Source organism: Terrabacter ginsenosidimutans, assembly GCF_039539425.1.
GTDB classification, from domain to species: Bacteria; Actinomycetota; Actinomycetes; order Actinomycetales; family Dermatophilaceae; genus Terrabacter; species Terrabacter ginsenosidimutans.
Window position 1 is genome coordinate 1,093,038 of sequence record NZ_BAABDC010000001.1, and the last position, 57,671, is coordinate 1,150,708.

General features: G+C 71.9%; 41 protein-coding genes (2 of these 41 cut by a window edge). 14 read left to right on the plus strand and 27 right to left on the minus strand.

Annotation, left to right across the window (positions count from 1 at the left end):
- The 5 genes from ABD831_RS05125 to ABD831_RS05145 form a co-directional block, all read left to right on the plus strand.
- On the plus strand, positions 1 to 15 hold the final stretch of the coding sequence (locus tag ABD831_RS05125; protein WP_142175496.1) for an ABC transporter permease subunit. The gene continues 981 nt to the left of window position 1, outside the view; 15 of the gene's 996 nt are visible here — the last part of the coding sequence; its start codon lies beyond the left edge, outside the window; the stop codon is at positions 13 to 15.
- On the plus strand, positions 12 to 893 hold the full coding sequence (locus ABD831_RS05130; protein ID WP_344942489.1) for a carbohydrate ABC transporter permease: 882 nt from the start codon (positions 12 to 14) through the stop codon (positions 891 to 893). The genes ABD831_RS05125 and ABD831_RS05130 overlap by 4 nt, the downstream gene beginning before the upstream one ends.
- On the plus strand, positions 890 to 2,413 hold the full coding sequence (locus ABD831_RS05135; protein WP_344942492.1) for a GH1 family beta-glucosidase: 1,524 nt from the start codon (positions 890 to 892) through the stop codon (positions 2,411 to 2,413). Before ABD831_RS05130 ends, ABD831_RS05135 begins: the two co-directional genes overlap by 4 nt.
- A complete protein-coding gene (locus ABD831_RS05140; protein WP_344942494.1) occupies positions 2,410 to 3,441 on the plus strand; it encodes a LacI family DNA-binding transcriptional regulator in 1,032 nt (343 codons plus the stop codon). The genes ABD831_RS05135 and ABD831_RS05140 overlap by 4 nt, the downstream gene beginning before the upstream one ends.
- Before the next feature lie 210 nt (positions 3,442 to 3,651).
- The gene (locus ABD831_RS05145; RefSeq protein ID WP_344942497.1) at positions 3,652 to 5,271 is read left to right on the plus strand and encodes a S53 family peptidase; all 1,620 of its coding nucleotides are present in this window, start codon (positions 3,652 to 3,654) and stop codon (positions 5,269 to 5,271) included.
- A gap of 147 nt (positions 5,272 to 5,418) precedes the next feature.
- On the opposite strand, the gene rplI is transcribed toward ABD831_RS05145, so the two are convergent.
- From rplI to ABD831_RS05175, 6 genes are all read right to left on the minus strand, one after another.
- Positions 5,419 to 5,865 carry a 50S ribosomal protein L9 gene (rplI, locus tag ABD831_RS05150; protein ID WP_142175486.1) on the minus strand — a complete coding sequence of 149 codons (447 nt, stop codon included), beginning with the start codon at positions 5,863 to 5,865 and terminating at the stop codon, positions 5,419 to 5,421.
- A gap of 30 nt (positions 5,866 to 5,895) precedes the next feature.
- Complete coding sequence (gene rpsR / locus ABD831_RS05155) at positions 5,896 to 6,132, minus strand: 30S ribosomal protein S18 (RefSeq protein WP_013494395.1); 237 nt, start codon at positions 6,130 to 6,132, stop codon at positions 5,896 to 5,898.
- Between the two features lie 132 nt (positions 6,133 to 6,264).
- Positions 6,265 to 6,906, minus strand: coding sequence for a single-stranded DNA-binding protein (locus ABD831_RS05160; protein ID WP_344942501.1), 642 nt, complete (start codon positions 6,904 to 6,906; stop codon positions 6,265 to 6,267).
- 60 nt (positions 6,907 to 6,966) lie between these two features.
- A complete protein-coding gene (rpsF, locus tag ABD831_RS05165) occupies positions 6,967 to 7,254 on the minus strand; it encodes a 30S ribosomal protein S6 (protein ID WP_344942504.1) in 288 nt (95 codons plus the stop codon).
- A gap of 240 nt (positions 7,255 to 7,494) precedes the next feature.
- Positions 7,495 to 8,838 carry a hypothetical protein gene (locus tag ABD831_RS05170; protein ID WP_344942507.1) on the minus strand — a complete coding sequence of 448 codons (1,344 nt, stop codon included), beginning with the start codon at positions 8,836 to 8,838 and terminating at the stop codon, positions 7,495 to 7,497.
- A gap of 38 nt (positions 8,839 to 8,876) precedes the next feature.
- A complete protein-coding gene (locus ABD831_RS05175) occupies positions 8,877 to 11,117 on the minus strand; it encodes a transglycosylase domain-containing protein (protein ID WP_344942510.1) in 2,241 nt (746 codons plus the stop codon).
- Positions 11,118 to 11,308: 191 nt separating this feature from the next.
- Between ABD831_RS05175 and ABD831_RS05180 the strand changes: the two genes are divergently transcribed.
- The 4 genes from ABD831_RS05180 (at position 11,309) to ABD831_RS05195 (ending at position 14,790) form a co-directional block, all read left to right on the plus strand.
- Positions 11,309 to 11,893: a SigE family RNA polymerase sigma factor gene (locus ABD831_RS05180; RefSeq protein WP_344942513.1), complete on the plus strand. Its 585-nt coding sequence runs from the start codon at positions 11,309 to 11,311 to the stop codon at positions 11,891 to 11,893.
- Entirely contained in the window at positions 11,890 to 12,966 is a 1,077-nt protein-coding gene (locus ABD831_RS05185; RefSeq protein ID WP_344942516.1) for a hypothetical protein, read from the plus strand. The genes ABD831_RS05180 and ABD831_RS05185 overlap by 4 nt, the downstream gene beginning before the upstream one ends.
- Positions 12,967 to 13,050: 84 nt before the next feature.
- Entirely contained in the window at positions 13,051 to 13,695 is a 645-nt protein-coding gene (locus ABD831_RS05190) for a PadR family transcriptional regulator (RefSeq protein ID WP_344942519.1), read from the plus strand.
- A gap of 3 nt (positions 13,696 to 13,698) precedes the next feature.
- Positions 13,699 to 14,790: an inositol-3-phosphate synthase gene (locus tag ABD831_RS05195; RefSeq protein WP_344942522.1), complete on the plus strand. Its 1,092-nt coding sequence runs from the start codon at positions 13,699 to 13,701 to the stop codon at positions 14,788 to 14,790.
- A 147-nt stretch (positions 14,791 to 14,937) separates the two neighbouring features.
- Here ABD831_RS05195 and ABD831_RS05200 read toward each other — a convergent pair whose 3' ends face one another.
- From ABD831_RS05200 to ABD831_RS05210, 3 genes are all read right to left on the minus strand, one after another.
- On the minus strand, positions 14,938 to 15,696 hold the full coding sequence (locus ABD831_RS05200; RefSeq protein ID WP_344942525.1) for a DUF4190 domain-containing protein: 759 nt from the start codon (positions 15,694 to 15,696) through the stop codon (positions 14,938 to 14,940).
- Positions 15,697 to 15,820: 124 nt separating this feature from the next.
- Positions 15,821 to 16,609 carry a hypothetical protein gene (locus tag ABD831_RS05205; RefSeq protein ID WP_344942528.1) on the minus strand — a complete coding sequence of 263 codons (789 nt, stop codon included), beginning with the start codon at positions 16,607 to 16,609 and terminating at the stop codon, positions 15,821 to 15,823.
- 166 nt (positions 16,610 to 16,775) lie between these two features.
- Positions 16,776 to 17,474, minus strand: coding sequence for a DedA family protein (locus tag ABD831_RS05210; RefSeq protein ID WP_344942531.1), 699 nt, complete (start codon positions 17,472 to 17,474; stop codon positions 16,776 to 16,778).
- Positions 17,475 to 17,644: 170 nt separating this feature from the next.
- Between ABD831_RS05210 and ABD831_RS05215 the strand changes: the two genes are divergently transcribed.
- A complete protein-coding gene (locus ABD831_RS05215; RefSeq protein ID WP_344942534.1) occupies positions 17,645 to 18,283 on the plus strand; it encodes a peroxiredoxin in 639 nt (212 codons plus the stop codon).
- An 86-nt stretch (positions 18,284 to 18,369) separates the two neighbouring features.
- On the opposite strand, the gene ABD831_RS05220 is transcribed toward ABD831_RS05215, so the two are convergent.
- Positions 18,370 to 19,677: a S8 family peptidase gene (locus tag ABD831_RS05220; RefSeq protein ID WP_344942537.1), complete on the minus strand. Its 1,308-nt coding sequence runs from the start codon at positions 19,675 to 19,677 to the stop codon at positions 18,370 to 18,372.
- 32 nt (positions 19,678 to 19,709) lie between these two features.
- Between ABD831_RS05220 and ABD831_RS05225 the strand changes: the two genes are divergently transcribed.
- Positions 19,710 to 22,436 carry a CHAT domain-containing protein gene (locus ABD831_RS05225; RefSeq protein WP_344942540.1) on the plus strand — a complete coding sequence of 909 codons (2,727 nt, stop codon included), beginning with the start codon at positions 19,710 to 19,712 and terminating at the stop codon, positions 22,434 to 22,436.
- Positions 22,437 to 22,478: 42 nt separating this feature from the next.
- Here ABD831_RS05225 and ABD831_RS05230 read toward each other — a convergent pair whose 3' ends face one another.
- From ABD831_RS05230 to ABD831_RS05310, 17 genes are all read right to left on the minus strand, one after another.
- Positions 22,479 to 23,594 carry an RNA polymerase sigma factor gene (locus ABD831_RS05230; protein WP_344942543.1) on the minus strand — a complete coding sequence of 372 codons (1,116 nt, stop codon included), beginning with the start codon at positions 23,592 to 23,594 and terminating at the stop codon, positions 22,479 to 22,481.
- A gap of 183 nt (positions 23,595 to 23,777) precedes the next feature.
- On the minus strand, positions 23,778 to 24,839 hold the full coding sequence (locus ABD831_RS05235; RefSeq protein ID WP_344942546.1) for a threonine aldolase family protein: 1,062 nt from the start codon (positions 24,837 to 24,839) through the stop codon (positions 23,778 to 23,780).
- A gap of 110 nt (positions 24,840 to 24,949) precedes the next feature.
- Positions 24,950 to 25,618, minus strand: a complete 669-nt coding sequence (locus ABD831_RS05240) for an SDR family NAD(P)-dependent oxidoreductase (RefSeq protein WP_344942549.1) — start codon at positions 25,616 to 25,618, stop codon at positions 24,950 to 24,952.
- 62 nt (positions 25,619 to 25,680) lie between these two features.
- A complete protein-coding gene (locus ABD831_RS05245) occupies positions 25,681 to 27,036 on the minus strand; it encodes a DUF6421 family protein (RefSeq protein WP_344943027.1) in 1,356 nt (451 codons plus the stop codon).
- Between the two features lie 750 nt (positions 27,037 to 27,786).
- Positions 27,787 to 28,062 carry a WXG100 family type VII secretion target gene (locus ABD831_RS05250; protein ID WP_344942552.1) on the minus strand — a complete coding sequence of 92 codons (276 nt, stop codon included), beginning with the start codon at positions 28,060 to 28,062 and terminating at the stop codon, positions 27,787 to 27,789.
- Between the two features lie 52 nt (positions 28,063 to 28,114).
- On the minus strand, positions 28,115 to 28,390 hold the full coding sequence (locus ABD831_RS05255; protein WP_081633740.1) for a WXG100 family type VII secretion target: 276 nt from the start codon (positions 28,388 to 28,390) through the stop codon (positions 28,115 to 28,117).
- Positions 28,391 to 28,674: 284 nt separating this feature from the next.
- Entirely contained in the window at positions 28,675 to 33,075 is a 4,401-nt protein-coding gene (locus ABD831_RS05260) for a type VII secretion EssC family protein (RefSeq protein ID WP_344942556.1), read from the minus strand.
- Positions 33,072 to 35,705 carry a transglutaminase TgpA family protein gene (locus ABD831_RS05265; RefSeq protein ID WP_344942559.1) on the minus strand — a complete coding sequence of 878 codons (2,634 nt, stop codon included), beginning with the start codon at positions 35,703 to 35,705 and terminating at the stop codon, positions 33,072 to 33,074. The genes ABD831_RS05260 and ABD831_RS05265 overlap by 4 nt, the downstream gene beginning before the upstream one ends.
- Positions 35,702 to 37,171, minus strand: a complete 1,470-nt coding sequence (locus tag ABD831_RS05270; RefSeq protein ID WP_344942562.1) for a DUF58 domain-containing protein — start codon at positions 37,169 to 37,171, stop codon at positions 35,702 to 35,704. Before ABD831_RS05270 ends, ABD831_RS05265 begins: the two co-directional genes overlap by 4 nt.
- A 78-nt stretch (positions 37,172 to 37,249) precedes the next feature.
- A complete protein-coding gene (locus ABD831_RS05275) occupies positions 37,250 to 38,242 on the minus strand; it encodes an AAA family ATPase (protein WP_142175443.1) in 993 nt (330 codons plus the stop codon).
- A gap of 85 nt (positions 38,243 to 38,327) precedes the next feature.
- Positions 38,328 to 44,642, minus strand: coding sequence for an Ig-like domain-containing protein (locus ABD831_RS05280; RefSeq protein WP_344942567.1), 6,315 nt, complete (start codon positions 44,640 to 44,642; stop codon positions 38,328 to 38,330).
- On the minus strand, positions 44,639 to 45,448 hold the full coding sequence (locus ABD831_RS05285) for a hypothetical protein (protein WP_344942570.1): 810 nt from the start codon (positions 45,446 to 45,448) through the stop codon (positions 44,639 to 44,641). The genes ABD831_RS05280 and ABD831_RS05285 overlap by 4 nt, the downstream gene beginning before the upstream one ends.
- A 222-nt stretch (positions 45,449 to 45,670) precedes the next feature.
- Positions 45,671 to 47,398, minus strand: a complete 1,728-nt coding sequence (locus ABD831_RS05290) for a serine/threonine-protein kinase (RefSeq protein ID WP_344942573.1) — start codon at positions 47,396 to 47,398, stop codon at positions 45,671 to 45,673.
- Positions 47,399 to 47,441: 43 nt separating this feature from the next.
- Positions 47,442 to 49,988 (minus strand): FHA domain-containing protein, encoded by a 2,547-nt coding sequence (locus ABD831_RS05295; RefSeq protein ID WP_344942575.1) that lies wholly within the window; start codon positions 49,986 to 49,988, stop codon positions 47,442 to 47,444.
- A 2-nt stretch (positions 49,989 to 49,990) separates the two neighbouring features.
- A complete protein-coding gene (locus ABD831_RS05300; RefSeq protein WP_344942578.1) occupies positions 49,991 to 50,803 on the minus strand; it encodes a PP2C family protein-serine/threonine phosphatase in 813 nt (270 codons plus the stop codon).
- Positions 50,800 to 51,288: a hypothetical protein gene (locus ABD831_RS05305; protein WP_344942581.1), complete on the minus strand. Its 489-nt coding sequence runs from the start codon at positions 51,286 to 51,288 to the stop codon at positions 50,800 to 50,802. The genes ABD831_RS05300 and ABD831_RS05305 overlap by 4 nt, the downstream gene beginning before the upstream one ends.
- A gap of 232 nt (positions 51,289 to 51,520) precedes the next feature.
- Positions 51,521 to 53,020: a CCA tRNA nucleotidyltransferase gene (locus tag ABD831_RS05310; protein ID WP_344942584.1), complete on the minus strand. Its 1,500-nt coding sequence runs from the start codon at positions 53,018 to 53,020 to the stop codon at positions 51,521 to 51,523.
- 119 nt (positions 53,021 to 53,139) lie between these two features.
- Between ABD831_RS05310 and ABD831_RS05315 the strand changes: the two genes are divergently transcribed.
- The 3 genes in view from ABD831_RS05315 to ABD831_RS05325 are tightly spaced (at most 54 nt apart) and all read left to right on the plus strand, a layout consistent with a single transcriptional unit that may run on beyond the window.
- Entirely contained in the window at positions 53,140 to 53,625 is a 486-nt protein-coding gene (locus ABD831_RS05315; RefSeq protein WP_142175429.1) for an NUDIX domain-containing protein, read from the plus strand.
- 41 nt (positions 53,626 to 53,666) lie between these two features.
- A complete protein-coding gene (locus ABD831_RS05320) occupies positions 53,667 to 55,985 on the plus strand; it encodes a DUF6049 family protein (RefSeq protein ID WP_344942588.1) in 2,319 nt (772 codons plus the stop codon).
- Positions 55,986 to 56,039: 54 nt separating this feature from the next.
- Positions 56,040 to 57,671, plus strand: the 5' portion of a protein-coding gene (locus ABD831_RS05325) for a protein kinase family protein (RefSeq protein ID WP_344942591.1). 333 nt of this gene lie beyond the right edge of the window; 1,632 of the gene's 1,965 nt are visible here — the first part of the coding sequence; its start codon is at positions 56,040 to 56,042; its stop codon lies beyond the right edge, outside the window.

The following is a 57,671-nucleotide window of genomic DNA, read 5'->3' on the forward strand; positions in this document are numbered from 1 at the left end:
AAGGGACCGCGATGACCGCCCCGACCCTGACCCCCGCACCCGCGGTCAAGCCCCGCCGCGGCACGCGCCTCGTGCGCCGCACCCAGGCCAGCCCGACGGCATACGTCTTCCTGGCGATCGTCCTCGTCGGCTCGGCGTTCCCGCTCTGGTGGTCCTACGTCATCGGCAGCAAGGACTCCGCCGCGATCGTGCAGGACCCGTACTCGTTCATCCCGGGCGGCCACTTCCTCCAGAACGCGAGCACCGTCATCACGACGATCCCGTTCTGGAAGGCCCTCGGCAACAGCATCCTCGTCAGCTCCACGGTGGCGGTGCTCGTCGTCCTCTTCTCGGCGATGGCCGGCTTCGCCTTCGCCAAGCTGCGCTTCCGCGGTCGCAGCGGGCTGCTCGTCTTCGTCATCGCGACGATGGCCGTGCCGACGCAGCTCGGGATCGTGCCGCTCTTCATCGTCATGAGCAAGCTCGGCTGGATCGGTAGCCTCTGGGCCGTCATCCTGCCCAGTGCGGTCAGCGCCTTCGGCGTCTTCTGGATGACGCAGTACCTCCAGGAGGCCCTGCCCGACGAGCTCATCGAGGCCTCGCGCGTCGACGGCGCCTCGACGCTGCGCACGTTCTGGTCGGTCGCCCTCCCCGCGGCACGTCCCGGCGCGGCGATGCTCGGCCTCTTCACCTTCATCGCGACGTGGACCAACTTCTTCTGGCCGTTCATCATCCTCGACCCGGGCAACCCGACGCTCCCCGTCGCCCTGCAGCAGCTGCAGGCGGCCTACTTCGTCGACTACTCGCTCGTGCTCAACGGGGTCGTGCTCATGGCACTGCCCCTCATCGTCCTGTTCGTCTTCGCCGGGAAGCAGCTCGTCTCCGGCATCATGCAAGGAGCAGTCAAGGGATGACCGCGCAGACGCGTAGCCCCCAGCCCCTCACCGTCCCCGATCTCGTGGTGGCGCAGAGCCGCCCGGTGCCGCAGGACTTCGTCCTCGGTGTCGCCACGGCGGCGTTCCAGATCGAGGGCGCCCGTCACGAGGACGGCCGCACCGACTCGATCTGGGACACGTTCTCGCACACGCCGGGCGCCGTCGTCGACGGCGACACCGGCGACGTCGCCTGCGAGCACTACCACCGGTATGCCGCCGACGTGGCCCTCATGAAGTCGCTCGGGATGCAGTCCTACCGCTTCTCGACGTCGTGGGCGCGGGTGTGTCCCGGCGGCGGACCCGTCAACGCCAAGGGCCTCGACTTCTACGAGCGGCTCGTCGACTCGCTCCTCGAGTCCGGCATCGCGCCGTGGCTGACGCTCTACCACTGGGACCTGCCGCAGGCCCTCGAGGACCGGGGCGGGTGGACCTCGCGCGAGACGGTCGACCGGTTCGTCGACTACTCCCTGGCCGTGCACGACCGGCTCGGCGACCGGGTGCGCACGTGGACGACGCTCAACGAACCGTTCTGCGCGGCCTTCCTCGGCTACACCGCCGGCATGCACGCGCCGGGCCGCACGTCACCCGCCGACGGGCTGGTGGCCGCACACCACCTGATGCTCGCGCACGGTCGGGTCGTGCAGGAGCTGCGCGCCCGCGACGCCGGGCTCGAGCTCGGCCTGACGCTCAACTTCACCGTGGCCGACCCGCTCGACCCGTCCGACCCACGCGACGTCGACGCCGCCCGGCGCATCGACGCGCAGATGAACCGGATCTTCCTCGACCCCATCTTCCGGGGCGCCTACCCCGCCGACCTGCTCGAGGACGTCCGCCACCTGGGACTGACGGACCACATCATGGACGGCGACCTCGAGGTCATCTCCGCGCCCATCGACGTCCTCGGGGTCAACTACTACAACGGCGAGGCCATCGGGCACGAGCCCCCGACGGCGTCCCTGGCCGACAGCGTCAACGGCGGCCGGGTCACCCGCTCCCCCTTCCCCGCCGCCGACGACGCCCACCGCCACCCCCGGGGGCTGCCGGTCACGGCGATGGACTGGGAGATCCAGCCCGACGGCCTGACCCGCCTGCTCGTCCGGCTCCAGCGCGAGTATGCCGGGCCGGCCGGTGTCGCCCTGCACGTCACGGAGAACGGCGCCGCCTTCGACGACGCGCCCGACGAGGACGGCTTCGTCGACGACCGCGGCCGGACGGCATACGTCCGCGCACACCTCGGAGCGGTCCTCGACGCCGTCGACGCAGGGGTGCCGGTGCGCGGCTACTTCTACTGGTCGCTGCTCGACAACTTCGAATGGGCGTGGGGCTACGCCAAGCGCTTCGGTATCGTCCGAGTCGACTACGACACCCAGGTGCGCACCCCCAAGGCCAGCGCGCTCGACTACGCCCGGATCATCGCGACGCGCCGGCTGCCCGCCCCGTGGGCCGGTCTGGACGCGAGCGGCGACGGCGACGACCCTGCAGGAGAATCCACGACATGAGCGACGGGACGCTGGCCACCCCCGTCGGGCGACCGACCCTCGAGGAGGTCGCCCGGGTGGCCGGCGTGTCCCGGGCCACGGTCTCGCGCGTCATCAACGGCTCGCCCCGGGTCAGCGCGGACGTGCTCGCGATCGTCGAGAAGGCGATCGCAGAGCTCAACTACGTGCCCAACCGGGCCGCCCGGTCGCTCGTGGCCCGCGCCACGATGTCGATCGCGCTCGTCGTCCCCGAGGACGCGCACCGCTTCTTCGGCGACCCCTACTTCGCGGACGTCGTCCAGGGCATCAGCGACCGGCTCGACGACAGCGACTACGTGCTCAACCTCCAGCTGACCCACCCGAGCTCGCCGTCGGAGAAGACCCGGCGCTACCTGCTCGGCGGCAACGTCGACGGGGCCATCGTCGTGTCGCACCACTCCGGTGACCACTTCCTCACCTCGCTCAGCCGGTCACTGCCGGTCGTCTTCGGCGGCCGGCCGATCGGCGAGGAGGCCAAGGACAGCGACTACTACATCGACGTCGACAACCGGCTCGGCGCCGTCACCGGCACCCAGCACCTCATCGACCGGGGCCGCACCGCCATCGCGACGATCACCGGGCCGGAGGACATGCCGGCCTCCGTCGACCGCGAGCAGGGGTGGCGCGACGCGCTGCGGGCAGCCGGGCTCTCCGACGAGCGCGTCGCCCGCGGCGACTTCACCGAGGCGGGTGGCATCCGGGCCGCCTTGACGCTCGTCGACACCTACCCGGACGTCGACGCCATCTTCGTCGCGAGCGACCTCATGGCGAGCGGCGCACTGCTCGCCCTCGAGGAGCGCGGCCTGCGCGTCCCCGAGGACGTCGCGATCGTCGGATTCGACAACAGCAAGTACGCCACGCGCGGCAAGGTCGGCCTGACCACCGTCGCCCAGCCGGCCCAGGAGATGGGTGTCGTCATGGCCGACACCCTGCTGCGCCTGCTGGCCGGCGAGTCCCCGCCACGTGTGACGACCCTCGACACCCACCTCATCATCCGCGACTCCACCTGACACCAGCCGATCGCCGTCGACCACTGGCACGCGGGTCGATTCGCATGGTGTCGATTTGCGCGGTTCCGCGGGTCGGCGCCTCCGATCGGTGCCACAGTTGATGACGTCGCCGGATCGAAGCAGGTCCATCCAACAGGTTCCATGACCGGGCCCTGGCGCCGCGTGACGACCGTTCGGGCCCGCCATGGCCACGTCCAAGGCGGTGAGGGCATGGCTGCCCGCAAGATCTTCTCCGACAGTGTCGTTCCCCTGCCCGAGTCCGACGGGCCGGCGCCCAACGGGGCGATCGTCCAGACCGCCACCCAGCGCGAGCTCGACGACACGCTGGACGTGCTGTTCACGCTGTCACTCGACCCCGAGTCGACCGCGGCTCTCGAGGCCAAGGTGGCCGCGGGGGAGGTCGCGACCCCCGAGGAGATCGCGGCGGCGACCGCACCGGACGCCGTTCGCTCCAAGCTCACGAGCTGGCTGGAGTCCCACGGCTTCTCGGTGGCCAAGGCGTCCGCGGACGGCACCTCCGTCTATGCCACCTCCACCGTCTCCAACATCTCGAAGCAGCTCGAGGTCGACATGGCCAAGGTCACCAAGGACGGGGTGACCTACTCCGCGGCCCGCACCGCACCGAGCCTGCCCGCCGACATCGGTGAGGGTGTGCGGGCCATTCTCGGCCTGCAGCCCTTCCGGCAGCTGAACAAGCACTTCCGCAAGTACGTCGGGCCCACGGGCATCTCCGGGGCGCGCGCCCTGACGGCGGCAGCCGCGGCCGCTGCGACGGGGACGCCGCCCTACCTCGTCGAGGACCTGCGCGCGGCATACGGGGCCCGCGGCCTCTCGGTGACGGGCGACGGCCAGGTGATCGCGATCCTCATCGACACGGTGCCTGCGACCAAGGACCTCAAGGCGTTCTGGGCTCGGAACGGGCTGACCGGTCCGTCCGCCAGCCCGAAACGAGTGAAGAAGATCAACGTCGGCGGCACCACGCTCCCGCCCGCCGAGGGCGAGGAGACCCTCGACGTCCAATGGTCGAGCGGCATCGCGCCGGGCGCGCAGATCAGGGTGTATGCCGCAGGGTCGCTGCGCTTCGTCGACCTCGACCAGGCGCTCGACCGGATCGTCTCCGACCTGCCGCGGTTTCCCGGCCTGCGCCAGCTCTCCATCAGCCTGGGGCTCGGCGAGACCTTCCTCGGCGGCCCCGGCGGGGAGGTCGCGGCCCAGCACCAGAAGTTCCTCAAGCTGGCGGCGTCCGGAGTCAACGTCTTCGTCTCGAGCGGCGACGCCGGGTCGAACCCCGACGGGTCGGGCCACGGTTCGAGCGGTCCGTTGCAGGTCGAGTACGAAGCCTCCGACCCGGTCGTCATCGGAGTCGGCGGCACGTCGCTCGACCTGAGCTCCACGGGCGCCGTCACGAGCGAGACCGCCTGGACCGGCAGCGGAGGCGGTGTGAGTGCGCTCTTCGCACGCCCGTCCTGGCAGACCGGACCCGGCGTCCCGGCCGGCGACAAGCGTCTCGTTCCCGATGTCAGCGCGGCGGCCGACCCCAACACCGGCGCCCTCGTGATCCTGCACGGCCACGACAACCAGATCGGAGGGACCAGCTGGAGCGCCCCGGTCTGGGCCGGCATCTGCGCGCTGCTCAACGAGGCCCGGGTCACGGCCGGCAAGCCGGCCCACGGCTACCTCGCGCCGCTGCTCTACCCGCTGGCCGGGACCAACTGCTTCCGGGACATCACCTCGGGCAGCAACGGTGCCTACCAGTCCTCTGCCGGCTACGACCGCGTCACCGGCCTCGGCACTCCGCACGTGGGCAACCTGATCAACCGACTGACCTGACGGGACGGCTCGGCCTGCTCGGCCTGCTCGGCCTGCTCGGACCTGGTCGACCCGGTGGACGAGGGGGTGGGGGGCACGACGAGGGGCCGGGTCCGCGTGATGCGGACCCGGCCCCTCGACCGTGCTGCTGGAGCTGGTGAGCTGCGCTCAGGCGGGGACGACCTCGAACGTGAGGGTCGCCGCGACCTCGGGGTGCAGACGGACGGTCGCCTCGTAGGAGCCGAGCGTCTTGATGGCCTGCTTCACCTCGATCTTGCGCTTGTCGAGCTCCGGGCCACCGGCAGCCTTGACGGCCGCGGCGATGTCGCCGTTGCTGACGGCACCGAAGAGGCGACCGGACTGGCCGGACTTGGCCGGGACCTTGACCGAGGTGGCCTCGAGCTGGCCCTTGATGCCCTTGGCCTGGTCGAGGTCCTTGATCTCGCGGACCTCGCGACCCTTGGTCAGGGCGTCGACCTGCTTCTGGCCACCCTTGGTCCACGGGGTCGCGAGACCACGCGGCATCAGGAAGTTGCGACCGTAGCCGTCCTTGACCTCGACGACGTCACCGGCCGTGCCGAGGCCGGTGACCTCGTGCGTGAGAATGAGCTTCATGGTGTTCTCCTGGTTCTCGAGCGGCCGGGCTCAGCGAGCCGAGCTCGAGTAGGGAAGCAGGGCCATCTCACGGGCGTTCTTGACGGCCGTGGCGATGAGGCGCTGCTCCTGGACGGACACACCGGTCACGCGACGCGCGCGGATCTTGCCGCGGTCGGAGATGAACTTGCGCAGGAGCGCAGTGTCCTTGTAGTCGATGTTCTCGACCTTCGCCGCCTTCAGCGGGTTGGCCTTCTTCTTGGGCTTGCGCACAACGGGCTTTGCCATCGTGGTGCTCTCCTTCTTGATGAGAGCCCGGGGGTTCGTGCCCCGGGATGGAAATGAACTTCTTGGGTATGCCGTCCGGCTCAGTTCACCGGACGACGGTGCTGACCTGCTCGAGCGAGCTCGAGGGCTCGATCAGAAGGGGGGCTCGTCGTAGCTGGGGGCTGCGCCCCAACCACCGCCCTGCTGGCCGCCCGACTGTCCGCCGGAAGGCTGACCGCCGCCGGAGGGCTGGTTGTTCCAGCCACCGCCGGCACCGCCGGCACCGGCCGGAGCCGCCTGGCCGCCGGCGGAACCACCGGTCGCCCACGGGTCCTCGGCCTGGCCGCCACCGGAGCCACCGCTCCAGCCGCCGCCCTGGCCACCCTGGCCGCCGCCGAAGCCGCCACCGCCAGCACCGCCAGCACCGCCGCGCTGGGTCTTGTTGACCTTTGCGGTGGCACTGCGCAGGGACGGGCCGATCTCGTCGACGTCCATCTCCACGACGGTGCGCTTCTCGCCTTCCTTCGTCTCGTAGGACCGAGACTTCAGACGGCCGGACACGATCACGCGCATGCCCCGCTGGCACGACTCGGCGACGTTCTCCGCCGCGTCGCGCCACACCGAGCAGCGCATGAACAGCGTCTCGCCGTCCTTCCACTCATTGCTCTGGCGGTCGAACTGCCGCGGCGTCGAGGCCACGGTGAAGTTCGCGACCGCAGCACCGGACGGCGTGAAACGCAGCTCGGGGTCGGCGGTCAGGTTGCCGATGATCGTGATGACGGTGTCGCCTGCCATGCGTGGGCTCCGTTCAGTCCTTCGTCGGGTGATCGAGCGGGTTCAGTGACTGTCGCTGAATCAGGCGCCGGGGCGCAGCAGCTTGGTGCGCATGATCGACTCGCTGAGGTTCAGCTGACGATCGAGCTCCTGGGCCGTGGCCGGCTCCGCCGTCATGGTGACGACGACGTAGATGCCCTCGGACTTCTTCTTGATGTCGTAGGCGAGGCGGCGACGGCCCCAGATGTCGACGTTGTCGACGGTGCCGCCATCGCTCTTCACGACGGTGAGGAACTTGTCCATCGTCTTGTCGACGGTGCGCTCTTCGGTCTCCGGGTCGAGGATGACCATGAGTTCGTACTGACGCATGCTTCTAACCCACCTCCTCTGGTCTCGGCGGTCACGAGTCTCTCTCGTGACAGGAGGGTTGCATTCGTCCCACCGCGGGCACGGGGCCCGGCCTGATCTTCCAGCCGGGTTCAGCCTCTCAGACCGCACCGACATCGAGTCGGGTCGATCCACAGGCCACCGGGCACACGGCGAACTGGGCAAGACTACCGGGCCGGACGGCATACGCCGAATCAGCAGGACCCCGCCGCGCCGCCGCTCTCAGGAGAAGCGGACGATCAGCCGGTCCTCGGCCCCGCTCATCGGGCCGGCCAGGTCGTCGGCCTCGACCGTCCCCCGGCCCCACCGCTCGCGGGCGCGCAGCCACACGACGGCCACGAGCCACAGCACGGCCACGACGCGCAGCATCGAGAAGAAGGCGTACCAGGGCGCCGGCAGGCCCCGGTCGGGCACGGTCGTCGCGGCGATCGTCAGCCACACGGCGACGAAGTTGAGCGCCTCCGCCCCGGCCCAGATGAGGTGGTCGCGCCACTGGAGCGCGCACCATGCGACGAGCGGCAGCAGCCACACGGAGCTCTGGACCGTGAAGGACTTTCCGGTGACGAGGACGAGACCCACCATGACGAGCGACACCTCGGCGATCGTCGGACGCCGCGCCGACGTCAGCGCGAGCACCGCCCCGGCGAGCAGCGCGACGAGCCAGCCGACGACCGCGAGGGCCGTCACGGCGCCCTCGGGCAGCGGATGGCCGGCGAGCTGCGGCAGCAGCCACGGGGAGCCGTAGCCCGCGGCGGCGGACGCCCAGCCCTGGTAGGGCGACAGAGCGGCCTCCCGGTTGAGCAGCCAGAGACCCGAGAGCAGCGCCCCGAACGTCAGCAGCGCGTAGCCGACGACCCGACCCATCTCGCGCAGCCGTCCCGAGCGCACGCACAGCAGCGCGATGGCCACGAGGATCAGCACGGGATACGACCGGGCCCCGATCGCCAGCCCGAGCAGCACGCCGGCGAGCGTCGGGTTGCGCCGCGACCACGCCCACATGCCCGCGCTGGCGAGCGCCACCCCGAGCAGGTCGGCGGAGATGAAGCCTGCGAGCACCACGACGGGCGACAGCGCGACGTGCGCGGCCGAGAAGGGTCGGGCCGCCGACGACGCCACGAGCCACACGATGGCGAGCAGCAGCAGGGTCAGCAGCACCGACCACAGCGCGAAGTACCAGGCGGCTCGCGTCTTGAGCGACCCGACGTCGGGCCCGAGGCTCGCGACCGCGGTGAGCACCAGTCCGGTCAGGGGCGGCTGGCCCGTGACGGGCGCGCCCGCGCTGCCCTGGAGGTAGGCCGCGACGCCGGCCTTGAGGTTCGCGTCGCGGTACGCCGTGGGCAGGTCGGCGTAGCAGGCGCTCCAGAACTGGGTGTCGCCCGAGAAGCCGGTGCGCAGGCAGGGTGCGCGCAGCAGGATCGCGAGACCCGCGGTGACGGCCGTCAGCGCGGACAGCAGCGCGGCCGTGAGCACCCACGGGAGCTCACGGGCCGCGGCATACCGCCCGCGGGGGCCTCCGATGACCTCGGAGGCCGCCCGCACGACGGGGTCGTCGACCTTCTCGGTCACCGAGCGCTCACCCCGTCACCCCAGCTCCCGGGCCCGCGTCATGGGCCGTTGCCGGGTTTGGTCGACGTCGGCGACGGCCCGGGCAGGGGGATCGTGATCGTCGGCTGCGCCGTCGTCGTCGAGGGCTGGGGCTTGCCCGTGCCGTTCGTCTTCGTCGGCTGGCGCGTCGTGGTCGGCGCCTGCGTCGTCGTCGTGGGCGCCTGCGTCGTCGACGGGGCCTGGGTCGTGGTCGGCGGCGGCGTGAACGTCGTCGTCGGTGTCGGGATCTTGTCGTCGCCCACGCCTGCACGGGCGGGGAACTCCTGGACCTCCATGTTGTCCGTGACGACCTTCATGAAGTCGAGCCAGATGTTCGCCGGGATCGTCGAACCGTCGTAGAGCTCCGACTCGGCCGGGCTCAGCTGCTGGCTGCTCTTGCCGTCGGCCGTCGGCTTGTACATCCCGACGGAGACCGCGAGCTGCGGGATGAAGCCGGAGAACCACTTCGACCGGTTCTCCTCCGACGTGCCGGTCTTGCCGGCGACGGGGCGGTTCAGCGTGCGACCGATCTTCGTCGCGGTGCCACCCGGCTTGATCGTGTAGGTCATGGCGTCGGTGGTGTCGGCCGTGACGTCCTTGTCGAACGCGCGCCTCGTCTGCGGCTTGGCGTCGTAGGTGAAGTCGCCCGTCGACGAGGTGATCTTCTTGACGAGGTACGGCTTGGACCGGATGCCCTGCGACGCGATGGTCGAGTAGGCCGACGCCATGTCGATGACGTGGGGCGAGGCCGTGCCGAGGATGTTGGTCAGGTCCGTCCCGAGCCCGGCGGTCTTCTCCGGGATGCCGGCGTCGATCGCGGCCTGCCGCGTCAGCGCGGGCGTGATCTGGTCGTTGAGGTTGACGAACGCGGTGTTGATGGAGCGCCCGATCATCCGGCGCATGTCGACCTTGCCGTAGGACGTGTCGTTGAAGTTGTTGATCTTCGTCCCGGCGATGGTCTGCGGGCTGTCACCGTCGAACTTCGTCTTCGTCGAGACACCGTCGCGAACCGCTGCGAGGACACCGAACGGCTTGAAGTTGGACCCGCCCTGCATGATCGCCTGCGTCGAGGTGTTGTACTGGTCCTTCGAGTAGTCGGGACCGCCGTACATCGCCACCACGGCGCCGTCCCCGGGCTTGATGGCGACGAGCCCGCCGGTGACCTTCTTGGGCAGGTTGTCCTTCATCGCCGCGACCGCAGCGGTCTGGGCCTTCTTGTCGATCGTCGTGACGATCCGCAGGCCGCCGGTGTCGATGTCCTGCTCCGTCAGACCCGTGCCGAGCAGCTCGCGCTTGACCTGGGCGGTGATGTAGCCGTTGGGACCCGACGAGAACTTGTTGCCCTTGTAGGGCTGGATCTTGGGCAGCTCGGAGAACTTGGCCCGGTCGGCCGCGCTCAGCCAGCCCTCCGACACCATGCCGTCGAGGACGTACGCGTAGCGCTTGGTCAGGTTGGCCTTGGCGTTCTCGCCGTTGGCGGGGTCGTAGAGCGAGGGGGCGTTGATGACGGAGGCGAGCACCGCACCCTCACCGACGGTGAGCTTGGAGACGTCCTTGCCGAAGTAGGCCTTGGACGCGCTCTGGATGCCGTAGGCGCCGCGGCCGTAGTAGATCGTGTTGAGGTACTTCTCGAGGATCTCGGACTTGGAGAGCTGGCCGTCGATCTTGATGGCGATGAGGATCTCCTTGGCCTTGCGGGAGATCGTCCGGTCCTGCGTGAGGAAGTAGTTCTTGACGTACTGCTGGGTGATGGTCGAGCCGCCCACCTGGGCCTCACCGGTGACGCTCGTCTTGACGGCGCGCAGGATGCCACCGACCGAGATGCCGTTGTTCTGGTAGAACGTGCGGTCCTCGGCGGCGATGTGCGCGTCCTGGACGAACTTCGGCACCTTCGAGAGCGCCACGGACTCGCGGTTGCCGTCCTGGACGGCGATGCGGTCGAGCTCGGTCTTGCCGTCGCTGTAGTAGACGATCGAGACCTGCTTGTTCGCGAGCTGGTTGGGCTGCGGGATGGAGGTCTGGTTGTAGGCGATGACGACGCCGACGACGCCGAGCACCAGCAGGACCGCCGCCGCGATCGAGCCCCACTTGAGCGTGCCGACGGCCCACTTCTTCCAGCCGGTGCGGCCTTCGCCGTCACCGTCGTCGAAGCTCGCTCCCCGCGCGGACCGGCCGTTGCCGTTGCCGTTACCTGCGCGCTGGGCCGAGGCCTTTTCGGCCGCCAGCTGGGCAGCGCGGATGTCGCGCCTGCTCTGCGTCACAACCTGCTCCATTCAGTGATCAGGCCCGAGAGAACCGTCCCGAGCCGCGACTCAGTATGACCCGACCGGCGCCGTGACGACGAAATGAAGGACCCGCTTCACACGACCGGCACAAGCGCCCCACAGACTTCCCTTCACATACCCGGGGGTGTCGTGCAACCTTTCTCCGGGGCCGGCCGGTCCTGCCGGGTGTGACGACAGTGACGGGCACCGACGCCGGGGCGAGCCGCCCCCTCGCCGTGCCGACGACAGGGGGACGAGCCGTGGACCGCGAGTCCTTCGACGACTTCGTGGCGACGCGTTCGACCCGACTGTTGCGGACGGCATACCTGCTCACCCACGACCGGGCCCTGGCCGAGGACCTCGTGCAGACCTCGCTCGCCAAGGCATGGTTCTCCTGGGGCCGCATCGAGGGCCGGCCCGAGGCGTACGTGCGCCGCATCATGGTCAACACGTACTCGAGCTGGTGGCGGCGCCGGTGGAACGGCGAGGAGGCGACCGCCGACCTCCCGGAACGGGGTGCGGGCCAGGGTTTCCGGCCAGGTGAGGACGTGCGCGTCGACGACCGCACGGACCTGTGGCGGGCGCTGGCGCGACTCCCCAGACGTCAGCGCGCCGTCGTCGTGCTGCGCTTCTACGAGGACCTCTCCGAGGCCGAGACCGCCGACATCATGCAGTGCTCGGTGGGCACCGTGAAGAGCCAGGCGAGCCGGGCACTGGCCAAGCTCCGCGTCGACCCCAGCCTGCAGACCTCAGACGAGGAGCGAGTCCGATGAACCTCACCGACCTGCGTGACGAGCTGACCACCCACGCCGACGACCTCGGCACGGCCACCGACCTGCGGCCCGGCGTCGCCGCGAAGGTGGCCCGGACGAAGCGCCGCCGAGCCGTGGCCGTCGGTGCCGGCGCGAGCCTCGCGGTCGCCGCGCTCGCGGTCGGCGTCGTCACGAGCCTCGGCCGCCCGGCCCCCACCGTTCCGGCCGGCACGCCGTCCAGCGCGGCCCCGATGATCGGCGCCGACGGCATGCCGTTCCGTTCCGTCCCCGACGGCCCCGGCGACATCGTCAAGGACGGCCTGCGCTATCGCAGCCACGTCGCTGACGACACCCTCGCCGCAGGCTTCATCGGCGACCGGGGCCAGGGCCAGTTCACGCTCGTCTGGACGCCGACGACGACCCACGTGTCCTTCGGTGCGGAGTGCTACCTGCCCGGCCTGACCCACGACGAGGCCGGGAAGTACATGGTCTCCGTGGGCCTGGAGGGCACCAAGGGCTTCTTCGGCAGCCAGTGCTCCGGGAACCGACCGACCGAGCGCGACCTGCCCGGCGGCGGCATCCCGGGCGAGCCGGGACAGGGGTGGACGGAGCTGACCGTGGGGCAGGCCGCCCGCGTCCGCATCCAGCTCGTCGACGCGAAGACCGGCAAGCCGGCCTCTGTCGACGGCGCGCAGCTGACCGGCGCCGTCTACGAGCTCGGCGCCAGGACGACGGTCAAGGACCTGTCCGGCAAGCCCGTGGCGGACCTCCCCGACGTCCTCGAGCACCAGGGCCATCGCTACCGGCTGGAGGGCCGCGTCTCGATCGCGGACGCGACGACGCGTGACGAGCTCGTGGTCCCGACACCCGGCGGTCGGCCGTTCCTCGTCACCTACGGGTACGCCGGCACCGACAGCGGGTCCGGGGGCACGGAGCACCTCGACGGCCTGGCCGCGACGAGCACCGACGTCTCGGGAGGCCTGACGACGGCCGAGCAGCCGGCGCGGACGGAGAGCACCGTGACCCTGAGGCACGACGGCGCGGTCCCGGCGTCGGGGGTCCGGCTCGTGGCGGTCTACGCCCTGCAGCCCTGACGCCGACGCCCCGGGTCGGCACTGCGCAGCGCGATGCGTCGGCGTGATGTATCGCAGCGATATATCTAGGTGTACGGTGGAGGCGTGCCGAAGTCCGAACGACCCCAGAGCCGCCGCGCCGCGCTGCTCGAGTTCGCGGTCCTCGGCCTGCTCCATGACGGACCGTTGCACGGCTACGAGCTGCGCAAGCGCCTCACCACCGCGCTCGGCATCTTCCGTGCGCTGTCCTACGGCTCGCTCTACCCGGCGTTGCGCCACCTCGTCGACTCCGGCTGGATCCACGAGACCACCGAGGCGGCGACCGGCAGCAGCAAGCGGCCCCGCATCACCTACGAGCTGACCGCCGACGGCAAGGAGCACTTCCAGGACCTCGTCGCGGCCAGCGGCCCGGACGCCTGGGACGACGAGGACTTCGACGTCCGCTTCGCCTTCTTCTCGCGCACCGAGGCGCAGGTCCGCCTGCGCATCCTCGAGGGCCGGCGCTCCCGCCTCGAAGAGCGCCTGGCCAACATCCGCGACGCCTCCCAGGCCCGCCGCGAGCGCATGGACAGCTACACCCTCGCCCTCCAGCAGCACGGTGAGGAGCGCGCCGAGCGCGAGGTCCGCTGGCTCGAGGAGCTCATCGTCGCCGAACGCCGCGCAGCCCTCGACCCGGGCCCCGCGGCATACGACGACCACACCACAGACATCTCCACCCCCCAGAGCACGACCACCAACAACAAGGAGTGATCCATGGGATCCGTACGCGTCGCCATCGTCGGCGTCGGCAACTGCGCGAGCTCGCTCGTGCAGGGCGTCGAGTACTACAAGGACGCTGACGCCACCACCGGCGTCCCCGGCCTCATGCACGTCAAGTTCGGCGAGTACCACGTCTCTGACGTCGAGTTCGTCGCCGCGTTCGACGTCGACGACAAGAAGGTCGGCAAGGACCTGTCCGAGGCCATCAACGCCTCGGAGAACAACACCATCAAGATCGCCGACGTCCCCACCACGGGTGTCGAGGTCCAGCGCGGCCACACGCTCGACGGCCTCGGCAAGTACTACAAGCTGACGATCGACGAGTCGGGCGCCGAGCCGGTCGACGTCGTGCAGGTGCTCCAGGACCGCAAGGTCGACGTCCTCGTCTCCTACCTCCCGGTGGGCTCCGAGCAGGCCGACAAGTTCTACGCCCAGTGCGCCATCGACGCGAAGGTCGCCTTCGTCAACGCCCTGCCGGTCTTCATCGCCTCTGACCCCGAGTGGGCCGCGAAGTTCGAGGCCGCCGGCGTCCCGATCATCGGTGACGACATCAAGAGCCAGGTCGGCGCGACGATCACGCACCGCGTCATGGCCAAGCTCTTCGAGGACCGCGGTGTCGCGCTCGACCGGACGTACCAGCTCAACGTCGGCGGCAACATGGACTTCAAGAACATGCTCGAGCGCGAGCGCCTCGAGTCCAAGAAGGTCTCCAAGACCCAGGCCGTGACGAGCAACCTCACCGGTTCGCTCTCGGGTCTCGTCGACAGCAAGAACGTCCACATCGGCCCGTCCGACTACGTCGCGTGGCTCGACGACCGCAAGTGGGCCTACGTGCGCCTCGAGGGTCGCGCCTTCGGTGACGTGCCGCTGAACCTCGAGTACAAGCTCGAGGTCTGGGACTCCCCCAACTCGGCCGGCATCATCATCGACGCCATCCGTGCGGCGAAGATCGCCAAGGACCGTGGCATCGGCGGCGCCCTGCTGTCCGCCTCGTCCTACCTGATGAAGTCCCCGCCGGAGCAGCGTCCCGACGACCTCGGTCGCGCCAAGCTCGAGGCCTTCATCGCGGGCACCGAGGAGCGCTGACCCCAGCGCCCAGCTGCTCCGGAGCCGGGGCAGGGTGGCGAGCGCGAGCTCGCGAGCGTCCCCCACCCACCGATCCGGAGTATGCCGTGAGGCCCCCTTCCAGCCGGAAGGGGGCCTCACGCATGCCGGCGTCCGCCCGCGGCAGGGTTACTCGAGGGCGGAGCCCGTCGTCGTGCCCGACGGGGCCTCGACGAGGCAGAGGACGGACCGGTCCCCGCGCCACGTGTCCGCGTCGGGGTAGATGTAGGACGGTTCCAGGTCGCTGTAGGCGCTGTCGGTCAGCAACGGGTCGGCCTTGTCGGTGCAGCCCTTCTCGGACTCGGCCGTGACCTTGGCCTCGCCCGGGTAGGGGCCGTCGGACAGCTCGATGACGGCGACCACCTGGCTCTCGTGCGGTGACGAGCAGGGGATCGCGGTGACGAGGTCGATCTGGTCCTTGCGGCCACCGGAGAAGCAGTCGCCGGCCTTGAGCTTGTCGACGAAGACCTGCGACCGGCCTGTCGCCGCCGCGGACGGGGTGGCCTGCGTCTCGGGCTCGCCGGCGACGACGGCGAACGCGATCACGGCGGCCCAGGCGAGCGTGCCCAGGGCGCCGAGGACGATGCCGGCGATCGCGAGGCCACGACCGCGCTGGTGACCGCTCCGCAGCCGGCCCAAGGCCACGACCCCGAACACGACGGCGAGCACCCCCACGAGCGGAACGAAGGCGGCGAGCCCACAGCAGAGGGCGGCGATCGCGAGACCGTCGAGGCGCCCGGGCTGCCCGGGGCCGGTGAGAGCTGGCGGGGGCATGAGCGGGAGGGGCGCGAGCGGCCCCGGTGGCACGGCACTGCTCGGCTCGGCAGGAGCCGGCGGCGCGGGCAGCTCCAGCGGCGGGCCGCTCGGAGAGGGGAGTTCGGTGGTCACGCCGTGGAGCATGACAGCCGGTCCTTTCCTCCCGGGAGCCAAAGAGACGTCCGCGACGCAATCGTGATGGACCGCCGCCTTGCGCGCGGACGGCGCCCGCCGACGAGAGGTGACCGGACTCCGACTACTCGCCGGGCAGCGGGTCCTCGTCCACTGCGACGACGGTGATGGTGGCGGGCGCATCAGGCTGGAGGGGCTGTGGCACGACGTCGACCCCGAGCCGGGCCCCGACCACGTCGCTCACCCAGACCGCCGGCCCTGGCCTGCGCGGCCGCATCGGTCGCCACGGGTGGCCGGTGCGCTCGAGGCCGCCACCGAGCATGTCGAAGGCCGCCTGCGGCGGCACGTCGAGGTTCAGTCGGGACCGCACGGCCGAGACGACGTCGTCGGCCAGGGCGGTGTACTCGCGGTCGTCGATCCTCCGGGTGCGCAGGTCGTCCCAGACCAGCCACGCGCACAGGGCGAGGAAGACCCAGAACCCGATGTTTCCGATGGTGGTGCTCTTCACCATGCCGACGACACCCAGCACGAGCATCAGCGCCAACCCGCCCCACAACGTCAGCCGGTGGCGCCGCTCGCGGCCCGGGTCCAACCGCGCGAGGTCGGGGACGTGGACCTCGACCGTCCCGAGCACCCGCCCCCTGGGCTGCGGGCGGTGCGCCGCAGGCCGCAGCGCCGTCGCGGACGTGACGCCGTTGCCGATCGGCGCTCCCTCGATGGTCAGCTCCGAGCCGATCCCCAGGTCGACGCCGTCGACCTGGTCGGCGCGGGTGACGGACAGGAACACCTGGGCGGCGTCCGCGTGCGGCTCATGGTCGGTCTGCACCCAGAAGATGATCCCGCGGTCGTCGTCCAGCACGGTCGGCTCCGGGCGGCTTGCGACGATGCCGTAGAAGGACTGGGGGGCGGTCACGTTCGGCTCCTGCTGGGTCGAGGCATGGGGGGCTCAGCCACCCCGCGCGTGAGCATGACAGGTGATCTCCCGGCCCGTGACCGAATCGGACAAAGTGGGTGAACCGGCCAGGCCACCGACGGCGACTCCACCGGACTCCAGCTCGGCGACACGGCGCCGGCGCGCGTCAGCCGGCCGACGGCATACGCGACGAGGCGTCGTGCCCGGGGCGACCCTCGGGACTCTCGGCGCCCGCGTCAGCGCCGTCTTCCCCGGCTGCGCGGTGTCGGCGCACCTGCCAGACGACGAGTGCCGCCACGACGACGAGCCCGACGACGACTGCTGCGCCCCGACCGAGCCACGTCTCGACCCGGGCATAGGACTGGCCGGCGAGATAGCCGGCGGTGACCACGACGCTCCCCCACGCGATGCCGCCCGCGGCGTTCCAGACGAGGAAGGTCGGGTAGTGCATCTTCGACATCCCGGCGAGCGCCGGCATGACGGCGCGCAGGAACGCGGTCCAGCGGCCGAGGAAGACCGCGGAGCCGCCGCGCCGGCCGAGGAAGTCCTGCGCCTGGTCGATGCGCTGCCGGTGTCGGTCGAAGGCTCGCAGCCGCACGACCCGGCCGCCGAGGTGGCGCCCGACCTCGAAGCCGACGGTGTCCCCCACGATGGCGGCCACCACGACCACGACGAGGACTGCAGCGACGGGCACGTGCCCCAGCGATGCCGCGACCCCACCCAGGATGGCGACGGTCTCCCCGGGCACGATGAAACCGACGAAGAGCGCGTCCTCCACGAAGACGACGGCGCCGACGACGAGGAGCACGAGCCAGACCGGTGCATGCAGGACCTGGGCGGTGATGGTGTCGAGCAGGGCGCTCACGGCGGCTCCTCGGGACGGCGACGGTGCTGCCCAGTCTTCGTCGGCAGTCTGGACGTCGGCTGAGTGCGCGTCACAACATTTGGACACCCATAACGCGATGCATGGTCTTGTGGCAACAATGAGTCGCAGACCGGGGCGCGCCGTGCGCCCGACCGCGAGAGGACGAGCCAATGGCAACACCGCGACTGGGCGAGATCGCCCCCGACTTCGAGGCCACGACCACCGAGGGCCCGATCCGCTTCCACGACTGGAAGGACGCCAGCTGGGCCGTCCTCTTCAGCCACCCGGCGGACTTCACGCCCGTCTGCACGACCGAGCTCGGCCGCGTGGCCGCCCTCGAGGACGAGTGGGCCCGGCGCGACGTCAAGGTGCTCGCCGTGTCGGTCGACCCGATCGAGCAGCACGAGGAGTGGAAGACCGACATCGAGGAGGTCAGCGGCGCCACGGTCGGCTACCCGATCATCGCCGACGACTCCCGCCAGGTCTCCGAGCTCTACGACATGATCCACCCCGGAGAGGGCGACACGTCCGGCGTCCGCTCGGTCTTCGTCATCGACCCGGCGAACAAGGTCCGCCTGTCGCTGACCTACCCCAAGAGCGTCGGGCGCAACTTCGACGAGATCCTGCGCGCCGTCGACGCCCTGCAGCTCACCGACCGGGGTCCGTTCTCGACGCCGGCGGACTGGCGCGAGGGCCAGAAGGTCATCGTCGCCCCCACGGTCTCCACCGCCGATGCCCGCGAGCGCTTCGGTGACGACGCCGTCGAGGAGGTCAAGCCGTACCTGCGGTACACGACCGCCACGGTCTGACCCCGACGGTCTGACCCCGACAGCGTGAGTCGATGGTGGCCTGAGTCGGTGGCCTGAGTCACGCCTGCAGGGGAGGCGTGACCCGGTCAGGGATTGCGGTTGCGGCGCAGCGGGTTCAGCGCGTCGAGGTCGTGGCCCACGGCCTCCGCGACGAGACGGCGAAGGGCCTCGACGGCGCTCTCGCCGGTCGTGGTGGCCCGGCCGGCCGCGAGCCCCGCGACGGTCGGTGCCGCGAAGGAGGTGCCGCTCCAGGCTGCCACCCCGTCGGTGAACTCCGCCGTCTCACCCACTCGCGGGGGCTCCTCGTAGGTGTAGGGGCCCTTCGGGAAGGCACTGACGACGTTCGTGCCCTGCGTGTAGACGTCGACCCAGCTGCCGTAGTTGGAGTAGCCGGCCCGCGACCCGTCCTCGTCGAGCGCACCGACGGCCGTCACCCACGGGAACGCCGCGGGCCAGAACGGTCCCCGGTCGCCGTCGTTGCCGGCTGCGGCGACGAATGCCGTGCCGGCCAGCTGCCGGGCATACAGCGCATGGAACAGCTCGAACGACAGCAGCGGCCGGTCGCCTCGTGTCCGCGTCCCGGCGGACAGGTTGATGACGTCGGGCGCCTGGTCGAGAGCGCGCACGAGTCCCCACACGACATCGCTCTCGAGCGCGGCCCCTCCGATGGAGAGCACCGACTCGATGCGCACGTCAGCCGACGGCGCGAACCGCCGCACCACCCCGGCCACGAAGGTCCCGTGACCCGAGTAGTGCCCCACGAGCGAACGGGGCGGTTCCGGCTCACCGGTGACACCCTGCAACAGGTCGTGGTCGGCGATGACGTCGTCGAGGGCGCCCGTGTCGACGACGACGACGAGCGCCCCGCGGCCGCTGGCCGCCTCGTCCGTCGACACGACGGTGAGCTGGTCCGCGAGCCGAGGCACCGGCTCCATCGCCATGCACCACGTGACGGGGCTGACGTGGAGCACGTGGTCGGGGCTCGCAGCGCCGAACCCGACGCGCCGGTCGACGACCTCGAGGGTCCGGTGCACGTCCCAGTGGTCGGGGACGCGGACCTCCTCCAGCCCCGCCGGCAGCGGCCTCGAGGGCGGCACCCGGTCATCGGGGTCGAGGTCCAGCTCCCGGCGCACCCGAGGGGCGTGCTCGGACCGGGCGAGCAGGACGCCACGGCGGTGCATGAAAGCGGGCTGCCCGTCCTCGCCGTTGACGATGTCGACGGCCACGCCCGCCCTGTCGAAGGCGTCCCGGATCAGCTCGGCCTGCCGCGCAGCCCGGGAGGACGCCACCTCCTGGTCCCACGGATCCCACCAGCGCACGCCCGGGGCCTCGTCCGGCTCGGCCTCGGCGGGGACCGGGTTCGAGGTCCTACCATCGTCCTCAGGTGTGTTCATGAGGTTCCTTCGCTCGGGTGAAGAGGGGTGCGATGAGCGCCTTCCGACCAGCAGACGAGACGGTGCCGACCGCAGATACACCCCCGCCCCCGCACGGTGTCGACGACCTCCTCGCTCTCGCAATATCCCAGCCTGCTCTCGCCCTGACAACGGCTCACCGCCTGCTTGCGGACGGCCCCGACGACCGCGCCCGCTCGCTGGCCCACCACGCCATCGCCATCGTCGAGCGCGACCGGGGTCGCACGGCCGAGGCACTGACCCATGCCCGACTCGCCGTCCGCCCGGCCCGACGTGCCGGCCCCGACCGTGAGGCCGAGGTGCGCGCCACGCTGGGCACGACCCTCGCCTTCACCGGCGCCACCACCCGGGGCCTCGCCGAGCTCAACCGCGCCCTCGCCCTCACTCACGGCGACGCCCGCCATCGCGTGCTGCACCTGCGCGGCTGCACCTACTGGCTACTCGGCCGTTACGACGACGCCGTCGGCGACCTGTCCCGTGCCATCACGCTGAGCCGGCGAGCCGGCGACCGGCTCTGGGAGGGAAGGGCGCTCGGCACGAGGGGGGACGTACGCCGGGCCATGGGCGATGCCGAACGGTCAGCCGCCGACTACGCCGCGGCGGAGCGCGTGCACCTGTCGATGGGAGCGCTCGTCGAGGCGACCCTGTCGGCCCGCAACCGCGCCATCGTGGCCCTTCAGCGTGGCGACGTCGTCGAGGCCCTCGCCCTCATGGACCAGGCCGAGGAGCGATACCGCGACGCCGGCGTGGACCCGGTCGAGCAGCGGGTCGACCACGCCGAGGCCCTCCTCGCCGCGCGGCTGGCCGACGAGGCGCAGGCCCTCATCGACGACGTGCTCGCCCGGTCCGACCTCGCGCCGGTGTGGCGCGCCGACCTGCTCCTGTCCTCGGCGCGAGCCGCGCTGCTGCGGGAGGAGTGGACGCTCGCCGCGGAGCGGGCGCGCGAGGCCGAGCACCTCTTCGCGGCACACCGACGCCGGCGGTGGGCCGCGCGGTCGGCACTGCTCGCCCTCGAGGCAGCCTTCGCCGCCGAGCGCGGCACGTCGCAGAGCCCGACGTCGTCCAGCGACGTGCCCGTGCCGACCGTGGGCCACGAGGTCGAGTCGCCGGCCCGGGCCGACGACCTCGACGCCATCCACACGCAGGCCGCTCGTCTCGTGGCCCGGCTGCGCCGGCTGTCCGACCCGTCGCTGCCCGAGGCGCTCATCCTCCTCGCGCAGGTCGCGGCGAGGACCGGGCACCACCGGACCAGCCGACAGGCTCTGTCCGAGGCCGCGTCCCGCCGGTCGCGGGGCGCACCCCTGCCCCGAGCCGCCGGCTGGCTCGCGGAGGCGCTGCTCGCGCAGCGGCAGGGTGACCGGCGCCGGATGCGCCACGCCTGCCGTCGCGGCCTCGACGCCGTCGACGAGCACCGGTCCCTCATCGGGGACCTCGAGCTGCGAGCCCTCGCCACCGGCTACGGCCTCGAGCTCGTCACGCTCGCCGCCTCGGACGCGGTCAGCAGCCACGACGCCCGCGGCCTGCTCTGGTGGACCGAACGCTGGCGAGCCACCTCCCTCGCCGGCGCCGCGGCACCCACCCCCGACGACCCCGCCCTCGACCGGGACCTGGCGGCCCTGCGCGATGTCACCCGCCGCCTCGACGATGCCGGCCACGACCGCCACCTCGAACGCGAACGCCATCGGCTCGAGGGAGCCGTCCGGGCGCGGTACCGGAGGTTGCGGAGCACCGGCCCGGCCAGTCCCGCCCCTGATCTCGATGCCCTCGTCACCGAGCTCGGCGACACTGTCCTCGTCGCCCTGTCGCTCGTGGAGGGGCGGTTGCACGCTGTGACGGTGGCCGACGGCGGGATCCGTCTGCGCACGCTCGGCGACATCGGGACCATCCTGCGCGAGGTGGCCCACGCCCGCTTCACGCTGCGCAGGGCCGCCTACGGGCGCGACGTCGACCTGACCCGGGCCGGCGAGCACCTCCAGGCCGCTCTGCTCGGTCCGGAGGAGGCGCTGGACCCGGACTGGTCACGACCGTCGGTGCTCGTCGTGCCGGCGGCGAGCCTGCTGACGGTCCCGTTCGGACTGCTCCCGGTCCTCGCCGACTCCGCGGTGACGCTGTCACCCTCGACGAGCCTGTGGCGGCGGGCCCACATCCCGACGACGGCCGAGGGTGCCGACCGCGCAGCAGCGGGCGCCACCGGCCACGTCGCCCTCGTCACGGGTCCGGGCCTCAGCACCGAGCAGCGCGAGGCCGCCGAGCTGCGACGTCTCCATCCCGACGCGGTCGTCCTGGGCGGCGCCGACGCGACGGTCGAGCGCGTGCTGTCGGCCCTGGACGGCGCGAGCCTCGCGCACATCGCGGCACACGGCACCTTCCGCGCCGACGCGCCGCTCTTCTCGACGCTGATGCTCGCCGACGGCCCGCTCATGGTCCACGACCTCGACCGCCTGTCCACGGCCCCCCGGGCGGTGGTCCTGTCCGCGTGCGACTCCGGCGGGGTGCACCCGATCGGTGCCGACGAGGCCCTGGGCCTGGTCTCGAGCCTGCTCCGCCTCGGCACCCGGTCGGCCGTCGCGAGCGTGGACCCGGTCAACGACGCCGCGACGAAGGAGGTCATGACGCACCTCCACGCGACCGCCGCCGGTGGCGGCTCCCTGGCGGAGGGGCTGCTCGCCGCGCGACGGGCCGCGACCGGCGACCCCGTCGTGGCCGCGACAGCGGCGGCCTTCAACGCCTGGGGCGCCTGACCGGTCCGTCGGCCGCGGGCAGGCCGCCCGACGGGAGGCACCTCAGGACGAGGTCTCGAACCACGGGGTCGCGACGGTCCGGTCCTCGCCACGCCCCAGTGTCAGGCGCATGAGCGCGACGGGCACCCGCGACACCTCGAAGCGGCCGTCGCCGTCAGGCTCGCTCGTGAACGTCGCCGACGGCGTCTCGAGCGTCACCGAGACCACGGCACCCTCCCTGTCGGTGACGACGCCGACCACCTCGGCGAAGCCGGCGCGCACCGTCACCTCCACGTCGAGGGTGACCGAGTCGAGCTCGAAGAAGTGCAGATGACTGGTCGCCGAGCCGCGCACGGCCGCCAGACCCGCTTCGCTGCCACCCTCGGCCCCGGGCGCGGTCAGCATCGTCATGAGGTCGACACCGGGTCGGTGGAGGCGGAACAACGCCCGGCCACTCTCGAGCAGGTCGCCGGGGAGGGGATCGACGACCTCGACCACCCGACGCAGCCGCGCGAGCAGGGCGGCGTCCTCCGGGGGCAGCGCGTCCGTGCTCGGCCCACCGGGCTCGGGGTCGCCGGGGCGGTCAGTCCCGCTCATGGTGCACCCCCCCGTTCGGAAGTCGTAGTCGGACCCGGCGAGCAGGCGGCGGAGCCGTTCGAGGCAGCGCATCCGGTTCGGGCCGATCGAGCCGACGGGCATGCCGAGTGACGCAGAGACCGCCGAGTAGCTCGGCCGGTCGACGGCCATGAGGACCCGCAGCAGCCGCTGGCACGACTCCGAGAGCCGGTTGAAGCACTGCCACAGGCTGGCGTCGCGCTCGTCGTCGAGCAGGGCGGTGTCCAGTTCGACCGTCTCGGGATCGACCACCTGCTCGGCCAGGTCGTCGTCGCGCACGACCCGCTCACGTCCACGCCGGCGCAGCATCGAGAGGGACTCGTAGCGGGCCGTGGTCTGCAGCCAGCCGGCCAGGGCCTCGGGCTCTCGGATCCGGTCCAGGTGGTCGAGCAGCCTGAGCCACGTGTTCTGCACGACGTCGGCGGCGTCGTCCGTGTCGAGGCGATGCGCCCGGGCCACCGACCAGAGCAGGGTGGCGAAGCGCTCGACGATCCGGTTCCAGGCGGCGGCGTCGCCGTCTGCGGCTGCCCGCAGCAGCATGGTGAGCTCTCCTGGCTCGCCCATGTGCCATCCCTTCTGCGGCGCGGGGATCTCGTCATCACCTCGTCAGGACGCTCGAGGGTGGCTCGCAGATACACCTGTGCCCTGAGGCGTCGCAATCGATTTTGCCCTGCTGCGGTCCGCGGCGGGCGAGGTTGCGGGCTTCGGTGTCGCGAGCGCGGGTCCGCGCAGGCCCGGGACCGGCCCTCAGGCGCGCAGGAGGCGCCGGAGCTCGGCGAGGAACGCGTCGACGTCGGCCTCGGTCGTGTCCCACGAGCACATCCAGCGCACCTCTCCCGTGGCCGGGTCCCAGTCGTAGAAGCGGAACCGCTCGCGCAGCGCGTCCGCCACGCCGCGGTCGAGCACGGCGAAGACGGCGTTGGCCTGCACGGGGCGCTGGATCGCCACGCCGTCCAGACCGTCGACCCCGGCGGCGAGGCGGGTGGCCATCGCGTTGGCGTGGGTCGCCGAGCGGAGCCACAGGTCACTGCCGTAGAGGGCGATGAGCTGCGCCGAGACGAAACGCATCTTCGACGCCAGCTGCATCGACAGCTTGCGCACGTGGACCAGTCCGAGCGACGGGTCGGCGGCCAGCTCGGGGTCGACCACGACGACGGCCTCGGCGGCCAGTGCCCCGTTCTTCGTGCCACCGAGGCTCACGACGTCGACGCCGGCGGCGCCGGTGAAGGCGGACAGGTCGGTGCCGAGAGTGGCAGCGGCGTTGGAGATGCGGGCGCCGTCGAGGTGGACCCGCATGCCGAGCGAGTGCGCGTGGTCGGCGATCGCGCGGACCTCCTCGGGCGTGTAGCAGGTGCCGAGCTCGGTCGTCTGGGTGATGGACACGACGAGCGGCTGAGCCCGGTGCTCGTCGCCGAATCCCCAGGCCTGCCGGTCGACGAGCTCGGGAGTCAGCTTGCCGTCGGGCGTCGGGACCGTGAGCAGCTTGATGCTGCCCATCCGCTCGGGCGCGCCGCCCTCGTCGGTGTTGATGTGCGCCGTCTCCGCGCAGACCACGGCGCCCCACCGCGGGAGCAGCGCCTGCAGGGCGACGACGTTGGCCCCTGTGCCGTTGAAGACCGGCCACGTGACGGCGCCGGCACCGACGTGCCCGGCGACGACCTCCTGCAGTCGCGCGGTGTAGGCGTCCTCGCCGTAGGCGATCTCGTGGCCGCCGTTGGCCTCGGCGAGAGCCGCGAGGACCTCGGGATGCAACCCGGCGTAGTTGTCGGACGCGAAGCCACGGCGGTCGGGGTCGTGCAGGGTGCTCACGGGGTCCTCACTCGGGTCGTGCGGTGACGTTCGACGGATGGGTCGGGGGTGGAGATGCTCGGGCAGGCCCGACGGGCCCGTGTCCGGTCCGACGGGGACTGTGCCTGGGCCTACAGCTCGACGCGCCCGCCGTTGAGAGCGGCCGCATCACCGTCGAGGAGCTCGGTGAGCCACTCGGCGATCCTCGACGGGCTGGTCGCCGTGCGACCCGTCCCGATCCACCTCACCACACCGACGACCGCGGCCGAGCCCGGGGGCGCCTCGTCGGAACCGAAGGAGTCCGCGAGCGCGGCGAGCCACGTCTCTGCCGCAGCCTTGGCGCTGGCGTATGCCGCGTTGCCGGCCGTGGGTGCCTGCGCCGCGGCCGCGCTCACGATCGCCACGCGGCCTCGACCCGAGGCGAGCAGGTGGTCGTGCAGGGCGAGGGTCGTGTGTCGCAGCGTGTCGACGAGGTTGCCCGAGAGCCAGCGCCAGTCGTCGTCGGTCGAGTCGGTGAAGTGCTTGCCGCCGCGCCAGCCGCCGACGAGGTGGAAGAGCGCGTCGACGTGCCCGCGGTCCGACACGACCCCACGGGCCAGGGTCTGCACCGCCTCGCCGTCGAGCAGGTCGCACACGCGCGTGTCGAGACGGTCGAGGACGTCGCTCCCGACACCCTCGGCCAGCCCGGCGCGGAGCGACCCGAGCGAGGCGGCGTCACGGCCGACGGCCACCACGTGCTCCCCGCGGGCGAGCAGGGCCGCGCAGGTGGCCCGGCCGGTCTCCCCGGTGGCACCGGTCACGACGACGACCCGTGGCTCCTGCGACCCAGCCGCGTGAGCGGCCGTCGGAGCGTCGGCCGCGGTCACGCGCTCGCCCCGGTGATGCCGGACGTCGACTCGATGACGTCCTTCATCTTCTTGGACAGGGCCTCGTAGAACATCGACAGCGGGAACTCGTCGGGGAGCACCGCGTCCGTCAGCCCCTTGGGCGGCCCGTCGAGGGGCAGCGCGGTGAGGTCGCCGTCGCGGTGACGAGCCCAGGCCGACAGCGGGTGCGGCGTGAGCACGGACGCGATCAGGTCGTAGGCCGCGAGCCAGTGCGCGGTCTTGGGCCGGTCGATCGAACGCCAGTAGAGGTCCTCGACGGCGCGACCGAGCTCGAGCACCGGCTCCGCGACTCGCTCCCACTCGATGGTGAGGCGGTTGTCGGTCCAGTGCAGGACGCCCTTCTGGTGCAGCCAGGCGAAGAGCAGCTGGCCACCGAGACCGTCGTAGTTGCGGGTGCGGTCACCGGTGATGGCGAAGCGGAAGATGCGGTCGAAGAGGACGGCATACTGCACCGACCGGGCGTAGGGGTGACCCTGCGCCTCGAGCGCGACGGCCTCACGGAACGCCGTCAGGTCGCAGCGCAGCTCCTCGAGCGAGTAGAGGAAGTACGGCATCCGCTGCTTGATCATGAAGGGGTCGAACGGCAGGTCGCCGTGCATGTGCGTGCGGTCGTGGATGAGGTCCCACATGACGAACGCGCGCTCGGCGAGCTCCTGGTCCGCGACGAGACGGGCGGCGTCCGGCGGCAGGGACAGGCGCGTCACCGCGGCGGCCTCGGACACGACCCGGCGGAAGCGCGCGGCCTCGCGGTCGGCGAAGATGCCGCCCCACGTGAACGCCGGGACCTCGCGCATCGCGACGGTCTCGGGGAAGAGCACGGCGGAGTTCGTGTCGTAGCCCGCGGTGAAGTCGAGGAAGCGGATCGGCAGGAAGAGCTTGTTGGAGTAGTCCCCGCCCTCGAGGTCGGCGATGAAGTCGGGCCAGATGACCTCGAGCAGGACGGCCTCGACCTGGCGGTTCGGGTTGCCGTTCTGGGTGTACATCGGGAAGACGACGAGGTGCAGCAGCCCGTCGACGCGGTGCTGCGCCGGCGCGAAGGCGACCAGGGAGTCGTAGAAGTCCGGCACCTCGAACCCGCCGTCGGCCCAACGGCCGAAGTCCTTGACCAGCGCCTGGAGGTAGTCGGCGTCGTGCGTCAGCTGCGGCGCGATGGCCTCGATGCCGGCGACGACACGGCTGACGTGCTGGGCGGCCGCCTCGTGGTCCGCCGTCTCGGGCACGGATCCGTCGGCCGCCTGGAGGGCCCGCAGGTCGGTGACGGCGGCCTTCAGCCCCGCCCAGGCCTCCGACGCGATGAGCGGGTGGGCCTCGGCTGCGTCGACGCGGCGCAACCGGCGCGGCGCGACGAAGCACACGGCGTTGTGCACGAGCTCGGCGAACGACTGCCCACCGGCGGGCGAGCCCGCGTCGGGAGCGACGGCCAGCACGACGACGCGCCCGGTCTCGGCTCCGGTGGTCGACGTGGTCGTCGCGGCCACCGTCAGACCGCCGGAGGCGAGCAGGGGACGGGCCGGGCCCTGCACCGCGAGCGAGCCGGAGGCGCTCAGGGCGCCGAGGTCGACCCGCGCGAGCAGGTCCTCGCCCACCTCGGTGTCACGCTCGACGCGGACGGACGGGCGGAGGCTCCCGGTGGCGACCTCGCCGCCCGTGACGACGCCGGCCAGCTCGGCCGTGGGAGCGCCGAGGACGACGACGCCACGGCCACCGGCCAGCGCGTCACGCACCGCGTCGTGGTCGGTCGACGAGGCCTCGACGACGAGGACGTCGGCGGCCGGGGCGGGGGTGGGCACGCAGCCGCGCCGGGTCAGCGCGTCGGCCAGGCCGGGTCGGTCGGCGACGACGGCCACGAGGGGAAACAGGCTCACAGGGGCCTCCTGTCCGGAGATACTTCGGCATTGGTGCCTTGCTGACGAAGAATCTACGGGTCAAGGCCGGGTCAAAGCCAATTCGTCTCGCTGCAGCGTGACATGACGCACAGAAGGAGCTCCGGGCGCACGAGAGGGCGGCCACTCCTCCCCTGAGAGAGCGACCGCCCTTCGCGCTGCGGCTGCCGCGGGGCGAGGCTCACGCGGCAGCCGGGGTCACTTCGACGACGTCTGCTTCTGCGTCTCGGCGTTCGTCTTGCACTTCTTGCCCATCGCGTCGAGCTTGTCGCCGGCGGCGGAGACGACCTGGCGCTGACCGTGCCAGTCGCTCTGGAACTGCTCGGCGTCCGTGCCGCCCCAGTTGCCCTTGATGGTGGAGACGGCGCCGTTGACGGCCTCGACGATGCCGTCGAGCTCGCCCTTGTAGCCGACGAGCTTGTCACCGGACGCGGACACCGCGTCGGCGTTCATACCCTTCTTGTAAACAGCCATGTCAGTTCCCCTTCAGAAGTGAAGCGTGTGGTCGTGGGTGAGGTGCGGCGGATCAGTACTGCGACGAGGTGCTGCGCTGCTGCTGGACCTCGTGGTCGATCGTCGACTTCATCTCGGTGAGCAGCTTCTGGGCCTTCTGGAGCTCGGGACGGTGCGTGCCGGTCCACTCCTGCTCGAACTGCTTGGAGTCGTCACCCTGCCAGTTCTGCTTCAGGGACTCGACCTCCTGGTCGACCTTGGTGATGAGCTTCTGGATGGCCTCCGCCTGCTGCTGCAGGACGTTGCCCTGGGCGTTGACCTCATCGTCGTTCATTCCGAGCCAAGCCATGACCTTCTCCTTTGCCTGTGTTCCCCCGACCGATTCGGGAAGTTCTCCTCCGGACCAACCGTTCAGGCCCGCACTGTGCCAACTCCTCGACGTCCGCGACGGCTTCGGGCAGTTCGTCCCGATGAGCGGCTTTCGTCGACATGCAGAAACCTATGTCAGCCCTTGGGGAGTGTCGATGGGGAGCACTCCCCATGACCTCCCCACCCCGTGACGCACCGATGGCGTATGCCGTGTGCATCCACGGACTGCCTTGTGCCGCAACGCTGTCGGCGCGCTTTCACACCTCACGGCAGGGCCACCTGGAGCAGCTCGAACTTGCCCTTCTCGATGAGGAAACCGCGCCCGGGGGGCAGCTCGGCCCGGTTGAGGGCGGGGAGGTTGGCCTTGAAGACCGACAGCCCCTCGTTGCCGTCCGGGTGCAGGGCCAGGCCCGAGCGAGAGGTCTTGAGCAGCGCCGGCAGCCCGAAGTTGCTGCTGAAGAAGGCCGCCTCGCCCTCGGCCACGACGAGCTGGTCGTTGTCCACGCACGCCTTGGTCAAGGTGGTCAGGGCGTTCTCCGCGCCGGACGGTGCGAGGTCGTCGATGCGCTCGACGAAGACGGCGATCGGTCGCGTGACCCGCCCCTCCTCGATCTCGGCGGCGAGCCGGTTCGCCAAGGCGGAGGTGGCCTCGCCCCCGACGGCCGTCTCGGCCCAGATGCCCAGGTCGAGCAGCTCGGAGGTGCGGCGCGGCGTCATGAGGTAGAGCGCCGAGGCGGAGCTGAACCGGAAGAGGCCGGCGGCCGTCGTCGCGACCGCCGTCGTGCGGCCCGAGCCCGACGGACCCGTGATGATGAAGGTGCCCTTCGGGTCGAATCCGTGCGGCTCGAGGCTCGAGGAGGCGACGCCGACGACCGGTCGTCCGCCGGACTCCGACGGCAGGTCCCCGAGCGGGATGACCTCGGCGAGGCTCTCGATCCGGGGTGCCTGGCTGACGCCCGCCTTGCGCGTCGCGTCCGCGAACGCCTCGATGGCGGCGGCCTGGACGGTGACGTCGGACGACCCGCCGAGCACGGCGACCTGCACCTCGGAGCCGGACATGAGGCCACGTCCGGGCGGTGAGGCCATGGTCAGGACGTCGCCGGGCACCCCGAAGACGGAGTAGTCGTCGACGTTGCTCATGCGCAGGATGATCCGCCCCTGCACCGCGGCCGCGAGGTTGGTCGGCAGGCCCGTGCGCTGGTCGCTGGCGATGATGAAATGCACCCCGACGGGTCGGCCGTCGGCCGCGAGGCCGGCCAGCGCGTCGAGCCACTGGAAGCGCCCGCCGACCTCGTACGCCTGACGGAAGGCCGTCATGTTGTCGATGAGCACGATGACGCGCGGCTCGTCGGGGCGACCGGCGAGGCGCCGGTAGTCGGTGATCGTCGCGGCGCTCACGGCCGAGTAGCGGGAGGCCCGCTCGTCGATCGTGGCCCGCAGGGTGCGGATGAGCCGGACGACGCGCTCGTGGTCGCCGCCGGGGATGATCGAGCCGACGTGCGGCAGCGCCTCGAGCATCGCGAGACCCCGGTTGCCGAAGTCGAGACCGTAGACGTGGCAGGGGCCGCCGCGCACGGTGTAGCCGGCCGCGACCGCCATCGATCGCAGGAAGACGGACTTGCCCGAACCGGACGTGCCGTAGATCGCGATGTTGCCCTCCTTGTCGGGGCGGAACGCGATCTCCGGCTGGGCCTGGTTGTCGGGGTCGTCCGCGATGCCGAAGACGAGCTCGTCGTCACGGCGCTGTGTCGGCAGCGTCGCGAGGTCGTAGACCGGGCGCATGTCCGGCAGCCACGGCTTGCGCGGCTTGGGCAGCTCGGCCACGCGCGCAGCGCGACCGAGCGTCGACACGAGGCGCTGGATGTCGGTCGGGCCGAGGTCGGCGGACTTGTCGGCGCCCTCGACGCGCGGCGGCTCCCACTCGGTGCCACGGCCGAAGGTCAGGGTCTCGACCTTCATGTCGGGCGGCGGTGGGACGTCGGACGTCCACCCACCGGCATACCCCGTCTGGAAGGGGACGAGCCGGCCCGGTCCGGTCTTGGACACGGCACGGCCGGGGAGCGCGGGGTCGAAGAACGCCGCCTCCTTGGAGCCGAGCACGTCGTCGGAGTCGTTCTCGTCGGCCATGCGCAGCGCCATGCGCAGGTTGGTGTTGGCGCGCAGGTTGTCCTTGATGACGCCGGCCGGGCGCTGCGTCGCGAGGATGAGGTGCAGGCCGAGCGACCGCCCGCGCTGGGCGACGTTGACGACGCCGTCGACGAACTCCGGCACCTCCTGCACGAGGGCCGCGAACTCGTCGACGACGAGGATGAGCGACGGCGGGGCGTCCACCTCGCCGCGACGCTCGAGCTCGAGCAGGTCCTTGGCCTTGTGGCGGGCCAGCAGGTGCTCGCGGTAGTGCAGCTCGGCCGCGAGCGACGCCAGGGCGCGACGCACGAGGTGCGGCGACAGGTCGGTGACGAGGCCGACGGTGTGCGGCAGCTTGACGCAGTCGCGGAAGGCCGAGCCGCCCTTGTAGTCGACGAGCAGGAAGGTGACGCGCTGTGGGGAGTGCGCCGCGGCCATGCCGAGGATCCAGGCCTGGAGCAGCTCGGACTTGCCGGCGCCGGTCGTGCCGCCGACGAGGGCGTGCGGGCCGTCGGAGCGGATGTCGACGGAGAACGTGCCCTGGCTCGACTGGCCGACGATGGCGCGCAGGTTGCCGGGCTTGCGCGGCAGGACCGCGGGCGCATACGGCCCGGTGAGGATCGAGCGGGACTCGCCCCACTTCTCGATGACCGCCTCCTCGGAGCTGGCGAGGTCGGTGCCGGCGAGGGTCAGGAGCGAGACGGCCCGCGGCAGGTCGCTCGCGTCGTCGACGGGGACACCGGCGTCGACGACGGGCGCGAGCTGGCGCGCGCCGGCCATCGCCTCGTCGTAGTCCATGCGGTCGACGGCGACGGGCTGCACCTCCTCACCGGCGTGGACGAAGCCGGCGAGCGAGCTCTGGTCGTCGGACACGACGAGGAAGGTCTGGCACGCGGCGGGCAGCAGCTGCTGGGTCTCCGCGACCCACACGACGACGATGCCGTGCCGGTGCCCACGCTCGGCGATCGCGACGAGACGGCTCCGGTCGATGGGGGCGTCGCCCTCGACGAGCACGAGGACGGTCGGGCGCTCGGCAGTGGCCTGCTCCTGCTCCTTGCCGGTGCCCTTGGCCTCGACGATGTCCTCGAGGGCGTCGGCGAGCGCCGAGCACCCGGGTGCGCTCGCGGCGAGGTGGTCGACCCCGATCGGGCTGTGCGGCGAGGTCGTGTGCGGGAGCCACTTGAGGAAGTCCCAGTCTCGCGCCGAGCCGCCGGAGGCGAAGGAGCAGACCGCGAGCTCGGCTGGTGAGTGCAGCGCCACGCTCTGCAGCACGAACGAGCGGGCGGCGCCGAGGGCGCTCGCGCGCGGCCCGGCGATGCCGACCGCGCCGTCCGTCAGGGGCGTGGCGACCACGGGGACGTCGTGCACGACCTCGAGGCCCTGAAGCTGCTCCGAGACGGCGAGCCAGGCCTCCGCCTTGGAGCGGCCGACCGCCGGCATCTTGATCGCGGACCGCGACGGACGCGTGCCGAGGCCGAGCCGGAGCTCGCCGAAGCCGTTGCCATCGCGTCGACGGGTCCACAGCAGGGCGCTGCGGTCCCGGACCGCGGTGAGGCAGTCGACGCCGCTCGGGTGCTCGGCGCGCCGGGTGTGTCCTTCGGCCTCGAGCGACCCGCGGATCCGCTGCGAGAGCAGCTCGAGGTCCTCGCGGAAGTCCTCCATCGCCTGCGCGAAGTCCTTCTTCTGCTGGCGCCGGGCCTCGTAGTAGGTGCCCGCCATCATCATCGGCATCATCAGCATGAAGATGATCGAGAAGGCGCTGCGGGTGATGAGGTACATGACGATGCCCATGAGCAGCGGCACGACCATCGCCACGAGCGGCATCGGGTTGAGCTTGCCGCGCTCGGGCAGGTCGGGGACCTGGAACTCCTGGCCGGAGAAGAGCGGGGCCACCCGCGGCGAGCGCGAGAAGGCCACCGTGCCGGCGTCACCCGACAGGACGCCGCTCCCGGGACGGGTGACGACGCCGTCCCCCTGCAGGTGCACCTCGAGCTCGGTGTCGCCCACCCGCACGACGTCGCCGCTCTTGAGGTGTGCTCGGGTGACCTGCTGGCCGCCGGCGGTGATGCCGTTGGCCGAGCCGAGGTCGACGACCTCGACGACCTCCTGGATGACGAGCTTGGCGTGCTTGCGCGAGACCGACTCGTCGGAGAGCTGCACCTCGCAGCCGCGCCCGCGGCCGATGTATGCCGTGCCGCGGGCGAGCGGGAACTCGCGGCCCGCGTCGGGTCCCGACCGGATGTAGGCGACCGCCGCAGGCCGACCGCGGTCGACGAAGCCCTCACCGGCCCGGGTCACCGAGACGCGCATGCCGGACTGCAGCCCGCTCTCGGCGACGGTCGCGCGCGGGTCGAGCCCGCGCAGGTCCTGGTCGACGAGGGCGAGCGTCATCGCGGCGTCGACGCCGAGCACGCTCGAACGGTGCGGGTCGGCCGCCGCGAGGTAGGAGGCGAGGTCTCCGACCGTCGTGGCCGAGTCCGTCGTCGCGACGAGGTCGGTCTCGCGGTCACCGGACCGGAGGACGAACTTCAGCTTCACGCCTTGCCCTTCTTGGTGGGAGCGGAGGTGCCGATGCCGGCCCTGGTGGACCGGACGCGGCGGGCCGGTCGTGCCTTGCCCTGACCGCGTGACGTGCGAGCGATCGCCGGGCCGAGCCCGGATCCGGTCGGCAGGTGGTCGCGGAAGGTGCGCAGGGACACGTCGCCGCGCAGCTTCTGCCAGAAGGTCTGCTGGCTGCGGATCCGCTTGCGCGCGGTGTCCACGTCGGCCCAGAAGGCCGCGACGGCCTCGGCGGTCGGCTCGTCCACGTCGAAGACGTGTCCGTTCGCGGCGGCCGCGACCGGCACGAGCGCGAGTCGTCGAGTGTTCACTTCCCCGCCTTCAGGGGACGGTGATGCCGCTTCCGGGCTCGAGGGAAGGTGGGCACTCGACGGGAGGGGGGCGCCCATGAGGGCACCGTCGACGACGACACTGGGCTTCGGCGGCAGGGGGCCGTCGACGTGCAGCTCCAGCGCGCGCGCCTGCTCGATGCGGGTCCCCTTGGTGGGCAGCGGCATCCGCAGGTCGCGGGCCGTGTCGATGATCTCGCGCCAGCCTCCCGTGACGCGTGTCGCCGTGCCACCCGTCGTGCGCCGTCGGCGCCGACGAAGCCACTTGGCCCCACGGATCGCCAGGTAGACGACGAGCAGGACGGTCAGCGGCAGCAGCACGTAGAAGATGAGCCAGCGCAGCCAGTCCGGCCAGTTGTCCGGGTTGAGCGGGTTGTCGTCCTTCGGGGGGTTGCGCAGCTGGGTCGCGTTCTGCGCCTGGTCCGGGCCCTGCAGGACGCTGGGCGGGTTGTTGGCCGCGGGCGGTGGCACCTGGGCGCCGGTCTTCTTCTCCTCGGACTTGCGGATCAGCTGCTGCGGCTTCTTGTTGCGCTCCGGCACGAACTGCGTGGCCAGGATGGGCATCCACGATCCGTCGGAGAGCTTGACCTCGACCCACGCCCGGACGTCCTTGCCCTTGACGACGCCGCCGGCCTCGGGGATCGCGCCGAGCACGACGCGAGCCGGGACGCCGAGCCGGTTGGCCACGAGCGCGTAGGCAGCGGCGTACTGCTCGTCGTTGCCCGCGAGCTGGGTCGACTTCATGAACTGGCTCATGCGCAACAGGCTGTGGCCCGGCAGGAAGACGTTCTGGTAGTCGCCGGGCGCGCCGCCGTCGGTGTAGGCGCCGTCCTGGAGGGCCTTGGCGACCGCGGCGACCTTCTCCCACTGCCCGTCGACCCGGTCCGTCCAGGGCGTGACCTTGTCGTCGAGGAACGTCAGGGCCGACGCGTCGACGGTCGAGCCGTCGGCGACCTCCAGCGACTTCGGCAGGTCCTTCGGCGGCGTCTGGACGTAGGCGGTGACGGTGTACTGGTCGCCGGTGGCGAGCTTCTCGGGGAGGACCCCGGTGTTCGTGTCGATGTTGAAGCGCAGGTCGTCGGAGAGCTGGTCGCGGCGCCCACCGGCGAAGTCGAGGCCGGTGACCGTGCCGAACGTCGGCAGCCACACGTCGCTGTAGCCACCCGCAGGCACGGACACCGTGGCCGTCACCTCCTGGCCCGGCCCCTCGGCGGCGATGTGGGAGCCGACCTTGCGGAAGCTCGTGCCCTCGGCGTCGGGACCGTCGCCGAGGTTGGCGACGTTCCTTGCGCCCCAGACGAACCCGTCGTAGGAGTCGAGCGCCGCGAACCGCAGAGGCACGTTCGCCGGCAGACCCGTGACTGTGAGCAGCGTCTTGTCGAACTGCTTCGCGCCGTTGGGCTCGGTGTACTGGCGGAAGCCGGCGAGCGGCGATGCGTACTGGCTCACGTCGAAGGGCGGCACGAGCGAGGAGCGGAAGACCGTGCGGGTGTGGTCGGCGCCGGGCAGCATCGGCCCGACGAAGAAGCCGCCGACGGTGGCGACGGCGAGGAGCCCCGCGGTGGTCACGGCGCGCGTCGTGCGACCGGCGCCGTTCTGCAGCGCCGGACGGTTGCGGTTGCTGCGCAGCGCCGTCCAGCCGATGGCCACGAGCGCGAACACGGCGCCCTGGACGAGGACGGCCGCCGGCGTCGGCGTGCCGAGGACGATCGAGGCGACGAGCAGGGCCACCGGCGAGACGAGGGCGAGGACGGCCCCGGGCCAGCGGCGGGCCACACCGTAGGTCAGCGCGGCGCCGACGAGGCCGAAGAGGAACGGGAGCGCCATGTACGGACCCTCGGAGTCGACCGGCGGCAGGGCCGTCAGCAGCTCCTTCCAGCCCGGGACCGCCATGTGCACGAGGGTCCCGAACGTCGACCCCGACGGGAGGAACCCGGCGACGAGGTCCTCGCGCACGGCGATCGGACCGGCGAGGAGCAGGTAGGCCGCCGCGGCGCCGAGCAGCGTCACGACGCCGAAGGCCCGGAACGCAGCACCGACGTGGCTCACGAGCAGGCCGACGAGCAGGCCGGCGAGGCCGACCCACAGCCACCCGAGGCCGAAGAAGGTCGTGCGGAAGCCGACCAGGGCGATGCCGACGAGCGCCACCGTGAAGCCGGCGTCGACGAGCTGCGGCACCGTCGGACGCAGCTTGTCCAGCTGCGCCCCGAGGCGTTCACGCGCGCTCGGTGGGCGCACGAGCGCGCTCGGCGGCGGGGCGGAGATACCGGTCTGGCTCATCGGGCGACTCCGGTGAACAGGAGGGGACGGAGGTCCTCGAGCGCGCTCAGCGTGAGGATCGTGAGGCCGCCGCCGCGGCGCAGGCCGTGGTCGGCCACGGGGTCGACGACGACGATGACGCGCGTCACCTCCGGCGGGAACTGACCCGCCGCGCGCTGCAGCTCGATGAAGGGGCGGTGCGGTCCGGTGACGAAGAAGACGGTCGAGGTGTCGGGCGCGAGGTCGGTGGCATCGAGGCTCACCGCGAACAGGTCGACGGGCCCGGGCTCGACGCGCGACATGGCGTCGAGTCCCACCTGGGGCACCGTCCTCGTCACCTTCTGCGGGCCGCAGACCATGGTGCAGTCCTGCTCGTCGAGCATGACGCGGACCATGATCGAGGACCCGACCGAGATCGCCGTCTCGACGTCGGCCTGGATGGCCGTCGGGGCGTTGGCCGCCATGACGTCACGCTCGACGTCGCGGTCGGTCCGGCCCGTCCTGCCGTGACCCGAGCGGTACTGCTCGGGGTCCGGGTCGACGATGACCGTCACGTGCGAGCGCCGCGTGTCCAGGAACTGGCGCACGAGGAGGCGGCCGGCCTTGGCCGAGCTGCGCCAGTGGATGTAGCGGCGGTCGTCGCCGGGCTGGTACTCGCGCAACGCGTGGAAGGCGAGGTCGCTCATCGAGACGTCCTCGGTGGTGCTGCCCTCGAGGTCGCGCAGCAGGCCCGCGCCGAGCGACTCGAGCGCGACGGTGCGCGGGTGGACGAAGAGCTCGGTGCGCTCGGTCCACGTCAGCGTGCGGCGCATCAGGCCGAGCGGGTCGCCCTGCACGGTCGTCGCCGGGCCCACCTGGATGACGCCGCGACGGGACGTCGGGACGACGAAGAGCTCCTCGTGGGCGTTGCCGGGGGTCAGCGCCGGCAGGACGAAGCGGGCAGCCGACAGGCCGACGGGCAGCTCGACGAGGATCGGCAGCATCGGCGTGCGCGCCTCGTTGGTGACGAGTATGCGCCCGGTCGCGGGCTCGCCGACGACGACGCGCCTCGGGTCGACCTCGGCGAGGATGCGCACCTTGGTGCGCCCCAGCGCGAGGGCGAAGCAGACGAGGAAGAGCACGATGGCGGCCGCAGCCACCATGAGCAGCTCGGTCCAGCCCCAGCGGGCTCCGACGACCCAGCAGACGACACCCAGGGCGAGGATCGTCCAGCCGAGCGGCGAGACCCACCGCAGGATGCCGGCGACCGGGCGCCAGACGCCCTCGGTCTGGCCGGCCACCTGCTCGAGGGAGCGGGTGATCGGCTGCGTGATCTGGCGGATGCCACGGCTCGTCGTCCCGTTGACGGCGCGCGCACGCCCACCGGTCGAGCCGGCCTGCGCCTCCGCCACGGGCGCGGCGGCACCGGCCGACGCTCCCTTGCGTGACGGCATACGGAAGCGGCCGCCGCGACGCGACGGTGCGGCCCCCTGGTCCTGCTGGGTCATGCGTTCCCCTTGCTGGCTTTCTGCGGTCCTGCTCCGGTCGGGCTGCGGTCGGGCTGCGGTCGGGCTGCGGTCGGGCGGTCAGGCCGAGGCGCGCTCGGCCGGCGGCGCGATGTCCCCGAGGATCTGGTCGACGCACTGCTCGACCGTCGTGCCGGCGAACTGCGCCTCCGCGTTGAGCAGCAGGCGGTGGCTGAGGATCGGCTCGGCGAGCATCTTGATGTCGTCGGGCACGACGTAGGTCCGGCCCTGGCTCGCCGCCCACGTCTTGGCGCAGCGCACGTAGGCGAGGCAGCCACGGACCGACAGGCCGAGCTTGAGGCTCGGGTGGCGGCGCGACTCCTCGGCGATCCGGCTGACGTAGCCGAGGATCGCGGGGTCGACGTGCACCTCGTCGGCGAGCTTGCTCATCTCGACGATGACGTTGCTCGCGATGAGGGGGCTCAGCGTCTTGGCCCGGTCACGCGTCTTCGCGTCGGCGAGGACGGCGATGGTCGCCTCGTGGTCGGGGTAGCCGACGCTGGCCTTCATGAGGAAGCGGTCGAGCTGCGCCTCGGGAAGGCGGTAGGTGCCGGCCTGCTCGATGGGGTTCTGAGTCGCGATGACCATGAACGGCTCACCGACCGAGTGCGGCTTGCCGTCGATGGTGACGCGGCCCTCCTCCATGACCTCGAGCAGCGCCGACTGCGTCTTGGGCGACGCGCGGTTGATCTCGTCGGCCAGCACGATGGTCGCGAAGATCGGGCCGGGGTGGAACTCGAAGCTCTGCTTCGTCGGCTCGTAGATCGTGACGCCGGTGACGTCGGAGGGCAGCAGGTCGGGCGTGAACTGGATGCGGCTGTGCGTGCCCTGCACCGTGGCCGACAGGGCCCGTGCGAGCTGCGTCTTGCCGGTGCCCGGGAAGTCCTCGAGGAGCATGTGGCCCTCGGAGAGCAGGCAGGTCAGCGCGAGGCGCGTCACGTGCTCCTTGCCCAGGACGGCCTTCTCGATGTTGCCGACCAGCTGGTCGAACGTGTGCGCGAACCAGGTGACCTGCTCCTGCGTGATGCGACCTGTGGCGGGGGTGGCCGTCATGGGTGTCGTTCTCCTGTCATGTGTTTCGTCGATGTGGGGGTATGCCGGGTGGCTCGGTCGGGGCGCCGCCGCGAGGTTCGCGGCGTCAGCCCCACGGGTTCTTGGTGGCCGAGTCCCGTCCGTTCGAGCCGGTGCAGGTCACGGTGACCGATTGGTTCGGGTAGCCGAGGAACTTGCCCGAGTTGTTGCGTCCGTTCGTCGGTCGGTGCGTGCTGGCCGACCCGTCGTCGGGCTGGGACCACCCGCTGATCGAGCAGCTGATGCTGCCCTCGAAGTTCTGCAGCTCGTAGCCGATGTGGTTGCAGTTCGTGCCGCACTCCTGGCCCTGGTAGGGGTCGAAGCAGCCGGTCGTGCCACAGGCGGTGCCCTTGTAGACGCTGAGCACCTTCGGGTTCGGCTTCGGGTCCGTCGTGCCGGTGACGTAGGCCGTCCAGGGGCCGGGGCCCGAGTCCTGGGCGATGGCCCGCACCCGGATCTTGCGCGACGTGGAGTAGCCGAGGCCACCGAACGTCGTCGAGTGCGTGCCCGCGCCCACGGTCTGGTTGCGGTCACCGTCGATCTCGTAGCCGGTGATCGGGCGACCCTCGGACGGCGCCGTGCCCCACGTGAAGGTGATGCTGTTGTTGTCGTGGGACTCGCGCAGCCCCGGCACGCCGTTCGTCGGGCCGTAGGGGTGGAACGAGACGGCGTTGGACCACGGCGAGCACTGCCCGGCGACGTTGCAGGCCTGGATCTGCATGCTCTGCTGGGTCGTGCCGAGACTGGCGGCCTTGCCACCCGAGCAGCCGCCCGAGCAGGCCCACGAGCCGCTGCGGCCCGCGGACGTCTGCCAGTTGACCTTGTCGTAGCCCCGCGATCGCGAGTCACCGAGGCTGAACGAGGCGTCGCCCGAGTAGTCCTTGCGGGGCGTCACGACAGACCTGAGGTTCGGCGTCTCGGGGATGCCGTCGGCGGTGTAGCCGCTGAAGTTGGCCTTGTCGGAGGTCGCCGGGCCACCGTTGGTGGCGGTGACGGTGTACTCGACCCGCTGCCCCTGGTAGGGGATCGTGTCGCTGACCGTGCGGGACTCGCCGCCGGAGCGTGTCGCGATCTGGGTCCACGCGCCGCCCCCGGAGCGGCGGTACACGTCGTACTGCGTGATCGGCGGACCGTTGGGGTCGGTGGCCGGCCAGGAGACGGTCACCTGGGCGTTGGCGTCGCCGGGTGTCGGCGTCCGCGGGTTCAGCGTCGGGGCCGGCACGTTGGCGGGCTTGCCGAACGACTGCGCCTTGACGGTGGGACCGAAGGGACCCCAGCCGGCACCGTTCTTGGCCTGGACGCGGATGTTGTACGCGTCGTTGTTGACCAGGCCCGAGAGCACCTTCGTCAGTGCCGGGGCCTTGACCGGCACCGTGCCGCCGGACCCGGCGCTCGAGCCGATGTCGGTGTACTGGACGCGGTAGTCGGTGACCTCGCTGCCCTCGTTGGCCGGCATCGTCCAGTTGACCGTGAGCTTGCGGTCGCCAGGTACGACGTTGCTGATGACGGTCGCCTTGGGCTTGGTGTCGGGACGGACCGTGTTGCTCCTCGGGCTCTCGTCGGACCAGCCCACCGCGTTCTGCGAGCGGACGGTGAAGGAGTAGTCCTTGCCGTTGGTCAGGCCGGCGATGGTGCACGGCGAGCTCGCGCAGGCCTGGCGCACCTCACCACCGTTGGCGATGACCTCGTACTGCGAGATCGGCAGGCCGCCGTCGTAGGCCGGCGGCCGCCAGTCGACACGGGCCGTGCTGCCGAGGATGCGGTCGGCCACGGCGGCCGGCGCGTCGGTCGGGTCCGGCTTGCTTCGGACGGTGACGGTCACCTGGCCGAGCGCCGCCGGGCGCCCCGGGGCGTCGAGGACGCGCAGCGCCACCTTCGTGTCGTTGCGGGCCTTGTCGGAGGCCGAGACCGTCAGCTGGCAGCCGCTCGCCGATGCCGTGACGCCGACACCCGAGACGACCTGGCTCGACTGGAGGGAGCACTGCGGGGCGGTGAGCGGGCTGTCGAGGTACTGGGCGAGGTTGACCGTCCGGCTCGTGCCGGCGATGAGGCCTTCGACGAGCACCGGGCGCATCGTCGCGATCGGGGGCGCGCTCGTGACGCGGACCTTGATCTTGAACGTGTCAGCGCCGCCCTTCGCCTTGATGGCGACGGCGCCGGTCGTGCCGGCCTGCGCGGCCGCCTGGGCCCTGAGGACGACCTGTCGACCGCCCTGGCCGACCTGCGACAGGTCGACCCGGTCGGCGGCCGGGTCCCACGTCGCCTCGTAGGCGACCGCGCCGGCATCCAGGCCGTCGGGCAGCCAGGCGTGGCAGAGGCGTGGGATGTCGAACGTGCGGGACGGACCGTCGGCCGCGAGGAGCACCTCGTGGTCGGGGCAGCGCAGGACGGGCACGTCCGGACCGATCTGCACCGGCACGGTGACGTAGGTCTTCTGGGCGGCCTTGTCGGTCGGGCCCGTCGCGTTGGTCACCTCAAGCATGAGGGCGGCCGGTCCGACGTAGCCGTTCGTCGAGGTCAGCGTGAGCTCGGTCCCGGACGTGACGGCGGACTGCAGGTTCTCGGCCGGCGAGGTCGACACGGTGTCGGGCGAGGTGACCGACACCTTGCCGCCGCGCGGGTCGATGACGTAGTCGTCGAGCGCGACCTTGACGGTCGAGTCGGCGCCCATCTTCACCGTCTTGCCGGCAACGACGTAGGGCTGGCCGTTGTTGCCCGCCGGGACGTAGATGAGAGCCATCGCCTGGGCGCCGTCGGCGTCCTCGATGACGTAGGGCACGACGCGCGCCTGGGGGCGCAGCTGGATGCGCAGCTTGCGGCCCTCGCGAGTCACGCCGTCGCCGTAGAACTTCACGATCTTGAGCTGCGACTGCTCGCCGTCGAGGTCGCGGTCGTTGGCGAGCGCGTCGACGAGGATCGAGGTCTCACCGGGCTTGGCGGACCCGGTGTCGTCGACAGCCGTCGGCGGGTTGTTGAAGTCCTTCTGGCCCCGGACGGTCAACGTCGACTTCGACGGGTCGAACAGGCCGTTGGTGATGCCGTAGGTCAGCACCTTGGCGGGGCCGACCTCGGGGACGACGACCTTGAAGGTGTCGTCCTTCTGGCGCTGGAACTGCTTGAGGGCGTCGGGGTCGTTGAGCGTCGACAGGTCGACGAACGACACGGAGTCGCCCGCGGCGATGAGGTCGTTGGCGAGGACGTCGGCGCGGACCGTGCGGCCCGGCGCGGCGACCACGTCGTCCTCGACGGCCACCGGCGGCTGCGGGTCGCCCGGCTGGACGACGCCGACGCGCACGAAGCCGTCGCTCGTCGCGCCGAACCGGTCGCGCAGCTGGTAGCGGATGACCTCGGTACCGGCGCTGCGGGGGTAGGCCTCGTAGCGGATCGTCGCGGCGCCGAAGCCGACGACGCGGCCGAACTTCAGGTCCACCGGACCCGTGTCGTCGCCGACGATGCCGCTGACGAAGGTGAGGTCGCCGTCGGGGTCGACGCCGCTCGTCGGCACCGTGATCGACAGGGTGTCACCGGCGGTGACGCTCGCGCTGAAGCTGCGTGCCTGCGGAGGCTGGTTGGGGTACTTCACCGCGTCCGGCAGCGGGTTGACCGTCACCGTGATGCGACCGGTGCCACCGCGCGAGCGCAGGCCCTCGGGATAGGTCGTGTACTCGAGGATCGCGGTCCTGGGCCCGGTCAGCGCAGCGACCTCGGGGACGTAGCGGACGACCGTGCCCGAGGCGAACGCCTGCCCGCCGCCGGACAGCACGCGCACCTCGGGGGCGAGCTTGAGCGGGATGCCCTCGCTCATCGAGTCGTTGTCGAGCGCCGGGATCGTCACGGCGTCGCCGACGCGGACCGTGGCGATGTCGTCGACGACGGTCGGCAGGACCTTGTCCTTCGGCTCGGGCTTCTGGACGACGGCCAGCTCTCCGACGGCGGTCCTGGTGCCGTCGGAGATGGTGTAGCGGACGGTCCCCTGCCGGATCTCGTTGCCGGTGACCGGGGCGGTGGCCTGCACCCGGACCCAGCGGCCCTGCACGATCGATGCCCGGAGCCACGCCTGCGAGGACTCGACGCGCTGGACGACGAGGACGTCGCTGCGAGGGCTGTAGTCGTTGGACAGGACGTCGGCGATGACCGGCGTCTGGCCCCGGACGACAGCTGCGTCGGGGGTCGCGACCGGCGGGGCGTCGTTGTCCCTGTCGGGCAGGATGTCGACACGGATGCGTCCGGTGGCGACGCCGGCCCCGACCTGCGCGGTGTACGTGACGACGGAGGTGCCCGGTGTCTGCCCGGTGACGGTGACGACACCGGTGTCGAGGTTCGAGTCGAGCTTCAGCTGGCCCGGACCGCGGACCGCCTGTGCGAGTCGCATCCGCGCCTCGGGGTCGGTGGGGTCGGCGCCGGCGATGTCGTTGCCGAGCGGCTGGAGCTGCACGGGCTTGCCCACGACGGCCCGCACGACGTCCGGCTGGGTGCGCGGCCGGACGGGCTTCGTGTCGTCCTCGCTCAGCACGTCGAGGCCGACGGAGGACTGGGCGGTGCCGCCACGGCCGTCATCGACGACGTACTTGACGACCTGGTCGCCCTTCTCGCCCTGCGCCTTGATCGTCAGGGCGCCGGAGCCGTCGACACCCGTGGTCGCGACGTCGACGGGCGACACCTGGATCGGGTCGTTCTCGGCGTCACGCCAGTCGGCGACGACACCGACGCGGACCGAGCCGTTCGCGACGACCGGGTACGACGACTGCGCGAGCCGGGCCTGCCCGGAGCGCAGCTTCGGAGCCGAGTTCACGTCGTCGGTGACGATGCGGACGGTGACCTTCGCGGTGGCCCGGCCGTTCTTGGCCGTCGTGCCGTTGTTGACGGTGTAGCTGAACGAGAAGCCCTGGGCGCGAGGCTCGTCGGGGACCGTCACCTGGACGGTCTGGCCGTCGGCCGACGGCGTAGCCTGGATGCCGGGGGTGTCGGGCTGCGTCACGTCGCCGGGCGAGATCGCGAGGATCGAGCCCTGGCTGTCGGAGTCGTTGTCGAGCACGTGCAGCGTCGACGTACGCCCCGGACGCACCTGCATGGCGTCCGGCTGGGCCTTGGGTGGCGTCCGCGTCTGCTGGTCGTCGAGGAGGTTCTCGTCCTTCTTCTTGTTCTTGTCGTCGGTCTGCGGCGGGGGGATGACCGAGTTCCAGTTGTCGATCTTGACCTTGTCGCGGTCGATGTCCCACACGTCGCCGGAGTCGAGGTCGTTGAGCACGATGAGGCCACGGTTGACGCGCAGCTTCACGCCGTCGGTGCGCACGCCCTTCTTCATCGCCCCGAGGTCGACCGTGTCCGCGTCGGTGGGCGCGCCGCAGTTGCGGCCGTAGTAGACGTCGGACGCCCCGGCCCACGCGGCGTGGATGCAGCTCGCGAGGCGGACCGGAGCCGAGAGGAACAGCTGCTGGCCCGGCGCGCCCTGGCTCAGCTTGACGCCTCCGGTGGTCGGACTGTCTCCGGTCAGCGAGACCTGCGCCAGCTGCGACTCGTCCTGGATGAGGACCGAGGCGGCATCGGGACCGGGCTGCTGCAGCGCCGCGAACGCGGGGTTGCCGGGCTCGGCGTTGCCGACCGACAGCTGCTGCGGCTCAGGCAGCGCGTCCGAGTAGAGCTTGCCGGTGCCGGAGTCCCACACCACCCAGTGCGATCCCACGGCGGTGACCTGCGCGGACTTCGAGGAGAACTTCAGCTGGGTCGTCACCGGCTTGTCGAGCTCGGTGGTGCTCTTGGGCCGGATGACGGTGACCGTGCCCTTCTCGGCCGACAGGGCGTAGACGGAGCCGTCGACCCCGACCGCGACGGCGGCGTTGCCACCGACCTTGGCGAGCGGCTTGGCCTGGGTCTGGAGTCCGTCGAGCCCGCTGATGCCGGAGCGCTCGTCGACGCGCTGGGCGCGAAGCTCGCCGGTGGCCGGGTCGATCATGGCGATGGTGCCGCCACGGAGGTCGATCGGCGGAGTGGTGAAGACGCGATTGCCGGTGGCCGTGCTCGCCTTGGGCAGCAGGACGGCCTGCTCGGACCGCAACGTTCCCTCGGACGGGCTGATCGGGACGACCTGGTTGCTCGCCTTGGTGTAGCCGACGACGGCCGCGCCGTCCTGGAACATGTCGAGCCCGGAGCTCGCGCCCACGTCCGCGTAGACACCGGCGTCGAACTGGCCCGCGGCCTTGTTGATGCGGCCGAAGCGGGACTGCTCGGAGTTGGTGACCCAGATGCCGCCGTCGTTGAGGTCGGCCTTGCGGACCAGCTCACCGTCGCTGCGGGTCGCGAGCCATACGAGCAGGCTCGCGACGAGGGCGACGACGACGGTGGAGATGACCCCGATCCGTCGCTTGGTGGCGGCGGTGCTCATACGTTCCCCTGTTCGGCGACGACCCTGCGGTCGTCCGCCTTGTTCTCTTCGTCGGCCGTGGTGCCGATGGCGGTGTCTGCGGTGTCCGAGGTGTCGGTGGCCGGGGCGTCGAGGAGGGCGAGGTCGCTCTCGCTGACGAGCTTGGTCGAGAGCGCGTGCTCGACGAGCCGTGCCTTGCGGTTGGTCGCGAGCTTGCCGACCCCGCCGTGCAGGCCGCGCGTGCCGGCGTCGGCGAGCTTCTGGCAGACGTTGTCGAGCTTGCGGTTGAAACGCGTGAGGGTCCAGCCGAGCCGGTCGGCGGCTGCGGCCGAGGAGGGGATCTGGCTCGTCCCCGCTTCACGCCGCAGCAGGAACGGCTCGCACAGCGCGACGATGAGCAGCCTCTGGTCCGGCGTGAACGAGACGCGGCCCACGGTGGCCGCCCCCACCTCGTCGTCGACCTCGGCTGGAGCGTCGCTCGTCACGGACGTGAACGCCGGGCTCGCCACGTGGATCTCGAAGTCGTACGTCGTGGGCCCGGCCGTGAACCAGACGATGAGCTTCCTCATCGCGAGCGGGATCTTCGCGCCGGGGTTGAGCCAGGCCTGGAAGAGACCTTGCTCGTCGGCGACCGTCGCCGTCAGCGTCGAGCCGGTGTTGCTGATCCACCAGAAGCCGTTCTCGAAGGAGACGACGAGGAAGGTGCGGTGCAGGTAGGGGTTGTCGTCGACCTCGACGTCGCCGGTGCGACCGATGGTCAGACCGGTGTCCGGCGACACGGAGTACTCCTCGCCGCAGAACACGACGGTCACCTTGCTGTGGATCACGATCAGGTCCCCTGATTCCTGTCGACACGCCCATGCGCCGGCACTCGCGGTCAACGATGTCCGGACGTGCGGCGTTACGGAAGCTTGTGGTGGTTTGGTGGTGTCCGGGTCGAGGCTGCCGCCCCGGCCGTCCTGTGTCCACCCGCCGGCATACTCAGGCACCTCGTGGTGACACGTCGGCCGACGTCAGCCTCGAGAACGCGGCCGCTGTCGTCCCGCGCCTCACTGCGCCGTCTCGCACTGGACGTCCGAACCCGGTGAGACCTGGCCCGAACGCGCCACGCGCACCGTCGCGCACACCTTGGTGCCCTTGGCCGCCTTGACCGTGTGGCTCCTGGTCGTGACCGAGACGAGCTCGGCCCGCTCGGGGTTCCCTGCGTCGGAGGGAGTGGGCCCGTAGGACACCCGGAAGGTGTCCTTCTTGTCCGGCTGCGGGTAGTTCCACGTGAAACTGACACTACCGGCGCCCGACCTCGCCGTGAGGCTCGGCTTGTCGAAGACACCGTCGCCGATGGCGCTGTCGTCGCCCGGCATCGCGACCGTGGCGCTCGGACTCGGGACCACCGGCACGGGCTCGTCCGACCCGGGGCGCACGACGAGGAAGACCACGAGAGCGGCCAGGAGGATGACCCCGCCCACGAGTCCCGACAGGACGACGGGCCTGCCCAGCGGTGAGGCCGGAGCGGGAGCAGTGGGTGCCTGCTGGGAACCGGGCGCGCTGACGGCCCGGCGGACCGTCGCCTCGTCCGAGGCGTCGGCGGAGTCCGCGTACCGGCTGCCCAGGGGCGCGGTCTGGCTCGTCACGGGGTCCGTGGCCGCGGCTGGACGGACTGGAGCTGCCGAGGCTGCCGAGGTCGCGCTCGTGGGGCTCGGCATCGGGGCCGGTGACCAACGCTGACCGCCGGCATCGGGGCGCCGGCGGGTCTCGCCGTCCGGCATGGTCGGCGACGGACCGAGCGGCTGCGCCACGACGGTCTGCGGGGCCTTGATGCGGGTGCGGTCCTCGTCGGCATCGACGGACCGGCCCGTCGGGGAGCCCTGGGTCTGGCTCACGAGCGTCGTGTGGCCCTGCTCGTCGAGGACGACGATCGGCGTGCGGTTCAGCCGCTGCTGCTGCTCGACGGCCTGCAGTGCACGCGCGAGCTCCAGCGCCGACGACGGCCGGTGGGCGGGGTCCTTGGCCATGGCCTGCGACAGCAGTCGCTCGAGGCCGGCCGGCACGTCCTGTCGCCCGGTCGCCGGCGGCGCCGTGCTGCGGATCCGCGGCATCAACGCATACGCGGAGTTGTCGCCCCCCGGCACCTCGAACGGGGAGCGCCCGACGAGCAGCTGCCACAGCGTGGCTGCGAGCGAGTAGACGTCGGAGCGCTCGTCGCCGTTGCTCTGGCCGTAGAGCACCTCCGGCGGCGCCCAGGGAACGGAGACGCCGACGTCGTCGGTGGCCTCGGGCTCGACGTCACCCTCGCGCGCACCTCGGCCGGCGATGCCGAAGTCGGTCAGCCCAGGGGCGCCGTAGGCACTGACGAGCACGTTGGCCGGCTTGATGTCGCGGTGCGTGATGCGGGCCCGGTGCGCGGTCTCGACGGCACTCGCGAGCTGGATGCCGGTGCGCAGCACGTCCTCGACGGAGAAGCGCTCGGCCCGCGCCCGCATCGCGAGGTTCGGCGGCGGGTAGTACTTCATGACGAGGTAGGGCCGGCCGTCGTCCGAGGTGCCGGAGCGGAAGACCTGGACGATGTAGGGGTGGTCGCCCAGCGCGGCCATCGTGTCGGCCTCCTCGACGAACTGCCGCCGCAGCGCGTCGGTCAGGCCGTCGGACTTCAGCACCTTCACCGCGACCGGCATGCGGGGGCTCTGCTGCTCGTAGAGGAAGACGTCGGCGTAGCCGCCGGAGCCGAGCGGCTGGACGAAGACCAGTCCCGGGATCTTCGGGGGCGCACCCTTCTTCACGACGCACCTCCCGGCTCGCGCCGTCGGCGGTCCGGCCGTCGCGTCACAGCGCCGCCTCGAAGCTGAAGGAGACCTCGTCGGCCATGGACACGAACGAGCCCGGCTCGAGCACCTGCTGGTCGTTGGCGCGCAGGCGCATCGGGCTCTCACCGGGCAGTGTCACGGTGGTGCCGTTCGTCGTGCCGAGGTCGCGGATGAGGACGTGCCAGCCCTCGAGGATGACCTCGACGTGGTTGCGCGAGACGTCCCGCTCGGGGCTCGGCACCTTAACCACGTGCGGGCGGTCATGGGCGGCCAGCCCGTCCCCGAGGCGCGGCGCACGGCCGAGCAGGACGCTGCGGTCGAGGGTGACGACGTCGCCCGTCGAGAGGCGCAGCACCCCGAGTGGGGGGCGCGGCATCGTGAAGGGCTCCTGCGGGGGGATGCTCCCGCCGCACACGCGGCAGCGGTCGCTGTGCGGCGGGGTCGGGTGGCCCGTCGAGCACAGGACGGCCAGGACGCTGGGTCCCGAGATGGTCTGGTTCTGGGCGGCGTTGCGGGCCTCGAGCAGCGCGCTGCGGTCGACGGTCAGCTCCGTCTCGTCGTCCTCGTCGTCGAGGATCGCCGTGGACGGTGCCGCGTCCGGTGCGGCGGTGGCCGACGGGACGGGCAGTGAGCCGGGCAGTGAGATGGGGACGTCGAAGCTCGGCTCGGCCTGGGGCTGGCCCGAGGGGGCGTATGCCGTGGGCCCGCCGCGTGGCGAGGGTCCTGCAGGTGCCGGGCTGGGTGCCGGTGCAGATGTGGGTGCAGGTGTCGGTGTGGGTGCAGGTGCAGGTGTGGGTGCCGGAGCAGGAGGTGTCGGCGGCGGACCGGTGGAGATGAGCGGCGTGGCCTCGGGGGCCCGGACGCCGGGCGGCGGGGTGGCCGTCGGGGGCAGCAGGCTCGGGGCCGGAGGCGGCGTGTGCCGTCCCGTGAAGGTCGGCACCGCCGGCTGCGGTTCTGGTGGGGCCGCCACCGGGGCGGGGCTGGCCCACGGCACCGAAGAGATGAGGCCACCCGCGGACGGCTCGGGGAGGTCCGGGATCGCGGGGGCCGACGGGATCGGCCGGTCCGGGACCTCGGGCGCAGCGGCGGCGTTCGTGACGGACACCTCGGTCACGTCGGTCACGTCGGTCACGGCGGGCACGCCGGGCACGCCGGGCACCAAGAGGTGGTCGTCGTCGGCTCCGGCCTCGTCGTCGTCGGGCTGGTTCAGCTGCGCGAGGGCCTTGCGGTGCTCGTCGGCGGTCGTGGTGTGCCCGAAGAGGTAGTCGTAGCTGGGCAGCGCTGCCGGCTGCGCATCGTCGGTCCCGTCAGCCATCGGCTGCCCTGGCGCGGTTGCGGCCGGCACCTGGAGTGTTGAGGCGGACGGAGAGGCGGACGCAGGGGCGTCGGGCTCGAGCACCGGGCGCGCGGCCCATGTCGAGTCGACGTCGCGCGCCTCGACCACGGGCAGGTCGTCGGCCACCGGCGCGTGGTGTGCCACCGGCTCTGACGGCGCAACCGGCTCGGCAGAGGCAGGCGGTACCGGTGCCGGTGCCTGTGCTCCGGCGGGCTCGGACGGTGAAGACGCGACGTCGGGTCGGGGCGCGGCTCCCGCATCCGAGGGAGCGCTCGCCGACGTGGCTCGGACGGGCTCAGGCGGAGCGGTCGTGGTCCACGCCCGCAGGGCCGGCGCAGGCGCAGGGGCGGCCGGCGCGGACGGGGTCGCCCCGTCCCCTGTCTGCTGATCCGCCGACGGCGCCGACGGCGCGTCGGACTCCGGTCCTGGCGGCTCCGAGGGGGTGTCGCGGCGGGCCCAGCTGCGGTCCCACGGCGATCGGCTCGAGGCGCCCGGGCCACTCGGCACGTCGGAGCGTCCGTCCCCAGAGCCGAGCGAGACCTGCCCGGCGTCGCTCGCGAGCGCCGCGGCACCGAAGGTCGGGATGCCACCGCCGGCCGGGCTGACTGAGCCACTCGGGCTGACTGGGCCTTGGTCGGGGGTGGGAGTGGGGATGGCGGTGGGGCTCGCCGGCGGTGTCGCCGCCTCGTCGAGGCCTCGAGGCTGCGCCGTCGCCGTCTCGGTCGCGCTGTCGGCCCCGGTGCGGCTGTCGCTCTCGGTCGCCTCATCGACGGGCGCGTCCTGCGAGGCCGACGTCGCCGCTGCCGACAGTGGCCCTCCCACGAGGGACTGCGGTGGCGTCGGCCGGGACCGCTCCGACTCCTCGAGCACCCGCAGCACGACGTGCTCGGGATGCTCGGACAGCTCGACGTCGGTCCACACCTTGCTGCTCGTCGCTCGGACGTCGTGCTCAGTGCCGTCGGCCAGGGTCACCAGTGCCGAGACCGGACCGAAGGCGACGATGCGGGTGCGGGGCTTCCAGTGCACCCCGACGAAGTGCTGCGCCTTGCGCATGCCGCCAGCGGTCAGCACCTCGACGACGTCGTCGATGTCGCCGCCGTCCGCTGCGTCGCTCGCGGCGATCGTGCGGTCGTCGTCCTCGTCGAGGCCGATGAGCAGGTGCATGCCGGGGCCCCCGATGTGCGTCCACCCGTCGGGGGCCCGTTCGACGACGACAGACGGGCCACTCACGTCTACGACCTGCTCTCCCCTGATGAGCCGTTCACGTTCTCGCGCGGGGTGGTGTCCTCGTCGACATCTGAGTCGGCGTCCTGCCCCTGCACCGCGACGACGATAGCAGTGACGTTGTCGCGACCACCGGCTGCGACACCGCGGCGCACGAGCTCGGCGGCGGCCGCCTCGGCGTCGGGATGGTCGGCGAGAACCGCCTCCATCTCCTCGCGGGTCAGCTCGTTGGACAGGCCGTCGGAGCAGATGACGAAGACCTCGCCCGGGTAGGGCGGGAACACCCACGTGTCGACGACGCCCATCGGGTCGCGGCCGAGCGAGCGGGTGACGACGTTGCGCCCCGGGTGCCGCTGCGCCTGCTCCGGGGTGATGAGGCCGCGCTCGACGAGCTCCCACACCTCCGAGTGGTCGACGGTGACCTGGGAGAGCCGTCCGTCGAGGCAGCGGTAGACCCGCGAGTCGCCGATGTTGAACACGGCCCAGTGCCGCGAGCCTCCGACGGAGACGAGGGCCAGACCCGCGACGGTCGTGCCCATCCCGGTCTGCTCGGGATGGCGTGCGGCCGAGGCGAGGATGCGCCGGTTGGCCTCCTCGACCTGGGCGAGGATGTCGCGCACCTGGATGACCGGACGTCCGGCGAGCTCGACCACCGTCTCGGCGGCGATGCGGCTCGCGACCTCACCGGCGGCGTGACCACCCATGCCGTCGGCGACGACGTAGACGTTGCCGGCCGTGAGGGCGGCGTCCTCGTTGTGCTGGCGGACGCGGCCCACGTCGGTCGCGAGCCCTGCCGCGATCGACGGCAGCGCGCTGCTCATGCCTCGGCCCAGGGCGTGACGCGAACCGTGGTCAGGACCTGACGGATGAGCTCGTAGTCGGACAGCGCGTCGGCCCCGCCGACGGCACCCGTCAGCTGGACGAGGTGGGCCCCGGCGTCGGGGGCTCCCGAGCGGACGAGGTGGAAGAGGTTGGCCTGCAGCACGGTCTCGACGTCGGCGTCGGGCCACGTCGCGTCACACCCGACGAACGGGGCGCCACCGAGGTCGGCGGCATACGGCTCGGAGACCGTGCCGCCCCGCGAGGTGGCGAGCGAGGCGATCTGCTCGAGCGACTCCCTGACCTCGAACTCGGGCCCGCACGGCTCGATGGTGACGACGACGTTCGGCGCGAACGCCCCCTCGCGCGGCAGCCGGGCAGCCATCGTCGTGCCCGGCGCGTGCGCGGGCTCCCATCCGTCCGGAACCTCCAGGACAACCGATGGCTGGCCCGGGAAGTCGGCGCTCGGATAGGCGAGGGTGCTCATGGGCTCGTTCCTTTCGGTCGTTCCCGCAGGCGTCGGGGACGGCGCGGTCAGTCAATCATTCACGGGGTGCCGTGTCAGATCGGCCGAGGCACCGTCTCGAAGCGGTGGCGGCACGGGAACGAGGTGCTGCCGAGACTACGACGCCGGCAGCGGCCTCGCGATGGGGAGAACTCCCCACGCTGTCCCCCTGTCCCACTCCCCCCGTCCCAGTCCCCGTCACACGGACGAGGGGTCAGTCCGCCGGGCCGCGCCCGGCCCACCAGGCCAGCAGCTTCTCGCGTGCGGCGTCCTTGCCGATGGGCCCGTCGTCGAGCCGGACCGACAGGAGGAAGTCGTAGGCCTCCCCCAGCACCGGCCCGGGTCGGATGGCGAGGGCCTCGGCGATCTCGTTGCCGTTGAGCTCGGGCCGCACGCTGGCGAGCTCCTCCTCCGCGGCGAGGCGCTCGATGCGCCGCTCGAGGTCGTCGTAGGCCCGTGAGAGCCGCTGCGCCTTGCGGGCGTTGCGCGTCGTGCAGTCGGAGCGGGTGAGCCGGTGCAGCCGGGTCAGCAGCGGCCCGGCGTCGTTGACGTAGCGCCGCACGGCCGAGTCGGTCCACTGCCCGTCGCCGTAGCCGTGGAAGCGCAGGTGCAGCTCGACGAGGCGTGCGACCTGCTTCGTCGTGTCCTTGTCGAAGCGCATCGCCTTCATCCGCTTGCTCGTCAGCTTGGCGCCGACGAGCTCGTGGTGGTGGAACGAGACGCCACCGCCGTCCTCGAAGCGGCGGGTCGCGGGCTTGCCGATGTCGTGGAGCAGGGCCGCGAGGCGCAGCACGAGGTCGGGGCCCGGCACGGACTCGGGCGGCCCGTCGGCGGGACCCTCGAGGTCCATGGCCTGCTCGAGGACGATGAGCGAGTGGTCGTAGACGTCCTTGTGCCGATGGTGCTCGTCCAGCTCGAGACGCAGCGCCGGCAGCTCGGGGAGGAAGACGTCGGCGAGCCCGGTGTCGACGAGCAGGGCCAGCCCGAGCCGGGGACGAGGTGACAGGAGCAGCTTGGTGAACTCGTCACGCACCCGCTCGGCGGAGATGATCGAGAGCGTGCCGGCGCGCTCGGTCATGGCGGCGCGCACCTCGGGCGCCACGTCGAAGCCGAGCTGCGAGGCGAAGCGGGCCGCCCGCATCATCCGCAGAGGGTCGTCGGCGAAGGACTCCTCGGGAGCGGCCGGCGTCGTGAGGCGCTGCTGCACCAGGTCGGGCAGGCCGCCGTGCACGTCGACGAACTCGAGGCTGGGCAGGCGGATCGCCATGGCGTTGACCGTGAAGTCCCGGCGCACGAGGTCGCCGTCGAGGCTGTCGCCGAACATCACCTCGGGCTTGCGCGACGTCCGGTCGTAGGTGTCGGCCCGGTAGGTCGTGATCTCGATGACGTGCTCGCCCTTGCGCAGGCCGATGGTGCCGAACTCGCGGCCGATGTCCCAGTGCGCGTCGGCCCAGCCGCGGACCACCGCGAGGATGTCGTCGGGGCGCGCGTCGGAGGTGAGGTCGAGGTCCGGCGAGACCCGCCCGAGGAAGGCGTCGCGGACGGGTCCACCGACGAGCGCCAGCTCGTGACCCGATGCCGCGAACCGCTCGCCGAGCTCGGTCAGCATCGGCAGCACGGGGGCGAGGCGTGCGACGGCGGCGCGCAGGAGCGGCAGTCCGGCGTCGGCGGGCTGCTGGCCGTCGGGGCTGGGCGTGTCGGGTCGGTCAGGCACGCGCCCAGCCTAGTGAGCGCCCCGACGCCGCCCCGACGGGTGCGTGGGCGTGCGGAGCGCCCGTGTCGCCTCCTCGCGACGACAGCAGGGCCCATGGGCGCGCCCGTTATGGTGGCGATGTGAGCGCCCTGCCCGTCCCCAGCCCCGTGCCGGGGAGGCGTCTGCCCGCCGTGGAGGAACGGTCCGCCGGGGGCATCGTCGTGGACGTGCGCGAGGGGACGGCCCTCATCGCCGTCATCGCTCGCCGCAACCGCGCCGGCCGCATCGAGTGGTGCCTGCCGAAGGGCCATGTCGAGCCGGGCGAGACGCTCGTCGAGACCGCAGCCCGTGAGGTGGCCGAGGAGACCGGCATCGTGGGTCGGGTGCTCATCGAGCTCGGCACCATCGACTACTGGTTCGCCACGTCGAACAAGCGGGTCCACAAGTTCGTGCACCACTACCTCCTCGAGGCCACGGGTGGTGAGCTCTCCATCGAGAACGACCCGGACCACGAGGCCATCGACGTGGCCTGGATGCGCCTCGACGAGGTGCACCGCCGGCTGACCTTCCCCAACGAACGCCGCATCGCGCAGGCGGCGTGGAACCGGCTGGCGGGGACGGCGTGATCCGCAGAGGGTCGCGGCGTCCGGACACGAGCGGGCGTCGCGTGACCCGCCTCGTGCGCCGACTGACGACCGCCGGGTCGGCGATGGCAGCCGTGGGGCTCACGGTCGGTGCCGTGCTGGCGAGCGCCGTCCCCGCGCCGGTCGCTCCGACGACGTATGCCGTCACGGCCGTCGCGTCCTCCGGCGCACTCGCGCACGGGCCGGCTGTCACCCCTGCCAAGGACGTCGCCATCATCGTCCTCAGCACGCTCACGCCTTCGGTGGTGGGCCCCGGCAAGGACGTCACGGTCACCGGCACGGTCACGGCGCCCCTGACGGGTCCGCTGTCGAGCCCGGAGCTGCGGGTCGTGCGCGGGGCCGTCAAGGTCGACCAGCGCACCGCCCTCGACAGCTGGGCCTCCGGACGCACGCAGACCGCCGGCCGCACCGTCGGCACCACCGCGCTGCCGACCGTGGCGGCGGGGCAGAGCCGGGCCTTCACGGCCACCGTGCCGTGGGAGGGGCTGCGGTCGGACGAGGCGTTCGCGGCGGTGCCGATCTCGGTCCAGGTCGTCCAGGAGGGCGCGACCGAGCCCACCGGCGAGACGCGGACCTTCGTCGCCTGGAACGGTCGCAAGGAGTACGTCCCGCTCACCGTGGCCACGGTGATGCCCGTGACGCTCGACCCCGACGTCGACCTCTTCTCTCGCGACGACGTCTCGCGTCAGTCGGCCTGGCAACGGGCGATCGGACCCCAGTCACGGGTGGCCCGCATCGTGGAGGGCACCCGCGGATCGGAGGTCGACCTCGCCGTCGACCCGGCCGTGCTGGGTCCTGATGCGGGCGCCGACGCCGGATCCGGCGGGGTCACCCCGACGCCCTCGCCCAGCGGCACGACCCCGAACGCTCCGGCGACGACACCCGGCGCGACCACCCCGACGACGCCGCCCACGACTTCCCCGACGCCCACCCCGACGACCTCGGGCGCCCAGCCGTCCCAGGCCAGCGTCGAGATCGCGCGCCTCGCCGACGACCTCGTGACCCAGCTCCGGGGTCGCGCCGTGTGGGCGCTGCCCCACGCCGACGCCGACATCGCCGCGACCGTCGGCATCGACCCCGCGAACTCCCTCGTGCGTGACCTCGTCAGCCGCGCGACCGCCCTGACCAAGCGCCTCGGGCAGCCGGCCCGGTCCGACATCGTCTGGCCGGTGGACGGCCTCATGCCGAACGGGCGCGAGCAGGGCATCAAGCGGCTCCTGTCCGGCACCGCCGTGAAGAAGCCCGCCGGCATCGTCGTCAGCGCTCCGGCGGTGACGAAGGCGACGGCATACACCCCCACCGCACGCCGGGTCGGGAGCGGCGGGACCCGGCTGCTCGCGTACGACCCCCGCCTGTCGGCCCTCCTGCCCAAACGCACCGACCCCAGCCCCGTGCTGTCGGTGCAGCGCTACCTCGCCGAGACGCTCGTGCTGCTCGGTGAGCGGGCCGGCACGCCCCGCTCCGTCCTCGTGGCGGCGCCGCGCACCTACGACCCCGACCCGGCTGCCCTCGCGACCTTCCTCTCCGCCACGTCGAGCGCCCCCTGGCTCGACACGGTGGACGCGGCGTCACTGCTCTCCGACAACGGTGCCGACAAGGCCGTCCCCCAGACCCGGCCGACGACAGCGGTCGCCTCGGCGGCGCCGCGTCCGGTTCTCACCGCGCGCCGCCTGGCCCAGATGGCCGAGCAGCGCGACACGCTCCTCAGCGTCTCGTCGGTGCTGCGCGACGGCGCCGAGTTCGAGCGCACGTACCGCGAGGTCCTCGACGAGCTGGCGAGTACCCGGTGGCGCTACCAGCCCGGTTCGTGGGTCACCCTGTCCACCTCCGTCGCGAGAGACATCCGTGCGGCGACGAGTGCGATCCGCGTGGTCCCCCGCACGAGCACCATCAACCTGCTCGCCGAGACCGGCACGCTGCGGATCACCGTCGAGAACGGTCTCGACTACACGGTGCAGGACATCCGGCTGCGACTCGTGCCCGACAACCCGCGCATCCGGATCGTCGAGCAGCCGGCCCCCCTGACGATCGGTCCGTCGTCCCGCACGAACGTGCCCGTCGAGGTGGCTGCCGTGGCCGCCGGCCGCGCCGAGATCCGCGCCTTCCTGACCACCGCCGACGGCACCCAGATCGGCTCGCCCGCCTCGATCCCGGTGGCGGCCAACCCGCTCGACAGCACGATCTACTGGGTCGGCGGGGTCCTCGTGGGCCTCGTCCTGCTGGCCGGAGTCGTGCGCGCCGTCGTCAAGGGCACCTCGCGCGTCGACGAGATCGCCGACATCGAGGCGGTCACTGCGGCACACGAGTCTCTCGGCGGTGCGGACGACCGGGATCGCGACTGACCCGCCTAGGATGGGGGCGAGCCACGCATCCAGGCAGCACCGGACGAGGGGAGGGTGACGCACGTGCAGGGAGTCGGACCAGGATCGGTCCTCGGCGGCCGTTATGCCGTCACGCTTCGTACCTCCGAGGGCGCACACCACGAGCGGTGGCGCGCCAACGACCACACCCTCGAGCGTGAGGTCGTCCTCGTCTGCTTCCCCGCCGCGGCCTCGGTCGCGGCCGCCGCGCTCGACGCGGCGCGACGGGCCGCGGGCATCGAGGACCCGCGCCTGGTGCGGGTGCTCGACGTCGGCACCGACCAGGGTGTCGGCTTCATCGTCGAGGAGCCGCTCACCGGCGCCGTGCCCCTCTCGCACCTGCTGCAGGGAGGTGGCCTGGCCGCCGACGAGGTGCGTCGCCTCACCGGAGAGGCCGCCACGGCCCTCGACAAGGCGACCCACCGCGGGCTGCACCACCTCGCCCTGACGCCCAGCGCCGTCCTGCGCATGCCCGACGGCGCCGTCAAGGTCCGGGGCCTGGCCACCGAGGCCGCCCTCACCGACGCCGACCGGCTCTCCGACGAGCGCGCGTCCCGCGCCGACGCCGTCGGCCTCGTCAAGATCGCGTATGCCGCCCTCACCGGTCGCTGGCCGATGGTGGCCGTCGACAACGGGCTGATCCCTGCCGGCGCTCCCGTCGGGCTGGAGGCCGCGCCGACCATCGTCGGCGGAGTGGCCGCGCCCTCGGAGATCGCCGTGGGGGTGCCGAACGACCTCGACCTCATCTGCCGGATGACCCTCGGCAGCGGCCGCCGCGGCCCGGTCTCGCCCGGCGACCTCGCACTGCAGATCGCGCCGTGGCCCTCCGAGATGGCGACCTCCGACGGAGCGACCGGCATGCGGTTGCGGGGCCGTGACGACCGCGAGTCCCTCGAGCCGACCCGGGTCATGCCCTCGGTCGGTGCCGGCGTCGGGGCCGGCATGGGCGCTGCAGGAGCAGGCGCTGCCTCCGGTGACCACGGCGGCGACTCGAGCCAGACCGACACCGTCTTCTTCGACCGCCTTCCCGACGAGGGATCCGGCCGGCAGACCACCGCGACGACCACCGCCCAGCCGGCGGGCGAGCGCCTCCAGGGCGGCATCGCCGCGGCAGGAGCCGCCGCCGCCGGGGTGGCCGGTGCCATCGGCGACCGGGTCGGCTCGTTCGCCCGGGCTGCAGCCGACAAGGCAGCCGCACGTGCCGCCGAGCGCCGCGCCTCCCAGGACGACCAGTACGACGACTTCGACGGCGAGGACATCGGCCTCGTCGACGCCCTCGACGAGGCTCCTGCGACGCGGCTCGAGCCGCCCGTGCCGGTCTTCGGGCGCGACGCCCCGGAGGCCCCCAGTGGCACCCAGTCGCGGATCGCCCTGGCCATCGTGGGCGCGCTCGTCATCGTCGCGCTGATCATCGGGATCAGCAACGTCATGAAGATCGGCAAGCACGACGGCACGGCCGCGCCCGTCGTGGTGACGAAGACCCGCACCCCCAGCTCGAGCCCCGCCCCCAGCACGTCCACTCAGGCGCCCTCGGCCACGACGACCCAGGCACCTCCCGCCGCACCTGTGACGGTCGTCGGCGGCACGGGCTTCGACCCTGAGGACGGCACCGAGGCCGACCAGAACGTCAAGCTCACCTTCGACGGCGATCCGGGCACCGAGTGGCGC

Bases quoted from the DNA above. Each gene is read 5' to 3' on its own strand.
- ABD831_RS05220 (WP_344942537.1), bottom strand. From the start codon at position 19,677: ATGAACACACCTGAGGACGATGGTAGGACCTCGAACCCGGTCCCCGCC.
- ABD831_RS05265 (WP_344942559.1), bottom strand. From the start codon at position 35,705: ATGAGCCAGACCGGTATCTCCGCCCCGCCGCCGAGCGCGCTCGTGCGC.
- rpsR (WP_013494395.1), bottom strand. From the start codon at position 6,132: ATGGCAAAGCCCGTTGTGCGCAAGCCCAAGAAGAAGGCCAACCCGCTG.
- ABD831_RS05225 (WP_344942540.1), top strand. From the start codon at position 19,710: ATGAGCGCCTTCCGACCAGCAGACGAGACGGTGCCGACCGCAGATACA.
- ABD831_RS05300 (WP_344942578.1), bottom strand. From the start codon at position 50,803: ATGAGCAGCGCGCTGCCGTCGATCGCGGCAGGGCTCGCGACCGACGTG.
- rplI (WP_142175486.1), bottom strand. From the start codon at position 5,865: ATGAAGCTCATTCTCACGCACGAGGTCACCGGCCTCGGCACGGCCGGT.
- ABD831_RS05280 (WP_344942567.1), bottom strand. From the start codon at position 44,642: ATGAGCACCGCCGCCACCAAGCGACGGATCGGGGTCATCTCCACCGTC.
- ABD831_RS05160 (WP_344942501.1), bottom strand. From the start codon at position 6,906: ATGGCAGGCGACACCGTCATCACGATCATCGGCAACCTGACCGCCGAC.
- ABD831_RS05135 (WP_344942492.1), top strand. From the start codon at position 890: ATGACCGCGCAGACGCGTAGCCCCCAGCCCCTCACCGTCCCCGATCTC.
- ABD831_RS05145 (WP_344942497.1), top strand. From the start codon at position 3,652: ATGGCTGCCCGCAAGATCTTCTCCGACAGTGTCGTTCCCCTGCCCGAG.
- ABD831_RS05215 (WP_344942534.1), top strand. From the start codon at position 17,645: ATGGCAACACCGCGACTGGGCGAGATCGCCCCCGACTTCGAGGCCACG.
- ABD831_RS05275 (WP_142175443.1), bottom strand. From the start codon at position 38,242: ATGACGGCCACCCCCGCCACAGGTCGCATCACGCAGGAGCAGGTCACC.
- ABD831_RS05255 (WP_081633740.1), bottom strand. From the start codon at position 28,390: ATGGCTTGGCTCGGAATGAACGACGATGAGGTCAACGCCCAGGGCAAC.
- rpsF (WP_344942504.1), bottom strand. From the start codon at position 7,254: ATGCGTCAGTACGAACTCATGGTCATCCTCGACCCGGAGACCGAAGAG.
- ABD831_RS05305 (WP_344942581.1), bottom strand. From the start codon at position 51,288: ATGAGCACCCTCGCCTATCCGAGCGCCGACTTCCCGGGCCAGCCATCG.
- ABD831_RS05230 (WP_344942543.1), bottom strand. From the start codon at position 23,594: ATGGGCGAGCCAGGAGAGCTCACCATGCTGCTGCGGGCAGCCGCAGAC.
- ABD831_RS05250 (WP_344942552.1), bottom strand. From the start codon at position 28,062: ATGGCTGTTTACAAGAAGGGTATGAACGCCGACGCGGTGTCCGCGTCC.
- ABD831_RS05140 (WP_344942494.1), top strand. From the start codon at position 2,410: ATGAGCGACGGGACGCTGGCCACCCCCGTCGGGCGACCGACCCTCGAG.
- ABD831_RS05185 (WP_344942516.1), top strand. From the start codon at position 11,890: ATGAACCTCACCGACCTGCGTGACGAGCTGACCACCCACGCCGACGAC.
- ABD831_RS05195 (WP_344942522.1), top strand. From the start codon at position 13,699: ATGGGATCCGTACGCGTCGCCATCGTCGGCGTCGGCAACTGCGCGAGC.
- ABD831_RS05270 (WP_344942562.1), bottom strand. From the start codon at position 37,171: ATGACCCAGCAGGACCAGGGGGCCGCACCGTCGCGTCGCGGCGGCCGC.
- ABD831_RS05130 (WP_344942489.1), top strand. From the start codon at position 12: ATGACCGCCCCGACCCTGACCCCCGCACCCGCGGTCAAGCCCCGCCGC.